The 56,479-nt window shown below is 63.5% G+C and carries 56 protein-coding genes and 1 pseudogene (1 of these 57 cut by a window edge); 17 read left to right on the top strand and 40 right to left on the bottom strand.

The window, feature by feature from the left end:
* From F1735_RS00955 to rsmB, 8 genes are all read right to left on the bottom strand, one after another.
* Positions 1–108, bottom strand: partial view of an EAL and HDOD domain-containing protein gene (locus tag F1735_RS00955; protein WP_167235174.1) — the 5' end (the start) only. Its footprint begins 1,173 nt before the window's first position; only the first 108 of its 1,281 coding nucleotides appear in the window; its start codon is at positions 106–108; its stop codon lies off the left edge, out of view.
* A 70-nt stretch (positions 109–178) separates the two neighbouring features.
* Entirely contained in the window at positions 179–952 is a 774-nt protein-coding gene (locus F1735_RS00950) for a class II glutamine amidotransferase (RefSeq protein ID WP_167235173.1), read from the bottom strand.
* A 146-nt stretch (positions 953–1,098) separates the two neighbouring features.
* Positions 1,099–1,356, bottom strand: a complete 258-nt coding sequence (locus F1735_RS00945; RefSeq protein WP_167235172.1) for a BTH_I0359 family protein — start codon at positions 1,354–1,356, stop codon at positions 1,099–1,101.
* Between the two features lie 70 nt (positions 1,357–1,426).
* Positions 1,427–1,810: a GTPase gene (locus F1735_RS00940; RefSeq protein WP_167235171.1), complete on the bottom strand. Its 384-nt coding sequence runs from the start codon at positions 1,808–1,810 to the stop codon at positions 1,427–1,429.
* Positions 1,807–2,526 (bottom strand): response regulator, encoded by a 720-nt coding sequence (locus F1735_RS00935; RefSeq protein WP_166870248.1) that lies wholly within the window; start codon positions 2,524–2,526, stop codon positions 1,807–1,809. Before F1735_RS00935 ends, F1735_RS00940 begins: the two co-directional genes overlap by 4 nt.
* Before the next feature lie 71 nt (positions 2,527–2,597).
* Positions 2,598–4,895: a sensor histidine kinase gene (locus F1735_RS00930; protein WP_167235170.1), complete on the bottom strand. Its 2,298-nt coding sequence runs from the start codon at positions 4,893–4,895 to the stop codon at positions 2,598–2,600.
* Positions 4,896–4,917: 22 nt separating this feature from the next.
* Complete coding sequence (locus tag F1735_RS00925) at positions 4,918–5,493, bottom strand: DUF4390 domain-containing protein (protein WP_373888446.1); 576 nt, start codon at positions 5,491–5,493, stop codon at positions 4,918–4,920.
* A gap of 43 nt (positions 5,494–5,536) precedes the next feature.
* Positions 5,537–6,958: a 16S rRNA (cytosine(967)-C(5))-methyltransferase RsmB gene (rsmB, locus tag F1735_RS00920; RefSeq protein WP_167235169.1), complete on the bottom strand. Its 1,422-nt coding sequence runs from the start codon at positions 6,956–6,958 to the stop codon at positions 5,537–5,539.
* 431 nt (positions 6,959–7,389) lie between these two features.
* On the opposite strand from rsmB, the gene argS reads away from it, so the two are divergent.
* From argS to F1735_RS00885, 7 genes are read left to right on the top strand one after another with little or no spacing between them, the layout of a single operon-like run.
* The gene (gene argS, locus F1735_RS00915; protein WP_167235168.1) at positions 7,390–9,102 is read left to right on the top strand and encodes an arginine--tRNA ligase; all 1,713 of its coding nucleotides are present in this window, start codon (positions 7,390–7,392) and stop codon (positions 9,100–9,102) included.
* A 24-nt stretch (positions 9,103–9,126) separates the two neighbouring features.
* A complete protein-coding gene (locus F1735_RS00910; RefSeq protein WP_167235167.1) occupies positions 9,127–9,813 on the top strand; it encodes an SPOR domain-containing protein in 687 nt (228 codons plus the stop codon).
* 15 nt (positions 9,814–9,828) lie between these two features.
* Complete coding sequence (locus F1735_RS00905; RefSeq protein WP_167235166.1) at positions 9,829–10,497, top strand: thiol:disulfide interchange protein DsbA/DsbL; 669 nt, start codon at positions 9,829–9,831, stop codon at positions 10,495–10,497.
* A gap of 19 nt (positions 10,498–10,516) precedes the next feature.
* On the top strand, positions 10,517–11,299 hold the full coding sequence (locus tag F1735_RS00900; RefSeq protein WP_167235165.1) for an SDR family oxidoreductase: 783 nt from the start codon (positions 10,517–10,519) through the stop codon (positions 11,297–11,299).
* Positions 11,296–12,084 carry a biotin--[acetyl-CoA-carboxylase] ligase gene (locus tag F1735_RS00895; RefSeq protein ID WP_167235164.1) on the top strand — a complete coding sequence of 263 codons (789 nt, stop codon included), beginning with the start codon at positions 11,296–11,298 and terminating at the stop codon, positions 12,082–12,084. The genes F1735_RS00900 and F1735_RS00895 overlap by 4 nt, the downstream gene beginning before the upstream one ends.
* Before the next feature lies 1 nt (position 12,085).
* Complete coding sequence (locus F1735_RS00890) at positions 12,086–12,838, top strand: type III pantothenate kinase (protein ID WP_167235163.1); 753 nt, start codon at positions 12,086–12,088, stop codon at positions 12,836–12,838.
* The gene (locus F1735_RS00885) at positions 12,835–13,587 is read left to right on the top strand and encodes an SPOR domain-containing protein (RefSeq protein ID WP_167235162.1); all 753 of its coding nucleotides are present in this window, start codon (positions 12,835–12,837) and stop codon (positions 13,585–13,587) included. The genes F1735_RS00890 and F1735_RS00885 overlap by 4 nt, the downstream gene beginning before the upstream one ends.
* 28 nt (positions 13,588–13,615) lie before the next feature.
* Here the strand turns inward: F1735_RS00885 and F1735_RS00880 are convergent, their stop codons facing one another.
* From F1735_RS00880 to F1735_RS00855, 6 genes are all read right to left on the bottom strand, one after another.
* Positions 13,616–14,644: a septal ring lytic transglycosylase RlpA family protein gene (locus tag F1735_RS00880; RefSeq protein WP_167235161.1), complete on the bottom strand. Its 1,029-nt coding sequence runs from the start codon at positions 14,642–14,644 to the stop codon at positions 13,616–13,618.
* 13 nt (positions 14,645–14,657) lie between these two features.
* Complete coding sequence (gene rodA / locus F1735_RS00875) at positions 14,658–15,770, bottom strand: rod shape-determining protein RodA (RefSeq protein ID WP_167235160.1); 1,113 nt, start codon at positions 15,768–15,770, stop codon at positions 14,658–14,660.
* A gap of 4 nt (positions 15,771–15,774) precedes the next feature.
* The gene (gene mrdA, locus F1735_RS00870) at positions 15,775–17,757 is read right to left on the bottom strand and encodes a penicillin-binding protein 2 (protein WP_167235159.1); all 1,983 of its coding nucleotides are present in this window, start codon (positions 17,755–17,757) and stop codon (positions 15,775–15,777) included.
* A gap of 15 nt (positions 17,758–17,772) precedes the next feature.
* A complete protein-coding gene (gene mreD / locus F1735_RS00865) occupies positions 17,773–18,285 on the bottom strand; it encodes a rod shape-determining protein MreD (RefSeq protein ID WP_166893227.1) in 513 nt (170 codons plus the stop codon).
* On the bottom strand, positions 18,282–19,388 hold the full coding sequence (mreC, locus tag F1735_RS00860) for a rod shape-determining protein MreC (protein ID WP_167235158.1): 1,107 nt from the start codon (positions 19,386–19,388) through the stop codon (positions 18,282–18,284). Before mreC ends, mreD begins: the two co-directional genes overlap by 4 nt.
* Before the next feature lie 234 nt (positions 19,389–19,622).
* Positions 19,623–20,666 carry a rod shape-determining protein gene (locus F1735_RS00855; protein ID WP_166893231.1) on the bottom strand — a complete coding sequence of 348 codons (1,044 nt, stop codon included), beginning with the start codon at positions 20,664–20,666 and terminating at the stop codon, positions 19,623–19,625.
* Between the two features lie 342 nt (positions 20,667–21,008).
* Here F1735_RS00855 and gatC point away from each other — a divergent pair, with 342 nt between their 5' ends.
* The 5 genes from gatC to F1735_RS00830 all read left to right on the top strand — a co-directional run bounded on the left by gatC (position 21,009) and on the right by F1735_RS00830 (position 25,837).
* Complete coding sequence (gene gatC / locus F1735_RS00850; RefSeq protein WP_167235157.1) at positions 21,009–21,311, top strand: Asp-tRNA(Asn)/Glu-tRNA(Gln) amidotransferase subunit GatC; 303 nt, start codon at positions 21,009–21,011, stop codon at positions 21,309–21,311.
* 71 nt (positions 21,312–21,382) lie between these two features.
* Positions 21,383–22,858 carry an Asp-tRNA(Asn)/Glu-tRNA(Gln) amidotransferase subunit GatA gene (gene gatA, locus F1735_RS00845; RefSeq protein WP_167235156.1) on the top strand — a complete coding sequence of 492 codons (1,476 nt, stop codon included), beginning with the start codon at positions 21,383–21,385 and terminating at the stop codon, positions 22,856–22,858.
* Between the two features lie 56 nt (positions 22,859–22,914).
* Positions 22,915–24,375 carry an Asp-tRNA(Asn)/Glu-tRNA(Gln) amidotransferase subunit GatB gene (gene gatB, locus F1735_RS00840; RefSeq protein WP_167235155.1) on the top strand — a complete coding sequence of 487 codons (1,461 nt, stop codon included), beginning with the start codon at positions 22,915–22,917 and terminating at the stop codon, positions 24,373–24,375.
* An 85-nt stretch (positions 24,376–24,460) separates the two neighbouring features.
* Positions 24,461–25,060 (top strand): SMI1/KNR4 family protein, encoded by a 600-nt coding sequence (locus tag F1735_RS00835; RefSeq protein ID WP_167235154.1) that lies wholly within the window; start codon positions 24,461–24,463, stop codon positions 25,058–25,060.
* Between the two features lie 132 nt (positions 25,061–25,192).
* Positions 25,193–25,837 carry an endonuclease V gene (locus tag F1735_RS00830; RefSeq protein WP_167235153.1) on the top strand — a complete coding sequence of 215 codons (645 nt, stop codon included), beginning with the start codon at positions 25,193–25,195 and terminating at the stop codon, positions 25,835–25,837.
* Here F1735_RS00830 and pyrE read toward each other — a convergent pair.
* Positions 25,749–26,411, bottom strand: a complete 663-nt coding sequence (gene pyrE / locus F1735_RS00825) for an orotate phosphoribosyltransferase (protein WP_167235152.1) — start codon at positions 26,409–26,411, stop codon at positions 25,749–25,751. The genes F1735_RS00830 and pyrE overlap by 89 nt on opposite strands.
* A 67-nt stretch (positions 26,412–26,478) precedes the next feature.
* On the opposite strand from pyrE, the gene F1735_RS00820 reads away from it, so the two are divergent.
* On the top strand, positions 26,479–27,249 hold the full coding sequence (locus F1735_RS00820; RefSeq protein ID WP_167235151.1) for an exodeoxyribonuclease III: 771 nt from the start codon (positions 26,479–26,481) through the stop codon (positions 27,247–27,249).
* A 47-nt stretch (positions 27,250–27,296) separates the two neighbouring features.
* Here F1735_RS00820 and F1735_RS00815 read toward each other — a convergent pair whose 3' ends face one another.
* The 13 genes from F1735_RS00815 to F1735_RS00755 form a co-directional block, all read right to left on the bottom strand.
* On the bottom strand, positions 27,297–28,205 hold the full coding sequence (locus F1735_RS00815) for an RluA family pseudouridine synthase (RefSeq protein WP_167235150.1): 909 nt from the start codon (positions 28,203–28,205) through the stop codon (positions 27,297–27,299).
* A complete protein-coding gene (locus tag F1735_RS00810; RefSeq protein ID WP_167235149.1) occupies positions 28,206–29,123 on the bottom strand; it encodes a M48 family metallopeptidase in 918 nt (305 codons plus the stop codon).
* 97 nt (positions 29,124–29,220) lie between these two features.
* Positions 29,221–29,838 (bottom strand): methionine biosynthesis protein MetW, encoded by a 618-nt coding sequence (gene metW, locus F1735_RS00805; protein ID WP_167235148.1) that lies wholly within the window; start codon positions 29,836–29,838, stop codon positions 29,221–29,223.
* Positions 29,835–30,956 (bottom strand): homoserine O-succinyltransferase MetX, encoded by a 1,122-nt coding sequence (metX, locus tag F1735_RS00800; RefSeq protein ID WP_229505575.1) that lies wholly within the window; start codon positions 30,954–30,956, stop codon positions 29,835–29,837. Before metX ends, metW begins: the two co-directional genes overlap by 4 nt.
* A gap of 217 nt (positions 30,957–31,173) precedes the next feature.
* Positions 31,174–32,925 carry a phosphoenolpyruvate--protein phosphotransferase gene (ptsP, locus tag F1735_RS00795; RefSeq protein WP_167235251.1) on the bottom strand — a complete coding sequence of 584 codons (1,752 nt, stop codon included), beginning with the start codon at positions 32,923–32,925 and terminating at the stop codon, positions 31,174–31,176.
* 32 nt (positions 32,926–32,957) lie between these two features.
* The gene (locus F1735_RS00790) at positions 32,958–33,227 is read right to left on the bottom strand and encodes an HPr family phosphocarrier protein (protein ID WP_166882345.1); all 270 of its coding nucleotides are present in this window, start codon (positions 33,225–33,227) and stop codon (positions 32,958–32,960) included.
* 61 nt (positions 33,228–33,288) lie between these two features.
* A complete protein-coding gene (locus F1735_RS00785) occupies positions 33,289–33,696 on the bottom strand; it encodes a PTS sugar transporter subunit IIA (RefSeq protein WP_167235146.1) in 408 nt (135 codons plus the stop codon).
* Positions 33,697–33,708: 12 nt separating this feature from the next.
* A complete protein-coding gene (gene gshB / locus F1735_RS00780; RefSeq protein WP_167235145.1) occupies positions 33,709–34,656 on the bottom strand; it encodes a glutathione synthase in 948 nt (315 codons plus the stop codon).
* Between the two features lie 271 nt (positions 34,657–34,927).
* Positions 34,928–36,229: a glutamate--cysteine ligase gene (gene gshA / locus F1735_RS00775; protein ID WP_166882342.1), complete on the bottom strand. Its 1,302-nt coding sequence runs from the start codon at positions 36,227–36,229 to the stop codon at positions 34,928–34,930.
* A gap of 199 nt (positions 36,230–36,428) precedes the next feature.
* Positions 36,429–37,832, bottom strand: a complete 1,404-nt coding sequence (locus F1735_RS00770; protein WP_167235144.1) for a hypothetical protein — start codon at positions 37,830–37,832, stop codon at positions 36,429–36,431.
* Positions 37,833–38,089: 257 nt separating this feature from the next.
* On the bottom strand, positions 38,090–39,619 hold the full coding sequence (locus F1735_RS00765; RefSeq protein WP_167235143.1) for an ammonium transporter: 1,530 nt from the start codon (positions 39,617–39,619) through the stop codon (positions 38,090–38,092).
* Positions 39,620–39,635: 16 nt separating this feature from the next.
* Positions 39,636–39,974, bottom strand: coding sequence for a P-II family nitrogen regulator (locus F1735_RS00760; RefSeq protein WP_166893271.1), 339 nt, complete (start codon positions 39,972–39,974; stop codon positions 39,636–39,638).
* Between the two features lie 10 nt (positions 39,975–39,984).
* A complete protein-coding gene (locus F1735_RS00755; RefSeq protein WP_167235142.1) occupies positions 39,985–40,737 on the bottom strand; it encodes a TorF family putative porin in 753 nt (250 codons plus the stop codon).
* Positions 40,738–41,004: 267 nt separating this feature from the next.
* Between F1735_RS00755 and F1735_RS00750 the strand changes: the two genes are divergently transcribed.
* Positions 41,005–41,259, top strand: a complete 255-nt coding sequence (locus F1735_RS00750; protein WP_167235141.1) for an accessory factor UbiK family protein — start codon at positions 41,005–41,007, stop codon at positions 41,257–41,259.
* 29 nt (positions 41,260–41,288) lie between these two features.
* On the opposite strand, the gene F1735_RS00745 is transcribed toward F1735_RS00750, so the two are convergent.
* Entirely contained in the window at positions 41,289–41,852 is a 564-nt protein-coding gene (locus F1735_RS00745) for a TetR/AcrR family transcriptional regulator (protein ID WP_167235140.1), read from the bottom strand.
* Positions 41,853–42,038: 186 nt separating this feature from the next.
* Here F1735_RS00745 and F1735_RS00740 point away from each other — a divergent pair, with 186 nt between their 5' ends.
* Positions 42,039–42,332 carry an antibiotic biosynthesis monooxygenase family protein gene (locus F1735_RS00740; RefSeq protein WP_167227974.1) on the top strand — a complete coding sequence of 98 codons (294 nt, stop codon included), beginning with the start codon at positions 42,039–42,041 and terminating at the stop codon, positions 42,330–42,332.
* A 425-nt stretch (positions 42,333–42,757) separates the two neighbouring features.
* Here the strand turns inward: F1735_RS00740 and F1735_RS00735 are convergent, their stop codons facing one another.
* On the bottom strand, positions 42,758–44,233 hold the full coding sequence (locus tag F1735_RS00735; protein ID WP_167235139.1) for an SMI1/KNR4 family protein: 1,476 nt from the start codon (positions 44,231–44,233) through the stop codon (positions 42,758–42,760).
* Positions 44,234–44,554: 321 nt separating this feature from the next.
* Between F1735_RS00735 and F1735_RS00730 the strand changes: the two genes are divergently transcribed.
* Positions 44,555–45,520 carry a TerC family protein gene (locus F1735_RS00730; RefSeq protein WP_167235138.1) on the top strand — a complete coding sequence of 322 codons (966 nt, stop codon included), beginning with the start codon at positions 44,555–44,557 and terminating at the stop codon, positions 45,518–45,520.
* 51 nt (positions 45,521–45,571) lie between these two features.
* On the opposite strand, the gene F1735_RS00725 is transcribed toward F1735_RS00730, so the two are convergent.
* From F1735_RS00725 to F1735_RS00715, 4 genes are all read right to left on the bottom strand, one after another.
* Positions 45,572–46,405: a hypothetical protein gene (locus tag F1735_RS00725; protein WP_167235137.1), complete on the bottom strand. Its 834-nt coding sequence runs from the start codon at positions 46,403–46,405 to the stop codon at positions 45,572–45,574.
* Between the two features lie 151 nt (positions 46,406–46,556).
* Positions 46,557–47,174, bottom strand: coding sequence for a serine hydrolase domain-containing protein (locus F1735_RS37345; RefSeq protein WP_373888450.1), 618 nt, complete (start codon positions 47,172–47,174; stop codon positions 46,557–46,559).
* Positions 47,102–47,761 (bottom strand): serine hydrolase domain-containing protein, encoded by a 660-nt coding sequence (locus F1735_RS37340; RefSeq protein WP_267876637.1) that lies wholly within the window; start codon positions 47,759–47,761, stop codon positions 47,102–47,104. The genes F1735_RS37345 and F1735_RS37340 overlap by 73 nt, the downstream gene beginning before the upstream one ends.
* Before the next feature lie 147 nt (positions 47,762–47,908).
* Complete coding sequence (locus F1735_RS00715; RefSeq protein WP_167235135.1) at positions 47,909–48,424, bottom strand: SRPBCC family protein; 516 nt, start codon at positions 48,422–48,424, stop codon at positions 47,909–47,911.
* Positions 48,425–48,832: 408 nt separating this feature from the next.
* Here F1735_RS00715 and F1735_RS00710 point away from each other — a divergent pair, with 408 nt between their 5' ends.
* On the top strand, positions 48,833–50,347 hold the full coding sequence (locus F1735_RS00710) for a YifB family Mg chelatase-like AAA ATPase (RefSeq protein ID WP_167235134.1): 1,515 nt from the start codon (positions 48,833–48,835) through the stop codon (positions 50,345–50,347).
* Between the two features lie 35 nt (positions 50,348–50,382).
* Here the strand turns inward: F1735_RS00710 and F1735_RS00705 are convergent, their stop codons facing one another.
* From F1735_RS00705 to F1735_RS00685, 6 genes and pseudogenes are all read right to left on the bottom strand, one after another.
* Positions 50,383–50,886 (bottom strand): hypothetical protein, encoded by a 504-nt coding sequence (locus F1735_RS00705; RefSeq protein ID WP_167235133.1) that lies wholly within the window; start codon positions 50,884–50,886, stop codon positions 50,383–50,385.
* Positions 50,887–51,027: 141 nt separating this feature from the next.
* On the bottom strand, positions 51,028–52,602 hold the full coding sequence (locus F1735_RS00700; protein ID WP_167235132.1) for a hypothetical protein: 1,575 nt from the start codon (positions 52,600–52,602) through the stop codon (positions 51,028–51,030).
* Positions 52,603–52,667: 65 nt separating this feature from the next.
* Complete coding sequence (locus F1735_RS00695; protein ID WP_167235131.1) at positions 52,668–53,147, bottom strand: hypothetical protein; 480 nt, start codon at positions 53,145–53,147, stop codon at positions 52,668–52,670.
* A gap of 113 nt (positions 53,148–53,260) precedes the next feature.
* The gene (locus F1735_RS36240; RefSeq protein ID WP_373888445.1) at positions 53,261–55,054 is read right to left on the bottom strand and encodes a TonB-dependent receptor domain-containing protein; all 1,794 of its coding nucleotides are present in this window, start codon (positions 55,052–55,054) and stop codon (positions 53,261–53,263) included.
* Positions 55,055–55,075: 21 nt separating this feature from the next.
* Positions 55,076–55,990: a TonB-dependent receptor plug domain-containing protein gene (locus F1735_RS36235; RefSeq protein ID WP_229505574.1), complete on the bottom strand. Its 915-nt coding sequence runs from the start codon at positions 55,988–55,990 to the stop codon at positions 55,076–55,078.
* A gap of 217 nt (positions 55,991–56,207) precedes the next feature.
* Positions 56,208–56,479 (bottom strand): annotated as a pseudogene (locus F1735_RS00685) (IS5/IS1182 family transposase); the annotation flags it as partial.

Genomic DNA, 56,479 nt, shown 5'->3' with positions numbered 1-56,479 from the left:
GTAACCGTACAAACCTTGTTGTCGGTCGAGGATCGGCTGGCGCCCCAGGTAGAAATCACGCACGGGCATCTGTTGCGCCATGAGGTCGGATTCGGCGTCGTGGCTCATCTGTCCTGTAAATATCAATAATAACAGCCGGTAATGTAACCTAATTAATACCAGTGCGTGGAGGAAATACTTATCGCTCCTGTATTGACATTCCATCCACAAACACTTTGAATTCGCCGGGCGCGAAGGCGGTCCACTGTTCGTTGGTGGTGAGCGGTTCGGTAACGATGATGGCTACCCGATCTTCCGGGGTCGTGACTTGAGAAAAATCAACACTGACATCTTCATCGGACAGGCTGGCGGTTACAAAAGGATGCTGGCGCACCACATAATGCAGCTTGGTGGAGCAATGCACGAACAGGGCCGAACCGTCCGACAGCATCAGGTTGAAAGTGCCGTGCAGGGCCACCGCGGCCACCAGTTCCTGCAATGCCGCGCGCAGCACGGGCAGCGCGGGGGCGCTGTCGCCGAAGCGGCTGCGCAATTCCTGGAGCAGGAAGCAAAAGGCTTTTTCGCTGTCGGTGCTGCCGACCGGACGGTAGGGGCCGTTCAGGGTCGGTGCGAACTCCTTCAGGTCGCCATTGTGGGCGAACACCCAGTAGCGGCCCCACAGTTCGCGCACGAAAGGATGGCAGTTTTCCAGCGCAACATGGCCCTGGGTCGCCTTGCGGATGTGCGCAATGACATTTTTGGACTGGATGGGATAGCGCTTGATCAGTTCGGCCACAGGCGATTCCACCGCCGCCTGGTGGTCGACGAAATGGCGCACGCCGGCGCCCTCGAAGAAGGCGATGCCCCAGCCATCGTGGTGGGTATCGGTGCGGCCGCCGCGCATGGCGAAGCCGGTAAAGCTAAAAACAATGTCCGTAGGGACATTGCAGTTCATTCCGAGGAGTTGGCACATGGCGCAAGAATACCATGTTCGGACGGCAATTCGGGACGACTGCCGCCGTGGGCGGCGACCTGGCTTGCCGCTTCCTGTCCGCCAGCGGCAGACAGGACGGTGAAACGATGCCGGCTCTGTTCCAGAGCCTGCAAACACAAGTGCAATTAGTGCAACAACACAGCTTGGCTCATCAGCGAGTCATACGAGCCCAGGAAGTCATCGATCTCTTCCATGGTCGGTTCGCTGGCGATCAGGTTGTTGACGTCGCGCCTGAACGATTGCGCAAGTTTGCCGCCGATAAATGCTTCGCGACGACCCGATTTGTCGACGATTTCATAGCCGCCGAAGCGCAAGGCTTCGAGATTGTGATCGACGCCGAATTCGACCACACTGTACTGTTCACTGTTGTAGATCATGTTCATGATTGCTCCTTCACTCGATCAGACGTTCCACTGTGCTCAACAAGGCAGGTGGGGCTATGCGGACCGATTTTCAAGTGCGCAGGTCCGCTGTCAGTTCCAACAGCTGATCGTATGGCGGCTCTTGCAGCCACGATCGCAACTGATCAAGGTGGTCCGTGGCGGCCAGCCCGATGAACAGCAGCTCGGGGCGCAGACGCAGGATCCGGTTTAATGTTACACGCAAAACGAGATTGCCGGTGCAGCAAAGGCAGCCGGGCGCGATGCGGTACACATGCAGGGAGTCGGAAGGAGAGAGCAAGGTTTGGCCGGATGGCAAGCCTTCGAGCACGACGGCGACCAGCCCGCGCGGCGGGCCGGCGTGCGCCAGGCGCGCCGCGACGGCCGCCTCGCGCTGCGCCGCCGGGCCGCCCGTGACCAGGGTCAGGGCGGTCCGGCGCGCAAGGGGTGTACTCATCCGTTCTTTTTAGCCAGCTTGCCCGGCTCGACGCCGAGTTGCTTGAGCTTGCGGTACAGGTGAGTGCGTTCCAGCCCGGTTTTTTCGGCCACGCGGGTCATGCTGCCTCCCTCGCGCCCCAGATGATGCTCGAAGTACATGCGCTCGAAGGCGTCGCGCGCCTCGCGCAGCGGCAGGTCGAAACTGAGGTTGAAACCGTGCCCTTCCCCGTTCGGCATGCCGCCCATGCGCGGCGCGATGGCCGATTGCGGGGTTTGCGCCGAAAACATGGCCGAGGCCGTCATCGGGCTTTCCTCGGGCTGGGGCGCGAGCATCGGACGCGGCGCGATCACCGGCGCGCGCACCACTTCCTGGGCCCGTGTCAGGCCCTGCTGCACCGCCTTGAGCAGTTTTTGCAGCGCGATCGGCTTCTCGAGGAAGTTAAGCGCGCCGATCCGGGTTGCCTCGACCGCCGTATCGATGGTCGCGTGACCGGACATCATGATGACCGGCATGGTCAGCAAGCCGTCGCGCTGCCACTCCTTGAGCAGGGTGACGCCATCGGTGTCCGGCATCCAGATATCGAGCAGCACCAGGTCCGGTGCCCCCGCCGCGCGCGCATCGCGCGCCTGCTGCGCGTTTTCAGCGAGCGTGATTGCATGGCCTTCGTCGCCCAAGATTTCCGAGAGTAACTCCCGGATACCCATTTCATCATCAACTACGAGAATGTTTGCCATGTGTTTGCCTTCCTCTTTTTTCCCGCTCCAATGGCATGCAGCGCATACCGCTCACAGCCGCGATTTTATTCTTAGTTCAACGCTTGTGCCACAACGCTGGCCGGTGCTAACTTTAACAGTAAAATCAACACTGACGCGCCAGTTCCGTCACTCCGGTTCTGTATCTCGATCTTGCCGCCGTGTTCATCGATGATTTTCTTCACCATCGGCAGTCCCAGGCCGGTTCCGCGCACCTTCGAGGTCACATACGGCTCGAATGCGCGCGACAGGATTTTAGGGGCGAATCCCGGCCCGTTATCGACAATCGACAAGCGCACCGCAGTGCCGGCCCCGTTCGCGCCGTGGTAATGAATCGCCTCGGTGGTGATATCGATGCGCGCCGCCGGTGCATCGGGGCCGCGCTCGCTCATCGCATCCTGGGCGTTTTGCAGCAGGTTATGGATCACCTGGCGCAATTGGGTCGCATCGCCCATCACCGATGGCAGCTTGTCGGCCAGCTCGGCATGAATAATATCGCTTTCATCGCCGGATAGGTATAAATGCAAGATTTCGCCCACCAGCGCGTTCAGGTCGAGCTTGTCGAGCACGGCCGGCGGCGCCTTGGCATAGTCGCGGAAATCGTCCACCATGCGCTTCATGGCGTCGACCTGGTTGACGATGGTGGCGGTACTCTTGTTGAGCAGGTCGCGGTCGGTCCCTTGCAGGCGCGACTCGAGCTTCATCTGCATGCGCTCGGCCGAGAGCTGGATCGGCGTGAGCGGGTTTTTGATCTCGTGCGCCAGGCGCCGCGCCACTTCGCCCCAGGCCATCGAGCGCTGCGCCGAGATCACATCCGAAATATCGTCGAACACCACGATGTAGCCGCTGCCGGCGCCCACCGGCAGGCGCGAGCCGCGCGCCAGCAGGGTGATGTCATGGTCGTCGTTGGTGCCGAGCCGGCGCGGGATTTCGATCTCCTGCTGCCAGTGGGTGCGCTTGCGCGCCGAACCGGCCGCGCTCTGCGCGCTCTGGGTCGAAAAGGCCTTGGCGATGGCTTGCGCGAACACCTCCAGCCCGTCGATCGCGGCCAGCGCCATGCCCATGTGGCCGGCCACGTCGTGCTGCAGGATGCGCTCGACCGCCTCGTTCGAACTGACCAGTTTCGAATCGGCGTCCAGCACGATCACCCCGGCCGACATATTCTCGAGCACCGATTCGAGGTGCGCCTTGGCGCTCTGCAGGGCGGCGCGGTTGCGCTCGACCGCGCTGCGCGCCTCGAACAGCTGGCCGGTCATGGTGTTGAACGATTGCGTGAGCGTGCCCAGTTCGTCCGAGGTGGCCACGATCGGGCGCGGCGACAGGTCGCCCTCGGCCACCGCGCGCGTGCCCTCGGCCAGCACCAGCAGCGGCTGCGCCAGTTTACCGGCGATCACAAAGGCGCTGGCGATCGCCCCGAAGATCGCCAGCAGCAAGGTCAAGGTGAGCGTTTCGATATACATCTTGCGCAAGCCGGTGCGCGCCACGAAGCGCTCCTGGTACTCGCTGTAGGCGGTGCGCAGCACCTCGGCGTTGAGCGCCAGCTTGACCGGCACCGCCTGGATCAGCTGCAAAAAGCGCGGCGACGCCCCGGGCGGCTCGGGAATGGCCAGCACCACGCGCAGGCGCAGGCTGGTGGCGCCATCGAGCGCGCCCGGCACGCCCCCGTGGTTGCCGCTGGCATCCTTGAAGTCGCGCTCCACCCCGCCCTCGGCCACCGAATACCCGCCCGGCATCACCGCCTGCAACAGCATGGCCGGCGTCGGCAGGTCGGCCTTCAGGTCGACCCGCGGGGCGGCCGCGCTGGTGATCGATTTGCCGTCCTGGCCGATGATGACCGCGCTCAGCATCCCCTCCTGCTCCCGCACCAGGCGCGTGAGGATATCGTGCGACGCGACTTCTTCCTGGCCGGCGATGGTGGCCGCGCTGATCTCGCCGATGGCCCCCAGTTCGCTGCGCGCCTGGTCGAGCGCGGCCACGCCCAGGCTCACGCCCGATTCGAGCGCCGCCTCGATCTTTACGTTGAACCACGACTCGATCGAGTTCGACACGAACTGCACCGACACCAGGAAGATGACCAGCCCCGGCAAGATGCCGATGCCGGCGAACAGCACCACCAGGCGCGTCATCAGGCGCGAGCCGAACTTGCCGCTCTTGTAGCGCACATACAGGCGCGCCAGCGCCACCACCACGAACACCAGCAGCGCGCCGGCCACGGCCGCGTTCAGGCCGAGCAGCCAGGTATAGTAACGGTCGAAAAAGCCCGAATTGTCGGAGGCGGAGGCGAGCAGGAACAGCAGGATGCTGACGACGGCGGCGCCGACCATCACGGCATAGCGCAAGACCTGTTTCACGCTGGTTCCAGTTCCACGTTGCTCATTCCGCCGTGTAGGGGAAGGTCTTGTTCTTGGAAGCGAGGCGCCAGTCGGAATTATTGAGCGCGTTGACCTGCATCGGCTTGGGCAGCAATTCCCGGTCCATGAACATGCGCACGGTGACGTTGTAAGTCTCGCCGCGCTTGAGCGCCGCTTTCGGCGCGATCACCCAACGGCTGGGCCGGCGGATCAGCACCATCGCGTCTTCCAGGGTCGGGAAGCTCTGCGCCATGCTGCCCAGCACCGACACATGGTACTGGCGCGTGAGCACGTTGTACCAGATGCGGATGGTCTGGCGCGCCGAGACAGCCTTGTCGTCGTACCAGTACCAGCGCGGGCGGGTCAGTTCGATTTCGGTGGTGAAGTACAGCTGCACGCCATGCTTGATGGCGTCTTCCAGGCCCTCGTTGAGCTCGAACGCATAGCTGGCCGCGAGGCGGTAGCCCTCGTCGGTCGCCTCGATGTGGGCATGCGTGATATCGACCACTTCCGCCGCCCGTGCCGGCCCGAACGCGCATGCGGACGCGAACATCAGCAGCAGCTGGCAGGCCAGGAGTCGGAAAAATCGTAATGTCACAGGAGGGACAGAGCCTTAAAAGTTCGCATAGTCGAAGGACCCGTTACGTCGCGTTTTTTTGAAACAGGGCGTAGAACAAACCGTCATGATCCTGCACGGCGGTACCGGTCGGAAGCAACTGTCCCGGCGCGGCGAGGCGGGTCGCGTTGTGGCGCACCGCGAATGCGGCGGCCTGCGCCTCCGATTCCTGGGGCCAGAGCGAACATGTCACGAACAGCAATTTACCATTCGGGCGCAGCATCTGCCAAAGGTTGTCGAGAATTTTGGCCGAAAGTGTTGCAAGTTGGAGTGCATCGCCCTTGCGCCGCAACCAGCGGATGTCCGGGTGGCGCCGTACGATGCCAGAGGCCGTGCAGGGCACGTCGGCCAGGATGCGGTCGAACTGCTGGCCGTCCCACCAGACGCTGGTCTGGGCTTCGAAAGCCTTGAGCGTGGCCGACAAACCGAGGCGTTCCAGGTTCTCGCCCACGCGCTCGAGGCGCTTGGGGTCCGAATCGAGCGCGGTCAGGTCCAGCTGCGCCAGTTCCAGCAGGTGGCACGTCTTGCCGCCTGGCGCGGCGCAGGCGTCGAGCACGCGCATGCCGTCGCGCACATCGAGCAGCGGCGCGGCCAGCTGGGCGCCGGCGTCCTGCACCGAGGCCAGGCCCTCCTCGAAACCGGGAATCAAGGCCACGCCCAGCGCTTTTTCGAGGCGCACGGCCGACGGGCCGATGCGCGTGGCGGCCATGCCGGCGTCGGCCAGCAACTGTATATAGGCCTCGACCGTGGTCTTGCGCTGGTTCACGCGTAAGGTCAACGGCGGCTGGGCGTTGCCGGCCGCCAGGATCGCTTGCCAGTTGCCCGGATAAGCCGCCTTGGCGGCGTCGATCCACCACTGCGGATAATTGAACTGCGCGACCGGCTGCGTCAAGGCGCTCTTGAGCAGCTCCTCGCGTTCGCGCAGGAAGCGGCGCAGCACGGCATTGACCATGCCCTTGGCGTGCGCCATGTCCGGATGCGAACTGGCCACGGTGACGGCCTGGTCGACGACGGTAAACACTTCGTAGGGCGGCTCGGCGCCGTCGGGCGTATCGATCAGGGTCAGGGCGCAGCACAGCAGGCTGGCCAGCATCGGCGGCTCGGGGGCCTTCGAGGTCATCAGGCCGAGCAGGGTTTCGCTGCGGCCGAGCTGGCGCATGGTGCGGTAGGCGATATCCTGGATCGCCCCGCGCGCCTGGGGCGCGGCGGCGGTCACGCCGAAGGCGGTCAAGAGCGCCTGCGGCAAGGCGGCGCCGGCGCGCACCTGGGCCACGGCATTGGCCGCGCCGAGCAGGCACAGCGCGAGCGAATCGGGTTTCAGGTCGGGGCGGTAGCCGGGCTGGAGCACCGGTTTGACCTCGTAACTCGCGCGCATGCGCGGCGCGGCCGGCTTGGCGTTTTTGGCGGCGGCGGGTTTGATGGAGAGCGTCGGGCGCTTGTTCGTCATGGTCGGGGTCAGCTCAGCTACTTAATAAAGGCGCAATTGTACCGGTTTAGGTCCCGCACAGGCTTAAACGATCCTTTATGACAACACATTCTTCCAACGCCCAACGCCCACCCTCCCAAAATCCTACAACCGGGGTCAGAGCTCTAATTCGAAATTTATTTCCACAAAACAATATTCGTATGAACGCATGATGGATCCACGGGCGACGCACTGTTGCGCCCGGCCTTCAAGCGCATTCATCGCGGCCAAACCGCTTGCTTGTCGTAATTTAGTTGCAAGTTAAAGCTCTGACCCCGGTTGGGAGCTTGTTGGCGGGGGTGGCGTTGTCGGTGGCTTGCGAGGGCGGACTCAGAGGGGCGGCAAACCAGTATAATTGCGCTACTATTGCCCGTGGCACTGCCACCGCTCGACTACTCTACAGATCACCGCTCATGCTCGCCTCACAAAAACAAGAAATCGCCGCCCTGTTCCAGGCCGCCCTCGCCCCCGTCCTCGATGGCACCGGCATCACGCCGTCCGTCGTCCTCGAGCGCCCGCGCGATCCGTCGCACGGCGATATCGCCTGTAATATCGCCATGCAGCTGGCCAAGCAGCTCAAGATGAACCCGCGCGAACTGGCCCAGAAAATCGTCGCTTCCCTGCTCGAGAACCCGGCCGGCAAGGCCCTGGTCGACAGCGCCGATATCGCCGGCCCCGGCTTCATCAACCTGCGCGTGGCCGCTTGCGCCAAGCAGTCGGTGGTCAAGGCCATCCTCGCCCAAGGCCAGGCCTTCGGACGCAGCGACGCCGGCGCCGGCAAGAAGGTCATCCTCGAATTCGTCTCGGCCAATCCGACCGGCCCCCTGCACGTGGGCCATGGCCGCCAGGCCGCGCTGGGCGACGCCCTCGCCGCCCTGTTCGACGCCCAGGGCTATGCGGTCACCCGCGAGTTCTATTACAACGACGCCGGCGTGCAAATCGCCACCCTGGCCAATTCGGTCCAGGCGCGCGCACGGGGCTTGAAGCCCGGCGACGCCGCATGGCCCGAGTCGGCCTACAACGGCGACTACATCGCCGATATCGCCACCGATTACCTGGCCGGCAAAACCGTCTCGGCCAGCGACGGCTTGCCCGCCACCGCCAGCGGCAATGTCGACGACCTCGATTCGATCCGCCCGTTCGCCGTCACCTATCTGCGCAACGAGCAGGATATCGACCTGCAAGCGTTCGGCGTGAAGTTCGATAACTACTACCTCGAGTCGTCCCTGTACGCCGACGGCAAGGTCGAAAAAACCGTCGAGGCGCTCGTCAAGGCCGGCAAGACCTACGAGCAGGACGGCGCGCTGTGGCTGCGCACCACCGACTACGGCGACGACAAGGACCGCGTGATGCGCAAGTCCGAAGGCGGCTTCACCTACTTCGTGCCGGACGTGGCGTACCACGTCGTCAAATGGCAGCGCGGCTTCACCCAGGCTATCAATATCCAGGGCAGCGACCACCACGGTACGATCGCGCGCGTGCGCGCCGGCCTGCAGGCGGTCGGCCTCGATATCCCGCAGGGCTATCCCGACTACGTGCTGCACAAGATGGTCACCGTCATGAAAGGCGGCGAAGTGGTCAAGATCTCCAAGCGCGCCGGTTCCTACGTGACCGTGCGCGACCTGATCGAATGGTCGGGCAATGGCGATGTCGCCAAGGGCCGCGACGCGGTGCGCTTCTTCCTCATCTCGCGCAAGGCCGATACCGAATTCGTGTTCGATGTCGATGTCGCCCTCAAGACAACCGACGAGAATCCGGTGCATTACGTCCATTACGCGCACGCCCGCATCTGCCGCGTGCTCGACAAGTTCGGAGCCGACCTGTCGTCGCTGTCCTCGGTCGACCTGGCGCCCCTGACCGCCCCCACCGAGATGGCCTTGCTGGCCAACCTGGCGGCTTATCCGGACATGCTGGCGCGCGCCCGCATCGAGCTCGGCCCGCACCAGGTAGCCTTCTACCTGCGCGAGCTGGCCGCCAACCTGCACAGCTTCTACTTCGCCGAGCGCGTGCTGATCGAGGACAATGAGCCGCTCAAGCTCGCCCGGATGGCGCTGATCGCCGCCACCCGCCAGGTGCTGCGCAACGGCCTGGCCCTGATCGGCGTGTCGGCGCCGGAAAAAATGTAACCGCTAATGCGATTGAAAGCTCCAATGACACGCGATTCCCGCCCTCGACTCAAGCTCTGGTTCAAGCACCAGCAAGGCAATACCCTCACCGGCATCGTCATCGGCCTGATCGTGGGCCTGGTGATCGCTGTCGCGGTCGCGCTGGCGATCACCAAGGGCGCCACGCCGTTTACCGATAAAACCGGCAAGGCCGGCAAGATGACGGAACCGACCGCCGGCCAGGCGGCCGATCCGAACAAGCCGCTGTACGGGAACAAGGACGCGGCGCGCGCGGCCAACAAGCAGATCACCGACAAGCCCAAGCCGGCCACTCCGGCCGAAGCCGATCCGCTCGGCGCGGCCATCGCCAACATGAAAGAGAAACCCGCCTTGGCGGCCACGCCGCCGCCCGCGCCGAAACCGGCGCCAACCCAGGTGGCCGCCGCCCCGGCCCAGAACGTGGCGCCGTCGGCCGCCGCCGAACCGGCCGAGGACAAGATCACCTACTACCTGCAGGCCGGCGCCTTCCGCGAAGTGGGCGACGCCGAGAACACGCGCGCCAAGCTGGCGCTGCTCGGCTTCGAAGCGGTCATCAGCGAGCGCGCCAACGACAGCGGCGTGCTGCACCGGGTGCGCATCGGCCCTTTCGGCCAGGTCGAGTCGATGAACAAGGCGCGCGCCAAGCTGGTCGACGCCGGCATCGACGTCGCCATCGTACGCAACCAGAAATAAGCACGGATCACACACATGCCTACTCTTTTCAAGATCATGCTCGCGCTGGCGCTGTGCGGCGCGGGCGCCAGCGCCACCGCCTCGCCCGAGCAGCCGTCCAGCGGCGTCGAATACGCCACCCTGGCCGCGACCCAGAACACCGACGCCGGCCAGAAGATCGAAGTGACCGAGTTTTTCGCCTACTACTGCCCTCACTGCGCCAGCTTCGAGCCGGTGCTGGCCGAGTGGGTCAAAAAGAACAGCGACAAGATCGTCTTCAAGCGCGTCCACCTGGGCCACACGCCAGCCGTGGTGCCGCAGCAGCGCCTGTACTACACGCTCGAATCGATGGGCATCGCGCCGCAGTACCACGCCAAGGTGTTTACCGCGATGCATGAGCAGCACCAGCGCTTCGGCAACGACGAGCAGGTGTTCGACTGGGCCGCCGGCGCCGGCATCGACCGCGCCGCCTTCACCAACGCCTACCGCTCCTTCGGCATCCAGGCCAAGCTGGGACGCGCCAACGGCATGGTGGCCGCCTACAAGGTCCAGGATTGGCCGAAGATCGCCATCGCCGGCCGCTACCTGACCTCGCCCACCCAGGCAGGCTCGGCCGTGACTGAGGCCAGCGAAGCGCAGCAGCAGCAGATGGCCCTGCAGGTGATGGATCACCTGGTCGCGAAAGCGGCCGCGGAAAAAAAATAGCCATGCCGGCGCGCGCCCCATGAACCGCGTGTTCATCACCGGCGCGTCGAGCGGGCTGGGCGCCGCGCTGGCGCGCGAATACGCCGCGCGCGGCGCCACGGTGGGCCTGGTAGCGCGCCGCCGCGACGCGCTCGACGCGCTGCGCGCGCAGTTGCCCCATCCCGAACGGCATCTCGTGTACGTGCTGGACGTGACCGACCGCGCCGCGCTGGGCGCCGCCGCCGCCGATTTCATCGCCCGCTGCAGCGGGGCCGATATCGTCATCGCCTGCGCCGGCATTTCGGTCGGCACCCTGACCGAATACGCCGAAGACATGGCGGTGTTCGACGCCATCATCGCCACCAACGTCGGCGCCACCGTGGCCACCTTCGCACCCTTCATCGCCACCATGAAAGCGCAGCACACGCCATCCCGCCTGGTCGGCATCGGCAGCGTGGCCGGGGTGCGCGGCCTGCCCGGCGCCGGCGCCTACAGCGCGTCCAAGGCGGCCCTGCGCGTGTATTGCGAGTCGCTGCGGCTCGAACTCAAGCCGCACGGCATTGGCGTGGTGACCATCGCGCCGGGCTATATCGACACTCCCATGACCAAGCATAATGCCTATCCGATGCCGTTCCTGATGACACCCGGGCGCTTTGCCGCCAAGGCCGTCAAGACCATCGCCGCCGGCGCCACCTACCGCGTCATCCCGTGGCAGATGGGCGTGGTGGCCAAGTTGCTGCGGCTGCTGCCCGACGCCCTGTACGACCTGGCCTTCGTCAACGCGCCCCACAAGGCGCGCACGGCAAGCAAGGGCGCGCCATGAACGAGACCTTCGCCATGGATGCGGGCGCGATCGCACGCCACTATGGCGCGCCCGCCAGCGCGATCGACATCGAAGTGGTCACCGAAACCGGATCGACCAACGCCGACCTGCTGGCGCGCGCCGCCGGCCTGCGCCGCCCGCTGCTGCGCGTGGCCCTGCACCAGACGGCCGGACGCGGACGCGCGGGCCGCAGCTGGCTGTCCGCGCCCGGCACGGCGCTGACGTTTTCGCTGGCCTGGCATTTTGCCGGGCCGCTGCGCGAGCTGGCCGGGCTGCCGCTGGCGGTCGGCGTGGCGCTGGCCGACGCCCTCGCCGCGCTCGATGTGCCGGTCCGGCTCAAGTGGCCCAACGACGTGCTGCGCGACGGCGCCAAGCTGGCCGGGGTGCTGATCGAAACCCAGGCCGCCCCAAGCGGCGGCGTGTGGGCGGTGATCGGCATCGGCCTCAATCTGCTCATGCCCGATGAAATCGAACAGCGCATCGGCCGCTCCGTGGCCGCCGCTCCGTGGCTGGCGCAGATGGACCGCAACGCGCTGATGGCGCAGCTCCTGGGCGCGCTGGCGGCCAACCTGGGCCAGTTCGCGCAGGGCGGCTTTGCGCCCTTTTGCGCGCGCTGGAACCGCCTGCATGCCTGGCAGGGCGTGCCGGTGCTGATCATCGACCGCAGCGTGACCCTGCACGAAGGGGTGGCGGCCGGCGTGGACGATTGGGGGCGCCTGCTGCTCGACACGGCCGCCGGCCGCATCGCCATCGTGGCCGGCGACGTGTCGCTGCGGGAGGCCTAGCATGCTGTTATTGATCGACGCCGGCAATACGCGCATCAAGTGGGCCCTGGCCGACGAGGGCGCCGCGCCGGGCCAATGGGTGGCCAGCGGCGCCGTCACCCACGCCGACATCAACCACCTGCCGGCCAACTGGCCGGCGCAAGGCGTCACGCGCGCGCTGGTGTCGAACGTGGCCGGCAGCAAGCTGCGCGACCAGTTGCAGCTGATGATGCCCAGCACCGACGTCACCTGGTTCGCATCGACTGCGCAGCTGGCCGGCCTGCGCAACGCTTACCGCGATCCTTCCCAGCTCGGCTGCGACCGCTTCGCCGCCGCGCTCGGGGCGCGCGCACTCATGCCAGGCCAGGCGCTCATCGTGGCCACCTGCGGCACCGCCACCACCATCGACGCGGTCAGCGCCGACGGCGTGTTTTTGGGCGGGATGATCTTGCCCGGCCTGGGCCTGATGGCCACCTCGCTGGCGCGCAATACCGCGCAACTGCCCCAGGTGGCGCCCGGCGCCACGCTGCCGGCCGGCTTCGCCGACAATACCGCCGACGCCATCTTGTCCGGCTGCCTGTCGGCGCAGGCCGGCGCCATCGAACGCGCCTGCGCACTGCACGGCGCGACCGCCTGCATCGTCTCGGGCGGCGCGGCGCAGTACATCGGTCCCGTGCTGCGCCTGTCGATCGGCCACCGGATCGTCGATAATATCGTCCTGATCGGCCTTCATTCCACCGTCACCTCTTCGCCACTCCAGGATAGCCCGTGTTGAAATTCATATGTTGGACCCTTCTTGCCATCAATGCCGTGCTGTTCGCGTTCGGCCAGGGCATGCTCGGCAACTTCAGGGAAAACGAGCGCGAGCCGGCCCGCATGCGCAACCAGATCGGCGCCGAAAACATCAAGCTGGTCGCCGCGCGCCCGCCGCCCCCGCCGCCGGATACCACTGCCGAGGTCGAGCCGGTCGCGCCGCCGCCAACGCCGGTGCTGGTGATGAGCAAAGCGCCGGCGCCGGCAATGCCAAAGCCGGAACCGAAGCCGGAACCCAAGCCGGAGCTGGTCGCCTGCACCCTGGTGGGAAACTTTGCGCCGCCGGATGCGCGCCGCTTCGAAGCCATGCTGGCGCCGCTGGCGCTGGGCCAGCGCCAGACGCGCGAGAACGTCGGCGTGCCCGAAGTGACCAGCCATATCGTGTTCATTCCTTCGCCAGGCAGCAAGGAAGCGGCCGACCGCAAGGCGGCCGAACTGAAGGAACTCGGGATCACCAGTTATTTCATCATGAACGACAACAGCCCGATGAAATACGCGATTTCGCTCGGTGTGTTCAAGTCGGAGACCTCGGCCCAGACCTTGCTGGCGACCTTGACCAAGCAGGGCGTGGTCGGCGCCAAGGTGGCCGGGCGCACCAGCCAGGCAAGCAAAATGGCGTACCGCTTGCGCGCGCTGGAACCGGCGGCCAAGGCCAAGGTCGATGCGCTGCTGGCGCGTTTTCCGGACCAGCAGGCGCGCAGCTGCAAATAGATAGGGAGGAGCGCCCGGCGAGGCCCGCTCAGCGCTGTACGATGATCGGTTTCAGGCGCAAGGTCGACGGCAGCTCGCGCAGCGCCCGCATGGCCTCGTCCCGGCTCGGGAACGGACCGCTGAACAGCCGGTGCAGCGCACCGCCCTGCACCACTTCGACGCCGGACAGCGCGCCGCCCGTGGCCGCGATCTGCGCGCGCACGTCGGCCGCCTTGTCGGCGCGGCTGAAGGCGCCCAGCTGCAGGTAGAACCCGGATGGCGGCGCCGCTGGCGTCAGGGCCTGTGGCGGCGCCAGCGTCTGGGCCGGCGCCGGCGTGAGCACCAGCGCGCTGCTTTCGCCCGGCGGCGGCATGTCCACCGCCATCGTGTTCGCTTCCCCGTCCGGTTCCGGCGCCAGGCGCCGGATGGTGGCGATGCGCTCCTGCGCGTTCGGCAGCAGCCTTTCGATTTCCACCGTGTGACTGCCCTTGCCGAGCAAGCCGAGTTTGAGCGCGGCCGTATACGACACGTCGACCACCCGGCTCGAATGAAACGGCCCGCGGTCGTTGATGCGCACCACCACCTGCTTGCCGCTATCGAGGCTGGTGATGCGCGCGTACGAGGGAATCGGCAAGGTCGGATGGGCCGCCGTCATCTTGTACATGTCGTACAGCTCCCCCGACGAGGTTTTCTGGCCGTGGAATTTTTTGCCGTACCAGCTGCCCACGCCGCGCTGCCGGAAGGGCTGCTCGTTCAACATCGGGGTATAGGTTTTGCCGAACACGACGTAGGGCCGGTTGGCGTAGCGGGCGTAGGGCTCGTTCTTGACCACGGCGTCGGGCACGTCGTTCAGGTTGGGCGGCGGATTCTCGCCCGGGCCGTCATCCTGGTAGTAGCCGCCGCGCCCGGAACCGGCGCGCGGCAGGGATGGCAGCTCGCCATGCTTGGCCGGCTTGGCGCCCGGCGACGGGAACGGCAGGATGCGCCGGTGGCCTTCCGAATCGGTCCCGCAGGCGCTCAGAAAAAAGGCCAGTGCGCACAGCGCAATGGAAGGTGGAAGCGTTTTTGATACCGCCATCGTGGCTCCGTGGTCAGGTTTGCACCAGCTTGCGGTGCCGCTGGATACTCATCAGTATACCTGCCCCGAGTCCGAGGGTCACAAAAGCGGTCCCGCCATAGCTCATGAACGGCAGCGGCACGCCCACCACCGGCAGGATGCCGCTGACCATGCTCATGTTCACAAAGGCGTACGTAAAGAAGATCATCGTGATCGCGCCGGCCAGCAAGCGCGAAAACAAGGTCGGTGCATTGGCCGCGATCATCATGCCGCGTCCGATCAGCAGCAGGTACAAGAGCAGCAGGCCGAGAAAGCCGAGCAGCCCGAATTCCTCCGAAAACACCGAGAAGATAAAGTCGGTGGTGCGCTCGGGGATGAATTCGAGGTGGGCCTGGGTGCCCTTCATCCAGCCCTTGCCGCCAACGCCGCCCGAGCCGATCGCGATGGTCGACTGGATGATGTGAAAGCCCTTGCCCAGCGGGTCGGCGTAGGGATCGATCAGGGTCATCACCCGTTCGCGCTGGTAGTCGTGCATCAGCGACCAGGCCACCGGCAGGCTGGCGGCGCCGGCCACGAACAAGCCAAGCAAGGCCTTCCACGACAGGCCGGCCAGAAAGATCACGTAAAAACCCGAGGCCAGCACCAGCAGCGAGGTGCCCAGGTCGGGCTGCAGCTGGATCAGGCCGACCGGCACGGCCAGCAGCACGGTGGCGATGAGGAAGGAATGCCAGCGCACCAGCCCCGCCTTCTGGTGGAAGTACCAGGCCAGCATCAGCGGCATGGCGATTTTCATGATCTCGGACGGCTGGATGTCGAAGCCGATGTGCAGCCAGCGGCGCGCGCCCTTCTTGATCACGCCGAACATGAACACCGCAACGAGCAGGGTCACGCCGATCGTGTAGACCGGCACGGCCAGGCGCATCAGCGTCTGCGGCGGCACCTGGGCCGCCAGCCACATGACCACGAAGGCGATCATCATGTTGCGCAACTGGCCTTCGACGCGGCCGGGAAAGTCGGCGCCGGCCGAGTACATCGTCACCAGGCTGGTACACAGCAGCATGAAGATGACCATGGCCAGCGGCGCGTCGAATACCAGCAGGTAGGGTTTGGCGCGTCGCCACAGCGAGCGTCGTTCGTTCAGGCGCATGGCGTCAGTCCTTTGGCGCCGGCGTTTCGGCGCCCGGCTTGTATGGCATTTCGGTGGCGGTGTCGGCCTTGAATTCTTCGAGCGGCACCAGTTCCACGTCTTCTTTCGGCACCTTGGTGCCGTCCTTGCCGGCCGGGCGCTTGCCCAGCAGGTAGTAGTCGAGCGCCTTGCGCGCGATCGGGGCGGCCACGGCGGCGCCGAAACCGGCGTTTTCGACGATCAGCGCCAGCGCGATGCGCGGCTTGTCGGCCGGCGCGAAGGTGATGTACAGCGAATTGTCGCGCAGTCGTTCGTTGACGTTCTTGGCGTTGTACTTTTCGCCGCGCCGCAGGCCCACCGCCTGCGAGGTGCCGGTCTTGCCGGCCGCGACGTAGCCGGCGTTGGCGAACACGGTCTTGCCGGTGCCGCGCTCGGAGACGCCGACCATGGCGCGCTTGATGAAATCGATATTCTCCTGGCGCAGCGGGATGCGCGCGCTTTCCTTCGGCACCGTCAGGGTGCGCGCGCGCGTGACGCTGTCTTCGACGATCTTGACCAGGTGCGGCTTCATCACCACGCCGTTGTTGGCCAGCGTGGCCACCGCGTGCGACAGCTGCAGCATGGTGTAGCTGTTGAAGCCCTGGCCGATCGAGACGTTGACGGTGTCGCCGCCGACCCAGGTCTGCATCAGCTTGTTTTTGGCGAAACGGCCGCGCTTCCAGTCTTTCGACGGCAGCACCCCGGTCTTTTCGTTTTCCAGGTCGATCCCGGTTTTCTGGCCGAAGCCGAACGGCTTCATGAAGTCGTGGATGGCGTCGATCCCGAGTTCGTTCCCGAGCTGGTAATAATAGGTATTGCATGAAATGACGATCGAATCGGTCAGGCTGACCATGCCGTGCCCGCCCGCCTTGTCGTCCTTCCAGGTGTGGCCGCCCAGGGTGAAGTAGCCGGCGTCCGAAATCGTGTGGTTCTGGGTGCGCTTGCCCAGTTCCAGCGCGGCCAGCGCCATGAACGGCTTGAAGGTCGATCCGGGTGGATACGTACCCTGCAGCGGGCGGTTCATCAGCGGGCGGTCGAGCGAGGTATTGAGTTCGTTCCAGCTTTGCGAGTCGATGCCGTCGACGAACAGGTTCGGGTCGAAGCCGGGGCGCGAGACGTAGGCCAGGATGTCGCCCGTCTCCGGCTCGATGGCGACCAGCGCGCCGCGGTATTCGCCGAAGGCTTCTTCAATGATCTTTTGCAGCTCGATGTCGATCGAGAGGATCAGGTTGCTGCCGGCGGTCGCTTCCGTGCGCGACAGGATGCTGACCGCGCGCCCGCTGGCGGTGCGGATGATCTTCTGGTAGCCGGTACGCCCGTGCAGCTGCTCTTCGTAGCTTTTTTCCAGCCCTTCCTTGCCGATATGGTCGGTGCCGTTGTAGTTCGCCTTGTCGGGCCGCTCGTCGATATCCTTCGATTCCTTCTGGTTGATGCGGCCGATGTAGCCGATCACGTGCGAAGCGGCTTCGCCCAGCGGGTACTGGCGGAACAGGCGCGCCTGCACCTCCACGCCGGGAAAACGGAAACGCTGGGCGGCGAAGCGCGCCACTTCGTCGTCGGTCAGGCGGGTGCGCAGCGGCACGCTCTCGAAGTTCTTCGACTCGGCCAGCAAGCTCTTGAAGCGCTTGCGGTCCTTCGCTTCGATCTCGATCAGCGTGGAGAGCTCGTCGATCACCGAGTCGAGCGTGTTGCGCAGCTTGGACTGGGTGATTTCGAGCGTGTAGGCCGAGTAGTTGCGCGCCAGGACCACGCCCTTGCGGTCGACGATCAGGCCGCGGTTGGGCACGATCGGGACGATGGCGATGCGGTTGTCTTCGGCCTGCACCGCAAAGCCGTCGTGCTTGACCACGGTCAGGTTGACCATGCGCCCGATCAGCACGGAAAAGCTGATGAACACCAGCACCACGAGCGCCAGCACGCGCATGCGAAACAGGTGGATTTCGCGGTCGTTATTGGTTAATTCAGTCATGACGCATGCGCACCATCAGATCGGGCGCGTATGGTCGCGGTCGACGGCGCGCCGCTGGGGCGCGAGCAGCATCCAGGTAATCACCGGCCACAGGGCGATGGCCACCACGCTTTCGATGAAGTGCGTCCAGTCGGGGAATTTGCCCGAGACGATCACGCGCACCACCAGCTGGATCGCCTGGGTGGCCAGCAGCAGCGGGAACACGTGCAGCGCCTGGGTCAGCACCGGGAACCACAGCACGCGGCGGTGGATCATGATGGCCAGGTAGGACAGCAAGGTGTAGGCCAGCGCGTTCTCGCCGAGCAGGGTCGCTTCGTGTACGTCCATCAGCAAGCCCATGAAAAAGGCCACGCCGATGCCGACCTTGCGCGGCTGGTGGATGCCCCAGAAAACCAGCACCAGCGCCACGAAGTCGGGCGCGCCGACCCAATGCCCCCAGGGCAGCAGATTGAGCATGAAGGCGCAGGTCAGGCTGAACGTAATGAACAGCGGGCTGACGGGCAGCAGGATGTAATGCGGGCGGTTCATCGGTTCGTATCCTTGGGTGCGGGCGCCGGCGTGGCGGCCGGCGTGGCGGACGTCCTGGCCGGCGTGGCGGACGTCCTGGCCGGCGTGGCGGACGTCCTGGCCGGCGTGGCCGCCGCCTTGACCGGAGTCGCGCCCGCCTTGGCCGGCGTGGCCGGCGCCGTCTTCGGCGCGTCGGCGACAATCGGGACGGCGCCCTCTTTGATCGGTGTCATCTTCTGCAGGTTTTTCTTGGCCGGCACGGGCGGCTCGTCGTCCGGGCGCTGCGGCAATTGCGGCGAAGTGGTCAATATCAGCAAGTGGCGATTGCGGTCGATGCCGGCCAGCGGCTGGCACACCACGCCGCCGAACGCGCCGGCGCCGCTGGTCTCGACCTTGCTGACCTTGGCCACGGCCAGGCCGGCCGGGTAGACCCCGTCCAGGCCCGAGGTGATCAGCACGTCGCCGACCTGGATGTCGGCATTCGGCGCGACAAAGCGCAGGTCGAGCGTGCCGGACTGGCCGCGCCCGTAAGCCACGCTGCGCAAGCCGTTGCGCAGCACCTGCACCGGAATGGCTTGTTCGCGGTCGGTCAGCAGCGTCACTTCGGAGGTGAACGGGAACACGCGCGTGACCTGGCCGACCACGCCGGCGTTGTCGATCACCGGCTGGCCGAGCGCGGCGCCGTGCTGGCTGCCGCGGTCGAGCACGATCTTACGGGTGGCGCTGTCGCGCGCGTCGTACAGGATTTCGCCCAGCATGGTCTTGACCGGCACATGCTCGCGCGCGCCCAGCAGTTTGCGCAGTTGGGCGTTCTCGGTGCTCTGGAGCTGGGCTTGCTGGAGTTTTTCGGCGACCGCGACCTGCTCGATCTTGAGGTCGCGCACTTCCTGCTTGAGGGAGGAAACGGAAGAGAAATAGCCGCCCATGTTGGCCAGCGCGTCGCGCGGCATCAGGGCCGCCATCTGGAGCGGATAGAGCACCGTGCCGGCCACCTTGCGCACCGAGGACAGCACCTGGACGCGGGCGTCGATCATCAGCAGGGCGATCGAAATAAACGCAAAAACCGTCACCTTGACCCGGGCTGGGGCGCCTTGCTTGAAGAGTGGCGGAGGACTGTATTCCATGAAATCCAATAAGCGGGACTAAGGGTCAAGCGCGGGCCAGGCGAGAGCCAGGCTGGGCAACACCCGGGACGGCGGCGCCATGGTCAGACCTGCGGCTTGCATGCATTGTTCAATTGGGTCTGTCCCTGGTATCCCAATGCATTGCAAGCCGAAGATCTGAACGGTACGCCAGCCACGCCGGCAGTGCGAGCCAACACATCGCCGCGCGCGCGGCGCGGCCTGCTCGCGATGACATTACTCGTACGAGAAGATCGAGCCCAACTTGTCCATCCGCTCGAGCGCCATGCCGGAGCCGCGCACCACGCAGGTCAGCGGATCTTCGGCCACCAGCACCGGCAAGCCGGTTTCTTCCATCAGCAGGCGATCGAGGTCGCGCAGCAGAGCGCCGCCGCCGGTGAGCATCATGCCTTTTTCGGCGATGTCGGCGCCCAGTTCCGGCGGGGTCTGCTCGAGCGCGTTCTTGACGGCCGAGACGATGTTATTGAGCGGATCGGTGAGCGCTTCGAGGATCTCGTTCGACGAAATGGTAAACGAACGCGGGATGCCTTCGGACAGGTTGCGGCCCTTGACTTCCATTTCCTTCACTTCCGAACCAGGGAAGGCGGAACCGATCGACTTCTTGATCGCTTCGGCCGTCTGTTCGCCGATCAGCATGCCGTAGTTGCGGCGGATGTAGTTGACGATGGCTTCGTCGAACTTGTCGCCGCCAACCCGCACCGAGCCCTTGTAGACCATGCCGCCGAGCGAAATGATGCCCACTTCGGTGGTGCCGCCGCCGATGTCGACCACCATCGAGCCGGTCGCTTCGGATACCGGCAGGCCGGCGCCGATGGCCGCGGCCATCGGCTCTTCGATCAGGTACACCTGGGAGGCGCCGGCGCCGAGCGCCGATTCGCGGATCGCGCGCCGTTCGACCTGGGTCGAACCGCAGGGAACGCAGATGATGATGCGGGGGGAAGGACGGAATACCTTGGAGTCATGCACCATGCGGATGAACTGCTTGAGCATCTGTTCGGTGACGGTGAAGTCGGCGATCACGCCGTCTTTCATCGGGCGGATCGCCTCGATATTGCCCGGGACCTTGCCGAGCATTTGTTTTGCCTGCTTGCCGACCGCCTGGATCGTCTTTTTGCCGTTCGGGCCGCCTTCCTGGCGGATCGCAACAACCGAAGGTTCGTCGAGGAGGATGCCCTCTCCGCGTACATAAATCAGGGTGTTCGCCGTACCGAGGTCAATGGCCAGATCGCGGGAAAAGTAGCTGCGTAAAAAACCAAACATGAGTGTCCTGATGCGCAACGGACTGCGCGTAAGCATTAAAATGAGTAGAGAAACGCTACGAAAAATACAGCCGCCGCGCGCTGACTTCCCGCACCGGCACGGCTGTTTGGATGCTGCGGCCACTCCTATTCGGCGCCGACAACGCATTAGCCCGCCATTCTACCTTATAATTTGCGCGTTAATCGCTGAAAAACCGGTGTTTTGCGTGCGTATCCCCCCTGTGAGATCAGGGCCTTTAGGAAGCTTTTATCGGCTTTAGCGCTCTGTTATCGAAACTTCACTATTCGTCCACAGTTTATTTGTCCACACTTTTTTGAACGCGGCCCGCGCCGCGCAAATTCCATGTCCCTGACACTTTCAGAAGTAGTACGCATCGCCAAACTGGCCCAGCTCGAGATGGACCAGGCCCACGCCGAGACCGCCCTGGTGGAATTGAACGGTATTTTCGCCCTGGCCGAGCAGATGAAGAACGTCGACACCAGCGGCGTGGAGCCGCTCTCGCACCCGCTGGCGGCGATCCTGGGCAAGCTGCCGCTGCGCCTGCGCGACGACGTCGTCACCGAGGAAAACGCGCGCGAAGCCTATCAGGCGCCGGCGCCGAAGACCCAGGACGGCCTGTACCTGGTGCCGCAAGTGATCGAATAAGGTCCCCTGAGGTCGCCCTCGTCACCGAGCCATTTGAGCCAACCCGAAATCACGTCAGTCGAGCATCCGCCATGCATACAAACACCATTCAACAGCTGTCCGCGCTCCTGCACGCGAAGCAGATCTCAGCCCTTGAGCTGACCACCCACTTCCTGCAACGCGCCAAGGCGAGCGAACTGAACGCTTTCCTGCAGGTCGATGAAGCCTTGTCGCTTGAACAAGCCAAAGCCGCCGATCTGCTGCTGGCGTCCGGCAATGCCGGCCCGCTGACCGGCATCCCGATCGCGCACAAGGATATTTTCGTCACCAAGGGCTGGCGTTCGACCGCCGGCTCGACAATGCTGGCCAACTACACCAGCCCGTTCGACGCGACGGTCGTGGACAAGTTCAGGCACGCCGGCATGGTCACCCTCGGCAAGCTCAATTGCGACGAATTCGCGATGGGCTCGTCGAACGAAAACTCGGCCTTCGGCGCGGTCAAGAATCCGTGGGATACCCTGGCCGTGCCGGGCGGCTCCTCGGGCGGCTCGGCCGCAGCGATCGCCGCGCGCCTGGCGCCGGCGGCCACCGCCACCGACACCGGCGGCTCGATCCGCCAGCCGGCCGCGTTTTGCGGCGTGACCGGCATCAAGCCGACCTACGGACGGGTATCGCGCTTCGGCATGATCGCGTTCGCCTCCTCGCTCGACCAGGGCGGCCCGATCGCGCGCACGGCCGAAGACTGCGCGATGTTGCTCAATGAAATGGTCGGCTTCGACCCGCGCGACTCGACCAGCCTGACTGCCGAACAGGGCAATGTGCGCGAAGACTTCACGCGCGACCTGAACGCGCCGCTCAAGGGCTTGCGTATCGGCTTGCCAAAAGAATACTTCGGCGAAGGCCTGGCGGCCGATGTCGAACAGGCCGTGCGCGCCGCGCTCGACGAATTCGTCAAACTGGGCGCGACGCTGGTGGACATTTCGCTGCCGAAAACCGCACTCTCGATCCCTGTTTACTACATCATCGCCCCGGCCGAAGCGTCGTCCAACCTGTCGCGCTTCGATGGCGTGCGCTACGGCCACCGCGCCAGCGAGTACAAGAACCTGGAAGAGATGTACAAAAAGTCGCGCGCCGAAGGTTTCGGCCCGGAAGTGCAGCGCCGCATCCTGGTCGGCACCTATGTGCTGTGCCACGGCTACTACGACGCCTACTACCTGCAAGCCCAGAAGATCCGGCGCCTGATCGCCGACGACTTCCAGGCCGCGCTGGGCACTACCTGCGACGTGATCATGGGGCCGGTCGCGCCGACCGTCGCCTGGGACCTGGGCGACAAGGCCAACGATCCGGTGGCCAACTACCTGGCCGACATTTTTACCCTGTCGACCAGCCTGGCCGGCTTGCCGGGCATGTCGGTGCCGTGCGGCTTCGGCCAGGGCGAGAAGAACAGCAAGCGCCCGGTGGGCCTGCAAATCATCGGCAATTACTTTGCCGAAGCCAAGCTGCTCAATATTGCCCACCAGTACCAACTGGCGACCGACTGGCACACCCGCGCGCCGGCCGGCATCTGATTTCGCCGGGTGCGCACAAGGTGCGCACCGGCAACCTGACAAGAAAAGAGAACACTATGCAATGGGAAGTCGTCATCGGTCTTGAGAACCACGTGCAGCTCACGACCAACTCCAAGATTTTCAGCGGCAGTGCGATTGCGTTCGGCGCCGAGCCGAACACCCAGGCCAGCCCGGTCGACCTGGCCTTGCCGGGCGTGCTGCCGGTGATGAACCGTGGCGCGGTCGAACGCGCGATCCGCTTCGGCCTGGCGGTGGACGCCAAGGTCGCGCATGAATCGGTGTTTGCGCGCAAAAACTACTTTTACCCGGACTTGCCGAAGGGTTACCAGATCAGCCAGTTCGCCGATCCGATCGTCATCGGCGGCAAGATCACCTTCGGCTTTGAAAAAGATGGCCAGTTCCAGACCAAGACCGTCAACCTGACGCGCGCCCACCTGGAAGAAGACGCCGGCAAGTCGCTGCACGAAGACTACGCCGGCATGACCGGCATCGACCTGAACCGCGCCGGCACGCCGCTGCTGGAAATTGTGTCGGAGCCGGAAATGCGCAGCGCGGCCGAAGCCGTGGCCTACGCCAAGGCGCTGCATACCCTGGTCGTGTGGCTGGGCGTGTGCGACGGCAACATGCAGGAAGGCTCGTTCCGTTGCGACGTCAACGTCTCGGTGCGTCCGGCTGGCACGACCGCGCTGGGCACCCGCTGCGAGATCAAGAACCTGAACTCTTTCCGTTTCATGGAAGAAGCCATTGCTTATGAAGTGCGGCGCCAGATCGAGCTGATCGAAGATGGCGGCAAAGTGCAGCAAGCGACCGTGCTGTGGGATCCGGACGCCAAGAAAACCACGGTGATGCGCCTGAAGGAAGACGCCCAGGATTACCGCTACTTCCCCGACCCGGACTTGCCGCCGCTGCTCATTTCGGACGAGTGGATTGCGCGCGTCAAGGCCGATATGCCGGAATTGCCGGCCGCGATGCGCGCGCGTTTCGCGGGCGACTACGGCTTGCCGGAATACGACAGCCTGTTCCTGACCTCGTCGAAAGAAATGGCCTCGTACTTCGAAGCCGTGGTCGCCAAGACCGGGAAAGAGCAAGCCAAGACCGTGGCCAACTGGCTGATGGGCGACGTGGCCTCGACCCTGAACCGCGAAAACGTCGAGATCGCCGATTCGCCGGTGGAAGCGTCGCAACTGGCCGTGATGATCAAGCGCATCGCCGACGGCACGATTTCCAACAAGAGTGCCAAGGAAGTGTTCGCGGGCATGTGGGAAGCCAGGTCGAACGATGAGCACATCGCCGATGTGGTCATCAAGGAAAAAGACCTGGTAACCATCTCCGACAGCGGCGCACTGGAAAAGATCGTCGACGACGTGCTGGCGGCCAACGCCAAATCGGTCGAGCAATACCGCGCCGGCAAGGAAGCGGCCATCAACGCGCTGATCGGGCAGGCCATGAAGGCATCCAAAGGCAAGGCCAACCCGGCTGAGCTGACCGAGTTGCTCAAGAAAAAGCTGGCAGCGTAAGCGGCATGGCGCCATCTCCGCCAGTGCGTGGGGATGGCGTTGTTCCCGTCGGGCGCCGTTGTGCCCGCACTCCCCCTCTCCGATCATGACCATCCATTCGTCCATCGAACGCATCCAGGCCAAGCTCCAGGCGCTCACGCTGGCCGATCCGCAGCTGGCCCTGTTTGGCGCCTCCACCCACAAGTACCTGCTGGACCCGGTCAAGACCGCGGCCCAGGTCAGCGAGTTCGAGCGCCAGCACGGCATCGTGTTGCCGGACGAGTACCGCCAGTACCTGCTGCACGTCGGCAATGGCGGCGCGGGGCCGTATTACGGCATGTTGCCACTGACGGCCAGTGGCGCCGCTGGCCAGCTGTCGACACCGTTTTCGATGAGGGGCGCATGGAATAGGACATACGAGGGCGATCCCGGCGACAACGACGCCTACATGCGTTGGGAAGCCGTGTATAGCGATGACAAGTGGCGCTGCGGGCTGCTGACGATCTGCGATTTCGGCTGCGGCGACGATGTGTGCCTGGTGGTGGCGGGCGAAGAGTACGGCCACATCTGGATGGATGACCGTTGCGGCGATGGTGGCATCTATCCGGACACCTCATTCGGGCAAACCGGGCGCATCACGTTCCTGGCGTGGTACGAATTGTGGCTCGATACATCGCTGCGCGAAGCGCGCGACAATCAGGAATGACAGACAGATGGGGACCTCGAAAAACCATAGCGAGCGGTGCAAGTTTCGTCGGAGAAGCGCAGCCGTACGAAGGTACGGTGAGCATCGCCGGACGAAAATTGCGCCGCGCAGCAGGTTTTTCGAGGTCCCCAGATGATCCTTGCCGTGGATGTGCATTATGAGCAGGACTGCGGCTATGCCGCAGGCTTGCTGTTCGCGCAATGGGATGACGTAGCGCCGCTGGCCGTGTTCAGCAAAAAGCAGCCTGGTGTCGGTGAATATGTTCCTGGGGAATTCTACAAGCGAGAATTGCCTTGTATTCTCGCCCTGCTCGATGAACTCGGCCAGCTTCCCGCGACCATCGTCATCGATGGCTTCGTGTTTCTCGACGGCCATGCGCAGGCGGGACTGGGCAAGCATCTGTACGATGCGCTGGGCGGCAAGTCCCGTGTGATCGGCGTGGCGAAAACAGCGTATGCCGGCATCGGCGACGACTATACACTGCTGCGCGGCGACAGCATCAAGGCGCTGTTCATCACCTGCATCGGGCTGGAGCTGGCAGCGGCCAGGGAACACATCGCGGCCATGCATGGACCGCATCGCATGCCGGTATTGCTGAAAACGGTGGACCGCCTCTGCCGCGAGCAGGCACTCGCGGGCGCGGCGGGTCTTGCGGGTCCGGCCGCGCCCGCCCCGCAGGTTTCGGCCCTTACACCCCGTAGCGGGTCCGGTACGCCGACACCGCATCCTTGTACTGCGCCATTTCCGGATCGGCCCCGGCCGCGTTCAGGTAAGTGAACAAGTCGTCCAGGTTCCCGATCGACACCACCGGAATATTGAACTCCTGGCTGACCTGCTGCACCGCCGAACTCGGCGACAATGCGCCATCCATGCCCGAGCGTTCCATGCGGTCGAGCGCGATCAGCACGGCGCACGGCTCGGCGCCGGCGGCGCGGATCATGTCGACCGATTCGCGCACCGAGGTGCCCGCCGAGATCACGTCGTCGATGATGACGACCTTGCCCGCCAGCTTGGCGCCGACGATGGTGCCGCCCTCGCCATGATCCTTGGCTTCCTTGCGGTTGTAGGCGAAGGAGGTGTTATGTCCCTTGCCCGCCAGCGCCACCGCCGTGGCCGACGCCAGGGTGATGCCCTTGTAGGCCGGCCCGAACAGCATGTCGAATTCGATCCTTGAGTCGAGCAGGGTCTGCGCGTAAAACTGCGCCAGCTGGGCCAGGGTGGCGCCGTCATGGAACAGGCCGGCATTAAAGAAATACGGCGACTGGCGGCCCGCCTTGGTGCTGAACTCGCCGAAGCGCAACACGCCCGCCGACACTGAAAACGCGATAAACTGTTGGCGCAAATTATTCACGACGACCTCATTTGTTCATATAGAAAAGTGGCGCTATTTTACGCCACCCTCCTCACCCCCTGGAACCATGCCAAAAATTATTTCCGCGAACCTGAACGGGATTCGCTCCGCCCACAAGAAGGGCTTTTTCAACTGGATGGCGAACCAGACCGCCGATTTCGTCTGCGTCCAGGAGCTCAAGGCGCAGTTGCCCGACATGACAGAGGAATTCCTGATGCCGGGCGGCTACCACGGTCATTTCCATTACGCTGAGAAAAAGGGCTACTCGGGCACCGGCATTTACAGCCGGCTTGCGCCGGACGCCGTGCGGATCGGCTTCGGCAGCCCGGAATTCGATGCCGAAGGCCGCTACGTGCGCGCCGATTTCGGCAACCTGACCATCATTTCGGTCTACTGCCCGTCCGGCTCTTCCTCGCCGGAACGCCAGGAAGCCAAGTTCCGCTTCATGGAATTGTTCCTGCCGCACCTGCTCGAACTGCGCGCCGAGGGCCGCGAGGTGGTCATCTGCGGCGACTGGAACATCGCCCACCACGAGATCGACTTGAAAAATTTCAAAGGCAACAAGAAAAATTCCGGCTTCCTGCCGGAAGAGCGCGCCTGGCTGACGAAGATTTTCGATGAAGTCGGCTTCGTTGACGTGCATCGCGGCATCGACAAGCGGCCCGAGCAGTACACCTGGTGGAGCAACCGAGGCCAGGCGTACGCCAAGAACGTCGGCTGGCGTATCGATTATCACGTGGCAACACCCGGCATCGCGGCGCACGCCAAGGAAGTGTCTATTTACAAGGATGAGCGCTTTTCGGACCACGCACCGCTGATCATCGATTACCGCCTCTGAGAAGGCACGCCAAGGCGGAGCGCCAAGGCGACGTGCCAAGGCGGGCGCTACAGGACGCGCCGGCTCTCGAAACGGCGCGGCTGGCCGGTCAAGGGGTCGTCGAAGCCGATTGAGCGCGCCAGCAGCTTGAGCGGCTTGGCGAAGTCATCGCCCTTGCATGGCAGCGCCTCGGGATAAAACGTGTCGTTCAGGATCGGCGCGCCCAAGGCGGCCATATGCACCCGCAACTGGTGCTTGCGGCCCGTATGCGGCTGCAAGCGGTACAGCATGGCGTCGCCGTGCGGCTTGATGACATCGACCACGCTCTCCGAGTTCGGCTCGCCCGCCACCTCTTGCATGCGGAAAAACGGATTTCCCTCGACCATGCGGCTGCGGTGAACCAGTGGGAAACTGAGCGCCGGCAAGGGCGCGGCCAGCGCTTCGTACTCCTTGTGTACGCTGCGCTTCTGGAACAGCGACTGGTATGCGCCACGGGTGGCTTCCTGGTGCGAGAAAATCACCACCCCGGCCGTTTCGCGGTCGAGCCGGTGGATGGGCGTGAGCTGCGCCAGCCCCGTTTTGTTCTTCAGCCGCACCAATAACGTTTCGTGCAGGAAGCGCCCGCCCGGTGTCATCGGCAGGAAATGCGGCTTGTCGACCACCAGCAAATGCGCGTCGCGAAACAGGATCTGTTCCTCGAAAGGAATCGGCGTCTCGGCCTCAAGCTCGCGGTAATACCAGATGCGCATGCCGCGCTTGAGCACGCTGTCGGGTCCAAGCACGGCGCCGCCGGCGTCGACCACGTCGCCGCGCGCCATGCGCTCGCGCCAGGTCGCCTCGCCCACATCGGCAAAATGCCCCGTCAGGAAGGCCAGCGCGCCGCCAGTTGGGTTGTCATCGAGCCACAAATAACTGGGCGCGACGCCATCGCGGATGGGCAGCGGAACGTGCGCGTTGGCGTCGGCCTGGCGTCCCATTTAGTCGGTCGCGTTGGTGCGGTACGGCGGCAGTTGCCCGACCGTGGTGTTCTGGCTGCGCGCATACAGCGGCAACAGCACGCCCATGTGTACCTGCATCTGGCCGATGCGTTCCTTGCCGCCCGGGTGGGTCGAGAGCCAGGCCGGCGGCGCGCCATTGTTTTGCTCTGCCATTTTCTGCCACAGGATAATGCCGGCACGCGGGTCGAAACCGGCGCGCGCGGCCAGGTCCAGGCCGATCAGGTCGGCTTCGCGTTCATCGTCGCGCGAGAATTTGAGCGAGGCGAACTGCGCGCCGTACTGGGCCACGGTATCGGTGGTGGCGGGGTCCAAGCCGAACACCTGCGCGACGATGGCGCCGCCCAGGCGCGCACCGACATTGGTCGCGGTCGACTTGACCGCCTGCCCGCGCCCGTGTTCGCGCAGCGCATGCGAAATTTCGTGGCCCATGATGGCCGCCACCTCGTCGTCGGTCAGCTTCAGCTTGGTCAAGATGCCGCTGAAAAACGCGATGCGCCCGCCCGGCATGCAAAACGCGTTGACCTGGTCGGACGCGAGCAGGTTGACCTGCCAGTTCCACTTGGCCGCTTGCGGATTCCAGCGCGTGGCGTACGGAATGATGCGCTTGGCGATGGCGCGCAGGCGGATCACCTCGGGATGGTTGTCGGGCACCAGCGCACCCTTCTGCCGGGCCTGGCCCATCAGTTGCGTGTATTGCTGCGCCGCTTCTTCATCCATGCGCTCGGCCGAGGCCAGCACGCGGTAGCGCGGCATCGGCCGCACCTGGATGCCATCCTGCACCGTGGCCCCGGACTTGCCCTTCCCCTCGGTCTTGATCGGCATCGGCAAGGGCTGGGCGCTGGCCAGGCTCGAGCAGGCGAGTGCCACGGCCAGCAAGATTGGTCTGATCTGTTTCATGTGTCGTTTCTTTGCTGTGTATTTGATAACAACATCATCGCAGGAAACCGGCGTTCATGCACACACGATAAGCGCGCGCCGGTTTGCCTGCGTGATCTTATGCCGCCGGCCGTGACTTCTTGCGTAGCCGGAACACCGCCAGGCTGCCGCGCAGGTTGGGCAGGAAGGAGACCGGCTTGCCATCGGCCAGCGCGACCCGCTCCAGCACTTCGAGGCCGCATTCGTCCGCCAGTTCCTCGAAATCGTAAATGGTCGCGCAGCGCACGTTGGGCGTGTCGTACCACTGGTACGGCAGCGACTTGGAGACCGGCATGCGGCCGTGAAGCAGCGCCATGCGGTGCGGCCAGTAGGCAAAATTGGGGAACGAGACGATCGCTTCGGCGCCGACCCGCACGATATCGCGCAGCAGCGCCTCGACGTTCTGCATCATCTGCAAGGACGACAGGCACATGACCGTGTCGAAGGAATTATCGGAAAACAGGCCGAGGCCTTTTTCCATGTCCTGCTGGATCACGTTGATGCCGCGCCGCGCGCTGGCCAGCAGCGAGTCGTCGGCGATTTCGATGCCGTAGCCGGTGCAGCCCTTGCCGCTCTGGAGATAGCGCAGCATGGCGCCGTCGCCGCAGCCCACGTCGAGCACGTGCGACTGCTCCGGCACCCAGTGCGCGATGAACGCCAGGTCCGGGCGCAGGCTGGAGAGGTCTTGAAAATTCATGCTTGCCCTTTCACCGGCATGGCTTCCCAGATGCGCTGATAGTAAGCGCGCACCATGTTCATGTAACGCTCGTCCTCGAGCAGGAAGGCGTCGTGGCCGTGGGGGGCGTCGATTTCGGCGTAGGTCACGCGGCGCCGGTTGCATACCAGCGCCTCGACGATCTCGCGCGAGCGCTCGGGCGAAAAGCGCCAGTCGGTGCTGAACGAGACGACGAAAAACTCGGCCTTGGTGCCGGCCAGCGCGCGCGTGAGGGAGCCGCCGAACGCGCGCGCCGGATCGAAGTAGTCGAGCGCCTTGGTGATCAAGAGGTAGGTATTGGCGTCAAAGTACTCCGAGAACTTGTCGCCCTGGTAGCGCAGGTACGATTCGATTTCGAAGTCGATGCCGAAGTCGAATTTGTAGTCGTTGTTTTCGGCGGCGTTACGCAACTTGCGGCCGAATTTTTCGGCCATGTCGTCGTTCGACAGGTAGGTGATGTGACCGACCATGCGCGCCACGCGCAGGCCGTTTTTCGGCACCACGCCGTGCGCGTAGAAGTCGCCGCCACGGTAATCCGGGTCCGACAGGATCGCCTGGCGCGCCACGTCGTTGAAGGCGATGTTTTGCGCCGACAGCTTGGGCGTGGAGGCGATGACGACGCAGTGGCGCAGGCGGTCGGGGAACATGATGCTCCACGCGAGCGCCTGCATGCCGCCCAGCGAGCCGCCCATGACGGCGGCGAACTGCGCGATGCCGAGGGCGTCGGCCAGGCGCGCCTGCGCGGCGACCCAGTCTTCCACCGTCACCACGGGGAAGGCGGCGCCGTAGGGTTTGTCGGTGGCGGGATTGATGTGCATCGGGCCGGTGGAGCCGAAGCAGGAGCCGAGGTTGTTCACGCCGATGACGAAGAAGCGGTCGGTGTCGAGCGGCTTGCCGGGACCGACCATCGTGTTCCACCAGCCGGTGCTTTTCGGATCGCCCTCGTAGGTGCCGGCCACATGGTGCGAGGCGTTCAGGGCGTGGCAGACCAGCACCGCGTTCGACTTGTCGGCGTTGAGGGTGCCGTAGGTTTCGTACACCAGGGTGTACTCGGCCAGGGCGCCGCCGCCCTGCAACCGCAGCGGTTCGGCAAAGCGCATCGCTTGCGGGGAGACTATTCCAATGGATGACATGAGACTTAAAAGAATGATTAAAGCCACTGCCCTGAACGCCGTCTTCCCCGCGAAGGCGGGGATCCATGGCACCTTTGCTCAAAGGTGCCATGGGTTCCCGCCTTCGCGGGAATGACGGATTTCAGGTTCGAGGTAAAACGGAGAGCTGCATCGCGACGATAGGGGCCAAGCTACCAGAAGCCAATCAAATCACCTGCAACTGCTGCACCGCCTCCACAATCGCGTGCGGCTCGGTGGTGCGCAGGATCTTGCGCGTTTGCGGGATGATGGTGCTCAGGTCGCAATTCAAAATCTCCTGCTTCACCGACAACAGCTGCGCCGGATGCATCGAAAATTCGCGCAATCCCATGCCCAGCAACAGGCGCGTCAACTTCACGTCCCCGGCCATCTCGCCGCACACCGCCACATCGATCCCCGCCTTCTTCCCCGCCATGATGGTCATCGCGATCAACTGCAAGATCGCCGGATGCAGCGGATCGTACAAGTGCGCCACTTCATAATCGACGCGGTCGATCGCCAGGGTGTACTGAATCAGGTCGTTGGTCCCGATCGACAAGAAGTTCATGCGCTTGACGAACATCGGCAGCGCCAGCGCGGCCGCCGGAATCTCGATCATGGCGCCGACGTCGATCGCCACATCGTACTTTTGCCCCGCCTCGCGCAGCTGCGCCTTGGCCTGCTCCACCATCGCCAGGCACTGGTCGATCTCGAACACGTGCGACAGCATCGGGATCAGCAGGCGCACCTTGCCGAACGCGGAGGCGCGCAAGATCGCGCGCAGCTGGGTCAGGAACAGCTGCGGCTCGGCCAGGCAGTAGCGGATCGCGCGCAGCCCCAGCGCCGGATTGAGCGCGGTATGCTCGGTCTGGTCGAGCGGCTTGTCGGCGCCGATGTCGAGCGTGCGGATCGTGACCGGCCGCCCCTTCATCGCCACCACCGCCTTGCGGTACTGCTCGAACTGTTCATCCTCGCTCGGAATCTTGTGCGCTTGCCCGCTGCGGCCCATGAACAGGAACTCGGAGCGGAACAGGCCCACGCCTTCGGCCCCGCACTCGAGCGCGTGCGGGCAGTCGTCCGGCAGCTCGATGTTGGCCAGCAAAGTGATGACGGTGCCGTCGCGCGTGACGGCCGGGGTTTTCTTGAGCTTCGAGAGCTTCTTGCGCGCCTTGAGCATGGCCGCCTGGCGCGCCCGGTACTGCTCCAGCACCAGGGTGCTCGGATTGCAGATCACCACGCCGGCGTCGCCGTCGATGATGACCCAGTCATCCTGTTCGATCAGCTGCGACGCTTGCGACATGCCGACCGCCGCCGGAATATCGAGGCTGCGCGCCACGATCGCCGTGTGCGAGTTCTGCCCGCCCACGTCGGTGACGAAACCGATGAACGAGCGGTCGCGGAACTGCAGCATGTCGGCCGGCGAAATATCGTGCGCGACGACGATCATCTGCGGCTGGAATTGATCGTCCGTCACAGGCGGCGGCGCCAGTTGGGCGGTGCCCATCAAGACCTTGAGCACGCGCTCGGCCACCTGCTGGATATCGGCCTTGCGCTCGCGCAGGTACGGGTCTTCGATTTCGTCGAACTGGGCCGACAATTCGTCGATCTGCGTCACCAGCGCCCACTCGGCGTTGTAGTGGCGCGTGCGGATGATGTCGAGCGGCGCTTCCGAAATCATCGGGTCCGACAAAATCAGCGCGTGTACGTCGATGAAGGCGCCCAGCTCCGTCGGCGCGTCCTTGGGCAGGTCGGTCCACAGCGCCTGCAGGCCGCGATGCACTTCCGCCAGCGCGTCCTGCAGGCGCTTGACCTCCGCTTCGAGCTGTTCTTCCGGCACCAGGTAGTGCTTGACGTCGAGCGCGGCGGGCGTGAGCAGGTGCGCGCGGCCGATCGAGATCCCGCGCGAGACGGGAATGCCGTGCAGCGTGAACGATGCCATCGACATGCCGGTAGAGGTGCGCCCGACCGGCATTACTCGCCTTCGCCGAATTTGTCGTTGATCAGCGCGGTGAGCGCCTCGACACATTCCTTTTCATCGGCGCCATCGGCTTCCAGGGTGACCTTGGCGCCCTTGCCGGCGGCCAGCATCATCACGCCCATGATCGACTTGGCGTTGATGCGGCGCGCGTTGCGGGTCAGCCAGACGTCGCTCGAAAACTTCGCCGCCAGCTGCGTGAATTTGGCAGAGGCGCGCGCATGCAAACCCAGCTTGTTGATAATTTCAAGATCTTGTTGAATCATTTTTTTGTCGTCTCTTCACACGGATCGCATACCGGTGGCCGCAGCCACCACCCACAGCTTTTTACGTCGGTCCTACCCTGATGCGATTATCGACCCGCACCGCCCCGCTTTGCGCGCCCGCCAGCGCCATCTCGACCACCACGTCGAGCGTGTCGCGCCGGTAGGTGATCGCGCGCAGCAGCATCGGCAGGCTGATGCCGGCAATGACTTCCACATGCCCGGCGTCAGCCAGGCAATTGCAGCAGTTGGCCGGCGTGCCGCCCTTGATATCGGTGATCACCAGCACGCCGCTGCCGTCGTCAAGGCGGCAGATCGCCTGGCGCGCCAGCTCGTTGACCTCGGCCAGGTCCTGGTCGGCGCTGACGTCGATCGCCTCGAAATGCTCGGTGGGACCACGGAACACGTGCGCCACCGCGGCCACGAAAGCCTGGCCGAGCGGTGCATGGGTCATCAACAGAATACCTACCATAATATGTTTGCCTTACTTTCCCTGGCTGCGCCGCTCGACGGCGTCGATGAACATCGCCGCCACGTCGAAGCCGGCCTGGTCGAAGATCTCCTGGAAGCAGGTCGGGCTGGTGACGTTGACTTCGGTGAGACAGTCGCCGATCACATCCAATCCTACCAGTAACAGGCCGCGCTCGGCCAGCACCGGGCCGAGCGTTTCGGCGATGTGCAGGTCGTGCGCGCTCAAGGGCTGGGCCACGCCGATGCCGCCGGCGGCCAGGTTGCCGCGAATTTCGCTCCCCTGCGGGATGCGCGCCAGCGCGAACGGCACCGGCTTGCCGTCGATGACGAGGATGCGCTTGTCGCCCTTGACGATCTCGGGGATGTAGCGCTGCGCCATGATGGTCCGGGCGCCGTTGCCGGTCAGCGTTTCGATCACCGAGCCGAGGTTCATGCCGTCGGCGCCGATGCGGAAGATGCCGGCGCCGCCCATGCCGTCGAGCGGCTTGAAGATCACGTCGCCATGCTTGGCGTGGAAAGCGCGCAGGCGCGCCGCGTCCGAGGTGACCAGGGTGGGCGAGGTGAATTCGGTGAACTGGGCGATCGCCAGCTTTTCGTTATGGTCGCGGATCGCGGACGGCTTGTTGAAGATGCGCGCGCCCTGGCGTTCGGCCAGTTCGAGCAGATAGGTGCCGTACACGTACTCCATGTCGAACGGCGGGTCCTTGCGCTGGATCACGGCGTCGAACTCGGACAGGCGCATCGCGGCCTTGGGCGCGGCGCGGTACCAGTCGTCGGCCTCGCCGGTCAGGGTGATCTGCGCGATATCGGCGCTGACGATGCCCTCTTCCAGGGCCATGTCGCGCTGCTCGAAAGCGTAGACCGCGTGGCCGCGCCGGGCCGCTTCGCGCATCATGGCGAAGGTCGAATCCTTGTACGTCTTGAAGCCGGACAGCGGATCGGCGAGGAAAGCGATTTTCATGGGCGATTCCATTGAGGGTAATGCCTGATTTTAGCCGGAAACGCCAATGTTGGCTTGGATGGGGCCGGATGAGCGAGTGGAAGAGGTGGACGGCCCGCCAAGCAGTGTGGTACAGCAGAATGAGGCTGACATGGCACATTGGTAACAGTATGGATGCATCGTGCCGTCTGGACAGGGTGCAGGAAGCGTTGCCTGCATACGAAAATCGGCCATATCGACAGCGGATGCACGGGCCGGCGGACCCGTGCAAACCCGTCCGCCTGCCAGCGCCTCAATACACTTCAGGATTCGGATCGGTCCGTTCCATCTCGAGCGAGGCCGCAATCAGCCCCAGGCGTGCAACCACGCCATACACATAGAAGCGGTTCGGCGCCGCCGTGCCCGGCTTGGCTTTCAGGTCCGGCACGGCGTGCTGCTGGGCAAACGCCAGCGGCACGTATTGCGAGCCCGGCGCGTTCAGGTTCTGGTCGATGCCGCGCTCGGCGTGAATCCGGTAGAAGCCGCCCACCACATAGCGGTCGATCATGTACACCACCGGCTCGGCCACCGCATCCTTGATGTTCTCGAAGGTCGGCACGCCTTCCTGGATGATGACGTCGCTGATTTCCACGCCATCCTTGATGACCGACATCTTCTGGCGCTGCGCACGGGTCAGTTCGCGCACCTCGCTGGCATCCTTGATCGTCAGGATACCCATGCCGTAGGTGCCGGCATCGGGTTTCAGGATCACGAACGGCTTTTGCTCCTTGATTCCGTATTCCTTGTACTTCTTGCGGATCTTGGCCAGCAGCATGGTCACATTGTCGGCCAGGCATTCCACGCCCTGGTCTTCGTCGAAATTGATCGCGCCGCATTTGCTGTGGAAAGGGTTGACCATCCACGGATCGACATCGATCAGCTTGCCGAACTTCTTGGCCACTTCGTCGTAGGCGGCCAGGTGGTTGCTCTTGCGCCGCAGCGCCCAGCCCGCGTGCAGCGGCGGCAGCAGCGATTGTTCGTGGATATTTTCCAGGATCGACGGGATGCCGGCCGACAGGTCGTTATTGAGCAAAATGGTGCATGGATCGAAATCCTTCAGGCCCACGCGGCGCCCGTTGGCGGACCGCACCAGCGGCTCGACCACCAGCATGTTCCCGTCAGGCAGCGCCAGCGGCGTGGGCTGGGTGATCTCGGGCGACAAGGAACCGAGCCGCACATGCAGCCCGGTCTGGCGGAAAATCTGCATCAGGCGCGCCACGTTCTGCAGGTAATGCGGATTGCGCGTGTGCCCTTCCGGCACCAGCAGCAGGTTGCGGGCGTCCGGGCAATATTTGTCGATGGCGGCCATGGCGGCTTGCACGGCCAGCGGCAGCATCTCAGTGGCAAGATTGTTGAAACCACCAGGGAACAGGTTGGTATCGACCGGGGCCAGCTTGTAGCCGGCGTTGCGCAAGTCGACCGAGCAATAGAACGGCGGCGTGTGCTCCTGCCACTCCATGCGGAACCAGCGCTCAATGGCGGGCGTGGCCGCCAGGATTTTCTTTTCGAGGTCGAGCAGCGGTCCGGTCAGGGCCGTGACGAGGTGGGGAACCATGGTTACTTCCTTAAATGATGCGGGAGGCCGACCCTCCAGGCACGCAGAATTCGCTATATTACCGTGCGAGAACACCACATCGGGGCGAAATCCGTATTTTAAAGTCCCATGGCCTTGCCAGGCAAAAACGATCTTGCGCCCCCCCCCCCGAGCGGCGCACGGCAGGTCTCCCTCGCTTCCCGCTTGCCGTCATCGGGGCTTAGGTGCTTTTTTCGCCTACTTCCAGCTTGGCGGTGACGGCGTCACCGACAGCGAAGGCATCTGCCTCTTCCGGCAAGGCGTGATACGCCTTTTGCGCCGCGTCGAACCCCACCTTTTCTGCCTTGTTGACAGCCAGTGTCCGATTGAATTCCTTTATCGCGGCTCTCTTATTCGCTAAATGGGCCAGATACGTCGGGTCCTTTTCCCTTAACTCTTTACTGTCGTGGAACTGCGGGGACTGTTCTCCTTTATACGTTTCAAGCGTTGCAACGGCCTCTTCGTAGGTCAGCCTCGCTTTCGAAAAGTCAGCACTTGTCTGACATAATCGGGGGAAGGTATAGTGCGCCAATTTTCTGAGCGTGGCGTTGCGTTTCTCGCGATCTGCGCCATATACGCTTGTATGGTAGGACTTTGCTTCGGCGATCTCGTCTGTGCCCATGGCGCACTTGTCTACAGCCTCCTTTGCCTGTTTCAGTATAGGCTTGGGAATTTGGTCAGAATGTGGTGGCGCTATTCCTTCCTGGCCAATATATTTGGCGATCATGAAGAATTGCTGTGCATGGCGCGATTCGTGGTACACCGTTCCAGCGGTCTCGGCCATTGACCTTTTTCCCAGGGTTTCCTCCGTCATTCCCATACTCCAGGTCTTCGAGTCGAACTCGCCGTTGCGCCCGCCGCCGAGATCCATCAGGCTGATGCTCGGGGCGGGAACGCGGGCTGCTTCAAATTGGGCGTTGATTACGTTTTGCAAATGTTCTATCTTTTGGGCGGGGGATTTTTTGCCCCAATCAGCTTCCACCGCCTTCATTTGAGCAACGAAGGCATCAATGACCTCTGGATGCGCAAGACTTGTGATGCGCACATCCGGTGCCACGGCGTCAGTGAGCCGAGACGATGGGACTGGGCTGGACATTTGAGCAACTTGGTGATCGATCTCGGTTGAATCCGAGACACTTTCCATATCCACATCCGGTACCTCGGCGTCAGTGAGCCGAGACGATGGGACTGGGCTGGACATTTGAGCAACGTGGTGATCGATCTCGGTTGAATCCGAGACACTTTCCATGTCCACATCCGGTACCTCGGCGTCAGTGATATGACATGATTGGACTAGAATGGAAATTTCGGCAATTAAGCGCTCCATCTCGCGAGGCGAGATGAACAGTTGATTGGGGTGCCCGGTTTTTGCCCTCTTTCCCTCCTTTGTAAGATATTCGTTTACCAACCGTCGAAACATATTCGCGTCGCGCGCGGACACTTGCCTTCGCGGCGATGATGGCCTGGCGGCGGCGCTATTGTCGGGATGTGCGGCCTGAGTTGCGGCTGCGTCAGTGATCTGAGACGTTTGGACCGGGTTGACCACCTGGGCAGAGGCGGCATGATTCACTGGGGCTGCACGCATATGTTTACCTTAGCGAGAGAGTATGGCAGGGACCGAGGCGATGCCTTGGCGGAACGATCGAATATCATTCCAGTGAGTAACGCCAAGCCGGCATAGGTTCCATCCGGGGACCGGGAACGATGCCCTTCAGGCAGGGCATGTGCAACATATCGCTGGCAAAATGCAGCGGGCTCCCAAAGTCGATATTCAACTTTGGGAGCCCGGTACTGTGCAGGACAGCAAACCGGCCCGCGAAGGACCGGCCATGCTGGAAACGATCAGCTGTGGTAGGCCGACTCGCCGTGGCTGGTGATGTCGAGCCCTTCGCGTTCCTCTTCTTCCGGCACGCGCAGCCCAATCACCACGTCCACCAGTTTATAGGCAAGGAACGACACGAGCGCCGACCACAGGATGGTGGTGCCGACCGCGGTCAGCTGCGTGAGCACCTGGCCGCCGATCGCGTAATCCGCCGATGCCTTGTTGGCAACGTAGTCGAAAATGCCCTGCCCGCCCAGCGATGGCGCCGCAAACACGCCGGTCAGCAGCGCACCGAGGATACCGCCCACGCCGTGTACGCCGAACACGTCGAGCGAGTCGTCGGCGCCGATCAGGCGCTTGAGGCCGTTCACTCCCCACAGGCAGACAATACCCGCCAGCAAACCAATGACCAAACCGCCCATCGGGCCGACGAAGCCCGCCGCCGGGGTGATCGCCACCAGGCCGGCCACCGCGCCGGACGCGGCGCCCAGCATCGATGGCTTGCCCTTGGTGACCCACTCGCCGAACACCCACGACAGGGTGGCGCAGGCGGTTGCCAGCAGGGTGTTGATGAAGGCCAGCGCGGCGATGTCGCCCGCTTCCAGGGCCGAACCGGCGTTAAAGCCGAACCAGCCCACCCACAACAGCGAGGCGCCGATCATGGTCATGGTCAGCGAATGCGGCGCCATGGCTTCGCGGCCGTAGCCGACGCGCTTGCCGATCAGGATTGCGCCCATCAGGCCGGCCACTGCCGCGTTGATGTGCACCACGGTGCCGCCGGCGAAATCGAGCGCACCTTTTTGAAACAGCCAGCCGGCTTTGGCGGTTTCGCTGGCCAGGGTGGCGGCGTCGGTGATGGCGTCCGGGCCGGTCCAGAACCACACCATGTGGGCGACCGGCAGGTAGCCGAAGGTGAACCACAGCACCATGAAGGCGAGCAAGGCGGCAAACTTGATGCGTTCGGCAAAGGCGCCCACGATCAGGCAGCAGGTAATCGCGGCGAACGTGCCCTGGAAAGCGACATAGATGAACTCGGGAATGACCACGCCCTTGCTGAAGGTGGCGGCGTAGGCAAAGGCGCCCTTGGCCGGGTCCCAGATGCCGTTCAGCAAAGCCCGGTCGAAGCCGCCGATGACGGCGTTGCCCGGCGTGAAGGCGACCGAATAGCCGTAGATGCACCACAGCACGATGATCAGGGCAAACACCACGAACACCTGCATCAGCACCGACAGCATGTTCTTGGTGCGCACCAGGCCGCCGTAAAACAGCGCCAGCCCGGGAATCGTCATCAGGATCACCAGCACGGTGGCGATGAACATCCAGGTGGTGTCGCCTTTGTGCGGCACCGGGGCTGGCGCGGCGGCGGGGGCGGCGACGCCGGCGCTGACGGCGGCCGGCGTGACAATGGCGGTGGCCGGCGCTTCGACCGGCGTGACCACGGCCGCCGTGGTGTCAGGCTTGGGCGCATCCTGGGCCGAGGCCGGCAATACGCCGCCGATGGCGCACAGCACGGCCAGTCCGGCCAGCCATTTTGTTATCGTTTTATTCATCAGTATTCCCCTCAGCTTAAAGTGCTTCGTTGCCGGTTTCGCCGGTCCGGATACGCACGACCTGTTCCAGGTTATAGACAAAAATCTTGCCGTCGCCAATCTTACCCGTGCGCGCGGCGCGTTCGATGGCTTCGATGGCTTGTTCGACGATGGCGTCGTCGACGGCCGCCTCGATCTTGGTCTTGGGCAGGAAGTCGACCACGTACTCGGCGCCCCGATACAGCTCGGTGTGGCCTTTCTGGCGCCCGAAGCCCTTGACCTCGGTCACGGTAATCCCTTGCACATTGATGGCCGAGAGCGCTTCGCGCACTTCGTCCAGCTTGAAGGGTTTGATAATGGCGGTGATCATTTTCATGGCTGGCCTCTTAAAAAGTTTTGGACACGGTCAGCACGGCGCGCGAACGGCCCAGGTCCTTGCCGTTGACCGGGCTGACATACAGGTCGGTGTTGGCGCTGATCACGGCCAGCGCGACCGATGCGAATCCGAAGTCCTTGGTCAGGCCGATCTTGGCGTCGTTATAGCTCAGGGCGTCGTTGTGGGCCACGCGCTGGCGGCCGAGGTGCAGGTTGAGCACCAGGCCGGTGGCCAGCTCGAGGTTGACGCCCAGGTCCAGGTAGCCGCTACCCTTGCTGTCGGTGGTGCCGAACAGATTGGTCGTCGAATGCGCGTATTTGATGTAGGCCGGCCCCATGCCGACCTGGCCGTACAGCTCGAAGGTGTTGGCGTTCGGATGCAATCCGTTGGAAGGGAAGCCGTAGTACAGGCCGCCAACGTCGTAGCTGATGCCCTTGGCGATCTCGCCTTTCTTGCCGCCGTACAGGTCGATTTCGACATCGCCGTCGCCGCCCAGGTCGCTGGTCCACTTGATGGTCGAGGCCCACACGCCGGCATACGCGCCGCTCGGGTTGTGGGTGTAGTCGGCGCCGCCCTGCACGGCCGGCTTCATGCGGCTTTGCGACAGGCCGCGATAGCGGTAATCGCTGGTCACGGCGGCGTTGAAGCTCACTGCATTGTCGGGCACGGGCTGGTCGGCAGCCTGGGCCAGCGGGGCTCCCAGGGTTGCCAGCGCCAGGGTCAGCGCGGCGGCGAGAGACAACGGAGTACACAGCTTGTTCATGGCGGTTCCCTTATGGTTTTTTAACAGAGACGGCGGTTGGGGTTTAAAATGAAGCCTGGAGCATGCACACTGCTTATCTACCCATTAGCAGAAGTCGTGCCAGCTCCGCTGACGCCCGGACGCAACTTGTATTTGCGCCTGGCGTCCCCAACTTGCTGTTAATAAACAGTAAAATTTCCGCGATTCCGGTCGCGGCCGGCATACATGCACCAAACTGGCCCACCTGCCGCACCGCTGCGGTGCGCTACCGATTTCACGAGGATTGCGATGGATATGAACAGCTTTTTCAACGACTTGCAGGGCAAGATCAACCAGGCCATCGAGAGTTCGCCTGCCAAGGATATCGAGAAGAACGTCAAGAGCATGATGACCCAGGGCTTTTCCAAGCTCGACCTGGTCACACGCGAGGAATTCGATATCCAGGCCCAGGTACTGGCCAAGACCCGCGCCAAGCTCGAAGCACTCGAACTGCGCGTGGCCGCGCTCGAAGAACAGCTGACCCCGGCCAAGCCGCAGGTCTGAGCGCATGCGGGCTGCGCGCCCGCATGGCTTTACCGCTGCATCAGCAGGCGTTCGACGGCCTCGATCTGGGCGGCGGAAAAGGCGTTGCGGCCCGCCTCGCGCGTCAGCAATTCGCCCATCGCCCAGGCGTAGATCAGCTGCGCCCGCGTGGCTGCCTCGGGCGCCTCAAAACCGGCTTCCACCAGCAGGCTCGCCACGAAGGCGACGCGCCGTTCATGCACCCGGCGCAACACCTGGGCCGCGCCCGGGTCTTGCGCGCCGAGCGTGTTGATGGCGTCATACAGGCCCACATCGAGCTGCCCCACGTTGGACAGCAGCAGGTGCAGGCGCGCCGGCGCATCGGTCGCGGCCAGGGCGATGCTGCCGATGATCTGGTCGGTGGCGACCGATTCCCAGCGTTCCAGCACCGCCAGCGCAAAGCTGGCGGCGCTGTCGAAATGCCAGTAAAAGCTGCCCCGGCTCACGCCCATCCGCTTGCACAGCGGATCGGCCTTCAAGGCCTGCGGCCCATCCTCGCGCAAGACGGCCAAGCCGAAGTCGAGCCAGGTCTCGCGCGATAAACGTGGCTGTCCGGGCGAACGGGGCGATGACATGGCAAACTCCCAACAATACGATGGCGGCGCCCGGGCGGGCGCGCGGCATGCGGTCTCATGCGCCGGCATCATAAGGTACCGTCGGCAAACCCAAGAGACCATACATCGTGTATAGTCAAACTATACACTCTGTATGGTTGGCCGCAACCGTGGCCAGCCGGCGCTTGTCATCCCAGGGAGCACACCATGTTTGCACGAGTCGCCCATGTTCAAGCCAAGCCAGAAAAGATCGGCGAGGTCGTTGCGCTGTACACCAGTTCGGTCATGCCGGTTCTTCAACAGCTGCAGGGATTCAAGGGAACGTATCTGTTGACCGATCCGGATACCGGCAAAGGCATGTCGATCACCTTGTGGGAGACCGAGGCCGACCGCCTTGCCAGCGACAGCGAAGCCGCCTTGCACGGACCGATCGTCCAGGTCATGCCGCTGCTGGCCGCGCCGCCCGTGGTGCTGGGGTTCGACGCCATCGAGGTGGTGTAAGCGGCGGGCGCGGCAACTGACGGCGCACTATTTCGCTGTGCGTCATGCTGCCGTCATCTGGGAGGATTATTCTGACGTTGTTGGTGACCTGCCCCAGCAGGTCCCACAGGTTAGTCCGGTGACCTCGAACACCGGCACCAGACATGTGCAGCCGGACACCCTCCGGCTGCTTTTTTTTGCCCGCAATCAGCGCGCCGGCACGCTCGGACGATGAATCACGGGGGCATGGCGAACTCCGGCAGGGCAATTGAGATGAATGGATCAGCCCAGAGCCGTGACGGTCACGCGGTGTCCGACGGATTAACGTTGTCCAAATGTAATTTCGACGAAAATATAACAATCGATTACAAAATTGTCAACACATCCTATATGGATAAACACTGGGGGGACGCGCTGCATGGCGCGTCGTCCCCTGAGGAAAAAACCTACGCCAGTTCTTGCGGATTGGCTTGCTTCCACGCTGCAAATTGTTTCGTGAAAACCGCGAACAGCGCGTCGTAGATCTCGACCGGATCGTCGTCGAGCACGGGCTCGTCGTGACCGTACTGTCCCTGGCGCTTGCCGAACATGGCTTTCAGGTCGGCATTGATCCAGATGCCATCCATGTGATGGAAGTAGATGGAGGCAAACTGGCGCAGGCCGGGCTCATCCGTCAGGTGGGTGTCCCACAGGCCGCGTGCCAGGCCAAGCTGCACCAGTTGCGACGGCCGCGCTTGCCTGCTGCGCATGGCGTCGAGGAGTTCATCCTGGCCGGGGAACATGCTGCGCTCGAGCCAGCCGTTTTCCAGCGCCCATTGCACGAACAGGCCGGCGCCGCTGTTGTGTTGCCTGGCCGCCTCGGGCGACGCCAGCTCGCGGCCTTGCCTGATCTGCACGCAGGCATTGGTGCGGCCATTGTTCATCCACAATTTGAGCTCGGTGTCACGCGCGGCATCCAGGGCCAGGGTACATTCTTTTTCCACCTCGCCATCTTCATCGACGGTTTCCTTGTAGTGCTGCGGCAGCTTGAGCGCAATGGCGGCCCACAGCGCGTCGCCATGCACGCCGAACAGGACCGGCTCGTTATAGGCGTCGCCAAGATACACGCTGTCGAGGAAGGGGCAGATTGCCTTGGCGCTGATCTGCACCGGCGCGTAGTTCGGGTTCAGCACCTTGCGGCTGAACAGAAAGCTGATGTCGGCCTTTTTCGCCGTCAGCCAGATACTGTCGTCGCGTTTGGCGTTGCCGATGGACTGTGGCGGGGCCTTGCCGAACACCTCTTCGGCGAGCGCGCACAGCTGCGGGTCGGCGGCGGTGCGGCCCACCAGGCTGCTCAGCATCTTGAGACGGTCGCCCATGCCTTCGATATGATCCAGGTAGCCCGGCGCCACGGCGGGTGCAGCACCATGCTGGGTTGGCGGTGCGCGCCGTTCGGGAGGATCGCCTGCGGCGTAGGCGGAAAAATCGAATTGCCCGCTGACGGCAGGCGCGGCGATCTTGCTTTTGTTGAGCCAGGAGGTGAATGCCTTGCGCGCCGCCACTTGCTCTGCCTCGCGCTCGTCGTCGGGAAGATCGATCTCGGTCTCGGTTTCGCCCGCATCGATGGCCAGCAGAAAAGCTTCGAACGAGTCGGCCAGCGTGCGCAGTTCGCCTTCGGAACCGATCAGCACGACGGCGGGCGGCTCGACCGCTTCGCACAGGCCGATCAAGGAACCGTCGGGCAGGCTGAGGAAGGCCCAGGTGTTCGCGCCCCAGCGCTCCATGCCTTCCCAGGCATCGCCGCCGGCCAGGTTTTCCGGGGCCAGTTCGAAATAGCCGAGGTCGCCGTATTCATAGGGTGCCAGCCAAGTGAAAAATTTGGCCATCAGGGCCGGTACTGGCCGGCCGATTTCTTTTTCCCATGCCGCTACGTCAAAATCCATCGATATTCCTGTTCTCTGAAAGCATGTGCGAATGCCGCCGGTCGCGTTGCCGCGCGGCGGGTGTATGGATGCATTGTATGCCCTAAGTCGGCGGGCGCCGATTTAGCTTGCTTCCGGCCCCGGACCTGGCTGACCGCCTTGACCACATATTAGCTCGCAATACATCGAATCATTCGATCTTTCATGACGCTATATTCGAGTTGTACGATGCTTTTGTGCGACATATAGTGAACCTGTCGGGCCACGATGGCCGGGCCGGCCACGCCGGACCGTGGTAACGACGCGGCAGGCTAAGCGACTAAGGACGATGGAGAGCATCCAATGAACGGTTTAGAAACGATTGCAAGCGCCCCCATGTGGGCAGGGTTTGTCGGCTTCGTGCTGCTCATGCTGGCCCTCGACCTGTTCGTATTTGGGGGCAACAAGGCGCACAAGGTCAGCGTCAAGGAGGCCGGCGCCTGGTCGCTGGTGTGGGTCAGCCTGGCCTTGTTGTTCAACGGCGGCCTGTGGTGGTACCTGAAGGGCACGGTGGGCGCGGAGATCGCGGACCAGAAAGCGCTTGAGTTTTTCTCGGGTTACCTGATCGAGAAAGCGCTGTCGGTCGATAACGTGTTTGTGTTCCTGCTGATCTTCACCGCCTTCCAGGTACCCCAGCAGTATCAGCGGCGCGTGCTGATCTACGGCGTGCTCGGTGCGATTGTCATGCGCGCCGTGATGATCTGCGCGGGTGCGTGGGTGGTCAGCGAGTTCAGCTGGGTGCTGTACCTGTTCGGTGCGTTCCTGCTTTTTACCGGCCTGCGCATGCTGGTGGCGGTCGACGAGGAACCGGATGTGGCGAACAACCCGATCCTGCGCTTTGCGCGCCGGCACTTGCGTGTGGCCGCAGACGATCACGGCGAGCGGTTTTTCATCAGCAAAGATGGATTGCGTTATGTGACGCCGCTGTTCCTGGTGCTGCTGTTGATCGAAGTGACGGACCTGGTGTTTGCGGTCGACTCGATTCCGGCGATTTTCGCCATTACGACCGATCCCTTCATCGTGTTCACGTCGAACATGTTTGCTATTTTGGGCTTGCGGGCGCTGTACTTCCTGCTGGTGGACGTGGCCGACCGCTTCCACTTGCTCAAGTATGGGCTGGCCATGGTGCTGACCTTTATCGGCGCGAAAATGCTGATCATGCCGTGGTATCACGTGCCGGTACAAGCCTCGCTGGCAGTGGTGGCGGTGCTGATTGCGGCAAGCTGCGTGGCTAGCCTTGTCATCACCCGCAAGGATGACAAGAAGTAAGAAGGAAAGGAGGTCCGGTGCGCCGGGCCTCTTTTTTGCAAGTACCTCGATTCAGCTCAACAGCGTCTTCAACAGCGCTTTCTCGCTATCGGTAAAGTCGGCCACTGTCATCTCCTCATCGAGCAGGATCATGTAGCGGGTCCCGCTGGCCAGCAGGGCGATGGCCACGTTCTGGCTCCACGGCAGGAACAAGGGAGCGTCGCCGTAGCGCAGCACATTCACGCTATGCCGCTCGACGCCATCGATATCGGCCGAAAATTTGACGTTGCGATCCTCATCGCATTCGTAGACACGGGCCAGTACCGGCCGCAGCACGACTTCCCGTCCTTGCAGGCGGCCATGGCGGAACGCGTTCCAGGCCTCGCTGCAGGCGACGTACTCCAACAAGACAAGCAGTCCCGCCAGCAGCAGGAAGGAAATGATCCGGTTACCCAGATGCTCGGTTGCGATCGAGGTGGTGATGCGCTCGGGATGCGTGGTGCTGCGCAAGACATCCACCTTGGTGCCGTGGCTGAAACCGAAGAACGAGGTATGTTGCGCCACCGTTAAAACGGCCTCGCGTGCCGGGTCGGGTCGGTAGGATATTTTTGCATCGCAATTGATCAACACCATTTTGTAGATTTTGCAGGAGCCGGACACATCAGCCTCCGACTCGACGACGACCGAATCGAACCATACGAGCCGTGCGTCTCTGACGATGTCAGGCAGCCAGAAGCAGATGACGAAGGCGGCTAAAGCCGCGCCAAACAGGCTCGAGACTGCTTTCCAGAAGTACTTGCCGCGCACGCCGCTATGGTTGACCTTCCTGGCACGGGCTGGAAATGCTTTTAAAAGCAACTGCTGTTTATCGGCCGGAGAAAGTGTTTCGGGAGCGGGAATGGTCATGCAGGAGCCTTTTGCGGAACGGCGACGGGCGGTGTGCGCATCGTTAAGAAAAGGATAATAACATTTATTCAACGCAATATAAATACATGCCAGCGGACTGACTGCGCCCATGCCGCACTTGTCCGGCAGCGCCGACGGGGCGGCGCCAGGCTTACCGGGCAAGCGGTTTGTCGAGCGAATCCCAGTCATACGCCTTTTCGACCCGGTCGGCAATCTGCTTGATCAGCGCCATGCCGTTATCGCCGTTGCTCATGATGACCAGCCCATAGCCTTTGCGCATATGGCCGATCATCCAGGCGCGATAAGCCCAATTGTCGCCACTGTGCGAAAAATACCAGCCCTCCCCGCGCCGGTCGACCGGCAGGCCAACTGCGAAGGGGCCAACGCCTGCGGGCGCGAGCATGTCTTTGGCGGTGCGCGGGTCCAGTATCTTGCCCTTCGGACCGCGTAGTGCGGTTTGGATTTCAATGATGAACTTCGCCAGGTCGCTCGGGGTGGTCCACAAGCCGGCGGCGGCCTGCTCAGGGTAGATGTGCCAGGGTGCGCCCATGCGTTGACCGTGCCGATCGTGCGCCAGCGCGGCGTGGGCGCCGTGGCCCGGCGCGGGCGGCTGCTCGAAAGAGCTGTTCGACATTTGCAACGGCGCCAGTACGGACGAGGTCATGAAGGGCGCAAACGGGCGCCCGGACAGCTGCGTCAATGCCATCTGCATGATGACCAGGCCGCCGCCCGAATATTTGAAAGCCTCGAACGGCGCCCGCGCAAACACCACCTTGCCGACATTCGACGGTGGCTGGCCGTCGAGAATCCGGACCAAGGTCGGCAATGGCGCGCCCGGCTCGTACCGGGGAACCCGAAGCCATCGTCGGCCCCCGAGGTATGGCTCAATAAGGAACGTGGCGTCACCGCCTGATGGCGCGTCAATGCCGATCGGGGAACCTGCCATGAGGTGATCATGGTATTGATATCGGCATCGAGGTTCAGCCGGTGTTGCCGGGCCAGGCGCATGGTCGCCAGCGCAGTCACCGGCTTGCTGATCGATGCGGCCTGGAAACGGCTCTCGGTATCGAGCAGGCGCCCGGTTTGCGCATCGGCGACCCCGTAGGCCTTGGCCCAGTGGAGTTTGAAGTCCTTCACGACGGCGATGCTGACCCCTGGGACCTGAAGACGCGCCATCAACGCCGGCATGGTCAGCGCATCGAGCTCGCCGGCGCCGGCCGACGGCGGCGCTTCGATGCGGGCGATCAGCGCGGCGGCATTCTCCTGCGCGTGGACGGCCTGGATCGGGATTGTCAATATGGCGAGCAGCAAGGTCGCCAGACAACGGGCCGGCTGGTGTCGGTATGGCTTGGTCATCAATGTCCTGTCCGGGTTATGCGCCGCACTGTCGGCACCGCGCCATCGATTATCTGTCAATTTTATCAAAATAGCACTACCCATCCGGGCCCGGCCGGCGCTGGAGACTGTCACGCGCTGGAACAGCGGGAACCTGCCCCGCCATCCCTAGCGTGCATCGGTACCGCCATTGGCGTGATAGCCGCGCTGCCACGCTTCCACCTCGCCAGCGTGCGCGCACAGAAAAGCATGCATGCGCGCGAACCGCTTGACCGTCTGGCGGCGGAACACAAGATGCACCACCGGTTCGATCAGCCAGCGCAGCACGCGCGGACCGGCTTCGATGTTGTAGGTGTAGATCAGCAGCGAGCCGCCGCCGGGGGCGCTCTCGTGTTTCATCGAGGCCGCCCACTTGGAAAAAGGAAAGGACGTGCCGACCATGCGCGCCGCTGCCAGGCGCGGACGCTGGTAACTGATGAACTCGGTGCGCATCGACAGCGCGCGCAGCGGGCCGCCGCCGGTGCTGGCACTGACCGCGCCGACGGACGGGCATGGCGCGCCGCCGTCGACCTCGGTGTGCGACACCAGGCTGTCCCAGCGCGCCCGCCACTGATGATAGTGAAAGACGTCGAACACCACCTCGCACGAGGCCGGCATGGGGAAGACGATGCGCTCATGTGTCATGGCGCACCACCCTATGCGCCGGCACCCGCGGATAAGCGCAAGGCCGGCGGCCGACGGCGGCACAGCTGGCGTGGCGCTTGAGCACAAGGTAAGCGCAGCGGGCGGCACCGGCTCGCTCGTCTGCCATCAAAGTAAAAAACATCTGTTTGCGCGCTCTCCACAATGTCATGTCCAATGGGCCAACGTCGTAGTGTATCGTGCCCGGTGATGCTGAACCGTCGGCTATTGTAGTCGCCATTGCTTTGCGCCATTGATTACTCTTGAGCGCCGCCAGCGGTGATTTGACGCGCCCTGGTGCTCACCGGCCGCATTGCGGGCAATCCTCGCGCACACCTTTGGCTCGCATCAAGCAGGCAAGAGCGGGCAAGCGGCACCATCGGCAATTCCAAGCACTCATCAGGAATTCCCATGAGCCTCGCCGTGTTACGCAGCCGCGCCCTGGCCGGCATGGAAGCGCGCGCCGTCAGCGTCGAAGTGCATCTGGCCAACGGCTTGCCGAAATTCACCATCGTCGGCTTGCCGGACGCCGAAGTGCGCGAATCGAAAGACCGGGTGCAGGCCGCGCTGCAAAACGCCGGCTTTCAAATCCCGGCGCGCCGCATCACCGTCAACCTGGCCCCGGCCGACCTGCCCAAGGAGTCCGGCCGCTTCGACTTGCCGATTGCGATCGGCATCCTGGCCGCCTCGGGCCAGATTCCCTCGCGCGGACTGGAACGCTACGAGTTCGCCGGCGAGCTGTCGCTGTCGGGCGAGCTGCGCCCGATCCGCGGAGCGCTGGCGATCACCTTCGCCATGCAGCGCGAAGCCGGTGCGCATCGCGGCTTCATCCTGCCGCAAGCGAATGCCGACGAAGCGGCGCTGGTGGCCGACGCCGTCATCTATCCGGCCGCCACCCTGCTCCAGGTGTGCGCCCACTTTGCCGCCAGCGACGACGCCTGCCGCCTCTCCCGCCACCAGCCGCTAGCGCTCGCGCGCCTGCCCGACTATCCGGATTTTTGCGACGTCAAAGGCCAGCATACGAGCAAGCGCGCGCTGGAAGTGGCGGCGGCGGGCGCGCACAGCGTGCTGATGGTGGGGCCGCCCGGCGCCGGCAAGACCATGCTGGCATCGCGCTTTCCCGGCCTGCTGCCGGGCATGAGCGACCAGGAAGCGCTCGAATCGGCGGCGGTGCAGTCGCTCACCGGCGGTTTTTCGGCAAACAACTGGAAGGTGCGGCCGTTTCGCAGCCCGCATCACACCACGTCCGGCGTGGCCCTGGTGGGCGGCGGCGCGGTGCCGCGTCCCGGCGAAATTTCGCTCGCCCATTGCGGTGTGCTGTTCCTCGACGAATTGCCCGAATTCGACCGGCGCGTGCTGGAAGTGCTGCGCCAGCCGATGGAGTCGGGCCGGGTGACGATCTCGCGCGCGGCGCGCCAGTCGGATTTCCCGGCGCGCTTTCAATTGATCGCGGCGATGAACCCCTGCCCTTGCGGCTTTCTGGGCCATCCGTCGGGCAAGTGCGATTGCACCAGCGACGCGGTGCTGCGCTACCAGGGACGCATCTCGGGACCGCTGCTCGACCGCATCGATATCCAGATCGAAGTGGCGGCGCTGCAGCCCGATACCCTGCTGGCCGACGCCGACGGTGAACCGAGCAGCGTCATTAGCGCGCGCGTGGCGCTGGCCCACCAGCGCCAGCTGGCGCGCCAGGGCAAGCAGAACCAGGGCTTGATCACAGCGGAAGTGGAAAGGCACTGCCGGCCCGACAAGGCCGGCGAGGCGGTGCTGCGCCAGGCCATGCTGCACCTGAACTGGTCGGCGCGCGTGTATCACCGCGTGCTGAAGGTGGCGCGCACCATCGCCGACCTGGCCGATGCGCCGGTGATCCTGGCCGAGCATGTTGCCGAGGCGATCCAGCTGCGGCGCGGGCTGCGCGAGCCGTGAGGGTCGGGCGGCGATAAAAAGCGCAGTCCGCCCGGCTATCCTCGCGGCACAAGCCGGTCGGCGGATGCCAGGAATTGTCTCGGATTCCGGACGAAGCGCGATGCCGCCGATGCCTGCAGCGCATCGGTCACGCATTCCAGCAGCGGGGACAGAATGCGCCCGCCCTCGCACAGGACGATGCAGCAGTGCGCGTCGCGGGCTGCGGCAACAACGGCAGCGAGCAGCGCCGCATTGACGTTGCGGCAATCGAGCCGGACATGCACGCTGTCGTCCCATATCTGGATATGGTCGGTTTTCTCGTCGCCATACATCGTCGCCGCGTCGCTCCACGACGGTGCGCGCGGCAGCAGGCTGTTCGCCAGCATCGTTAGCTGCGTGTTGTCGATACCTTCCCAATAGTTCGGAGCAAGCTCGATCTGATCGAACGATGTCTCAGGCGCATTATCGCCATCTCCTGGCAGCACGTCGATCATCCGCCCGTGTATTCTGACAATGCCAGCAACCGGCATCACGATCAATCCAAACTGCCAGACAGCCATGCGGCGCTCCTATCGTTTTACCCAGAAGAAACACAGCATGACAGAGGCGCTTTCAGATTCCTCCATTTCAAACTGGAAATTTTCTGACCACAAGCGCAAGCGATTGGGCAAGGCCGGATGGCCCTTCACCGTATCTACGGGCTAGAAGTCTCGGTATGGGAAACCGAAGGTGCTATCGGTCCATTCGGGAGCCTCCCCCGCTCGCGGCGCCATCGATCCCGCGCCGGCACGGCGCCGCTCCCTGATCCGCGCGATCTCGATCGAGCGGTCGAATGCGCCAACGACGGTGCCACTTTCGACGATAAGCTCGTGCACTACGCCAAACGACGATGCGGGTCTAAATCCTCTGCACACGTCCATCTCATGAATAAGCGCGTTCGCAAGTAAGAGTGCGCCCGAAAACAGCACTGGCTCACGCAAGCCAGCGACACGGAAGTCAGAGGACTCCCGAATGATGGGCACCAGCTTCCTGGGGTCGAGCCCGCCCCTGTCGAAAGTAAAGAGGTGTTCTTCGTACCGTTCGAGACTTCGCCCAAAAAGCCGAACGGGGCCGCTCGAAACGTCCTCCGTATCGAGCCAGAGATTTACTGAAGAAAGGAGCAGCTGCGAGTTTTCAATGAGATATTCGCAGACGAACCCCCGCCCGCAATCGCTAGAGAGGGCCTTGGGCACAATGCCAAATTCGGCCGGGCTAAATAGTCCGCTACCACTGAAACCTGCCAAGGCGAAGGATTCCCCATTGTAGATCGCAGTATCGGATTGTTGGATAGTCATGATTTCCTCCAGTCGAATTGAGGTCGGGGATTGTTGAGGCAATGGGGCCGAGAATGTGGCCCGGCTCGCGTCGAGGCCGCAGAAAACTTGTCGGAGTATAGCGCTTACCGGCTCGCCGGCGTCATCGGGGTTGGGATCAGGTTCGCCAAAGAGTTCGGTCAGCCTGGTTGCCAGGGCCCGTTCCATGCGTGCGCCAAGCGTTGCGCGCTCGTCGGACAGGAACGGGTATCTGCCCCAGGTAAGCTCGTCGATATCGTCCCGGCAGATCCGTATCGACGTGCGTACGCGGGCCGTTGCCGCTGTCTCCTCATCAACTTCGTCCTCGTCGTCCTCATCGTCGTCATCTTCGTCGTCATCGGCCGTTGCATGCGCCTCGTCCTCGGGCAGCTCTTCCGCAGCCAACGCATGCAGCGCACGTTCGGTGCGCGCCAGCATCGCCTCGACCGCGTCCTTGATCCCGTCGACGTCCTCCATGCCTTCCAGGAACCCTGTCGGATCGGCGCTGAAAAATTTGCCGATCGCGTACACGTTCGGGCACGGCGCGCCGCGCCAGAGCACCTCCCCCGCAGCGTCGCGCAGCAACACGTTTTGTGCGCCGTGCGCCTGTTCCCGGCCAAGGTGGTAGGCCACGCGCGCATGCCGGTCCAGCAGCACCACGCTGCCATCATGGGTCAGGAAAGGGACCAGCGAGGTGCCGATCTCGGGCCGTACGATGTGACTTTGCTCATCCGTGAGCGGCTCCGCAGCCTCCGCCGGCGCAGGGTGAAACGTCCCGTCGCTACCCAGCAGGCCCCAGCGCACCGTCTCGGCGGCCTCGCCCTCGGCAGCCTTGAGCTTGCCCCGCGCCAGGCTCACCAGCGCAGGCGCGGCCTCGCGCACGCGGCCGTCATGCACGATCAGCAGCGGTGCTGTGTGCGACGGATCGAGGTAGTTGCGGATCACGCAGGTGGAGCGGTCATGCTGGTTTTCTTTACGAGGGAAGTTGAATCATCGATGCGCCGCATGGATCAGCGAACACTGCCGCGTTGGAGCCTGTCCGCAATGTCGTTCAGTATTGGCACATAGTGGGCGGCTGCATAGTCCCGTGGGGCGATGGCGTCGAACCTGGTGAAAAAATCGATCGCCGCGCGGGTCATTTCGCCCAGATACGCGCGCTTCCTGATCTTTTTCCTGGCGTAGTCGTGCCCGCCGCAAAACACATGCAGGCGTAGCCATTCCCGGTCCACGTGCGTGACGCTGAAGGTGATCGGCTGATCGGGAAAACCTGTTGCGGTATCCTTGCCATCGAGCAGGTCCGGCAGGCCGTTGACGATCAAGGGCCATAGCCAGTTGATATCGTCCCAGACCGACGCGTCAAGGATGATGGTCCCGTCCAGGGTCAGTATCAATGCCCCCGCTACATAGCCGGAATCAGCGACTTTGCCTTGCCAGTCCTCGATCGGAACAAAGTCCTGCCCCTGTTTCAAGACAGTTTTCACACTAAACATGACGCTCCCTGTCATACGCATCGTGCCGACGAAAAAAAACAGCCGGAGCGGCCGCCGCCCCACCCCGCAGGGTGGACGGCAGCCGCTCCGGCTGCGGTCCTGCTAACCAGCAATTAGAACGTGTAACGTCCTGCCAGGGTGAAGTAACGGCCAACCGCGCCCGTCTGGTGCAGCGACGGGTTGTAGTTGATACGGCCGTAGGTCTGCACGTCCAGCGGTGCTTTCTTGTTCAGCAGGTTGCTGACCGATGCGGTGATCTCGAAGTTTTTCGAGAACGCCCATTTGCCGAAGGTGTCGAGCGTGGTGAACGAGGCGATACGGCAGTTCAGCAGCGCGACATCATTTTCATCCACATCCAGGCACTCGCCGCCAACCTGGTTGGTGTTGCTGATGCTGCTGACGTAGTTGACATTGCCGGTCAACTGGAACGGACCATTTTCCCAACCGAGGGTGAAGCGGACCTTGGTTTTCGGGGTGCCGCCGTTGCCGGACAGGTTGACGTCGCCGTGGGTGCCGGCGAATTCCAGTACCGTGCCGTCGGCATTGGTACGGGTAAATTCCTTCATGTAGGTGACCGTCACGCCGGAGGTCAGCTTGCCGTTGGTGCCCATGTTGATGCGGCCGCGCAGGTCGAGGTCGACGCCCGAGGTCTTGGTTTCGCCAGCGTTCAGGTACGGCGCCTTGACCATCAGGATCTGGCCTGGCAGGTTCGGGAAGTTGGTGGTCGCTTCGCCGCGCACGATTTGTGCGTCAGGATAGCCGGCTGGATTGTCCACCACGGCGCCAGGATCGGAACCGTTGATTTCGCCGGTACGGACGATCTGCCACAAGTCCAGCGACAGGTTCACGTTCTTGATCGGCTCGATCACCATGCCCAGGCTGTAGCTCTTCGATTCTTCCGGCTTGATGTTCTTGTTGCCGATGGTGATGGCGCCAACCGATTGGGCCGAGCAGTCCGCTGCCAGCTTGGTGACCGGGCAACGGATCGGATCGTTGGCAATGCTGGTGAAGGCCGCCACTGCGCTGTCGCCGTTTTCGGCGGCGCTAGGAGCACGGAAGCCTTCCGCATAAGTACCGCGGAATGCCAGGGTCGAGTTCGGGGTGAACTTGAAGCCGACTTTCGGCGTCGTCGAACGGCCATAATCGGAGTAATCATCGGAACGCAGTGCGAACTGCAGTTCTACCGTCTTCAGGATCGGCACGGCCAGCTCGGTGTACAGCGCGCTGACATTGCGCGAGCCCTTCGATGCCGAATAACCCAGGCCGGCGATATCGTTGGTATCGGTAAAAGGCGTTGCCTGGCTGTCGGTTTTTTCCTTGCGGTACTCGGCGCCGACGGCGATGCCCATCTTACCACCAGGCAATTCCATCAGCTCGCGCGATGCCTTGAAGTCGAACGAGGTGCTTTTCGTGATACCCGAGTTGAACAGGGTTGGCGAGACCAGCGCCAGCACGTCGGCGTTGTTGATGACGCCCTTGCCGATGCGGAAGGTGCCGTTGTTCAAGGCCGTGCGCAGCGCGCTGGTGCGGTAGTACCCGTTTTGGGTCTTGTCGGTCTTGCTTTCCGCATACAGCACGCCGGTGTCGTAATCCCAGTCGGCGAAGTTGCCCTTCACGCCAGCGAGGATGCGGGTAACCGTCGATTCCATGTCGGATGCGCGTGGACGCGATGCGTCGACCCAGCGCGGACGTGCCGCCACACCGAGGATGTTGTCCGGGTGGTTGGCTGGCATGAGCAACTGGTCGGGGCCGGAACCCGTGTTGTTGACGCGGGCGTTGACCAGATCGAAGCCGGCGCCGGTCAAGCCGGACGGGGTGGTGTAGGTTTTCGCTTCCGACTTGAACACGCCGACTTCGGCGTAGGCGCGGGTGGTTTCACCGAGCGCCAGGGTGCCGCGGGCAAACACGTTCAGGTTCTTGGTTTCTGGCTAGATGGTCGCGTAATCGACCGGATCCCACAAGCAACCGCCACGCGAGTTGTCGTGCAAGGTGCCGCCGGCCGGATCGAGATTGATCGCATCGCAGCTGCCTGGCAGATTGGTGACGTTGCCGTTCGGCGCGCCGGCGGCGTTTACCGGACGCAAGGTGCCGAGGAAGCTGCTGCCGCCTGCGTTACCGGCGCTGGTGTGGCCGTTGCGCTGGTCGCGGCCGCCCCATGGACGCGCATCAGCCTGGCCCAGCCATTTTTCGCGGCTGTTCTGGTCGATGCGTTTTTGTTGTTTGGCGTCGACCGTCACGAAGACGTTGTATTTGTCGGCCTGCAGGTCACCGAAGCCGACCGCGCCGGAAATGCTGTTCACGTTGCCGTCGCGCTCACCGGAGATACCGGTGCTGGCGGAAATGGTTTTACCAACATAGTTCTGGCGCAGGATCACGTTGACCACACCGGCGATCGCGTCGGAACCATAAATGGCCGAGGCGCCGTCTTTCAGGATGTCGATGCGATCGACCGCGTCGAGCGGGATCGAATTCAAGTCGACGAAGCTGCGCTGGCCATCGTCGCCGAAGCCGTACGGCGCGGTGCGGCGGCCGTTGATCAGCACCAGGGTCGAACTCACGCTCAGGCCGCGCAGGGACACGCCCGATGCGCTGCCGGCGAAGCCGTTGGTAAACGAACCGCTGATACTACCGTTGTTGTCGGCAGAAATACTGCGCACGACTTCGGCAATCGAGGTTTTGCCGGTTTGCTCGATATCCTTGCGGCTGAGCGTCTGCACAACCGAAATGGTTTCCGCTTCGGCGCGCTTGATGCTCGAACCGGTAATTTCCACTTTTTGCATGTCGCCTGCGTTCTGCGCATTGGCCATCTGCATGCTCAGGGCGATACCGCCGCCAATGAACATCACACGAATCGACCGCGACAATCTTGAGCCAATTGCAAAACGATTTTTCCGAACTGGCCGACATCAGGAGAGCACGATTTTTCATCGCTTTTTCGTGATATCGGAGGAAATCTGATCGTTTACGGCGGCGGAATCATGGCTAATCTCATTTTTAAGGCGTGGGGATGCCGTACCTGAAACATTCGGAGCGGAATCGAGAGAAAGTTGAGCGGTATGGTCATCGTCGAAGTCGCATCAACTGGTCGGCGCCGAGGGCGAGCAGCCCGAACATCAAATGGCTCATGACTTTGGCATGTCCTTTGACCATGATGTTGCGGCCACCAAACTCGTCCTTGAGGCGCGCATTGGTCCGTTCGGCCACGGTGCGCTCACGGTAGCGAACCTCATCGGCAGGCTCGAAGTGTTCCTTCTCGCCGCCACGCGGATTATGGTCGATCAGGGGGACGTGTCCCAGTTCGCGGCAGTGGTCGTGCAACTCTTTGCTGCAGT

The organism is Massilia genomosp. 1, assembly GCF_011682185.1.
Lineage (GTDB): Bacteria > Pseudomonadota > Gammaproteobacteria > Burkholderiales > Burkholderiaceae_D > Telluria_A > Telluria_A rubra.
The sequence above is the reverse complement of the archived record's forward strand: the minus strand, read 5'-3'. Positions and strand labels throughout refer to the sequence as shown.

Bases quoted from the DNA above. Each gene is read 5' to 3' on its own strand.
- F1735_RS00950 (WP_167235173.1), bottom strand. From the start codon at position 952: ATGTGCCAACTCCTCGGAATGAACTGCAATGTCCCTACGGACATTGTT.
- F1735_RS00945 (WP_167235172.1), bottom strand. From the start codon at position 1,356: ATGAACATGATCTACAACAGTGAACAGTACAGTGTGGTCGAATTCGGC.
- F1735_RS00940 (WP_167235171.1), bottom strand. From the start codon at position 1,810: ATGAGTACACCCCTTGCGCGCCGGACCGCCCTGACCCTGGTCACGGGC.
- F1735_RS00935 (WP_166870248.1), bottom strand. From the start codon at position 2,526: ATGGCAAACATTCTCGTAGTTGATGATGAAATGGGTATCCGGGAGTTA.
- rsmB (WP_167235169.1), bottom strand. From the start codon at position 6,958: ATGACGAACAAGCGCCCGACGCTCTCCATCAAACCCGCCGCCGCCAAA.
- argS (WP_167235168.1), top strand. From the start codon at position 7,390: ATGCTCGCCTCACAAAAACAAGAAATCGCCGCCCTGTTCCAGGCCGCC.
- F1735_RS00910 (WP_167235167.1), top strand. From the start codon at position 9,127: ATGACACGCGATTCCCGCCCTCGACTCAAGCTCTGGTTCAAGCACCAG.
- F1735_RS00905 (WP_167235166.1), top strand. From the start codon at position 9,829: ATGCCTACTCTTTTCAAGATCATGCTCGCGCTGGCGCTGTGCGGCGCG.
- F1735_RS00900 (WP_167235165.1), top strand. From the start codon at position 10,517: ATGAACCGCGTGTTCATCACCGGCGCGTCGAGCGGGCTGGGCGCCGCG.
- F1735_RS00895 (WP_167235164.1), top strand. From the start codon at position 11,296: ATGAACGAGACCTTCGCCATGGATGCGGGCGCGATCGCACGCCACTAT.
- F1735_RS00890 (WP_167235163.1), top strand. From the start codon at position 12,086: ATGCTGTTATTGATCGACGCCGGCAATACGCGCATCAAGTGGGCCCTG.
- F1735_RS00880 (WP_167235161.1), bottom strand. From the start codon at position 14,644: ATGGCGGTATCAAAAACGCTTCCACCTTCCATTGCGCTGTGCGCACTG.
- rodA (WP_167235160.1), bottom strand. From the start codon at position 15,770: ATGCGCCTGAACGAACGACGCTCGCTGTGGCGACGCGCCAAACCCTAC.
- mrdA (WP_167235159.1), bottom strand. From the start codon at position 17,757: ATGACTGAATTAACCAATAACGACCGCGAAATCCACCTGTTTCGCATG.
- mreD (WP_166893227.1), bottom strand. From the start codon at position 18,285: ATGAACCGCCCGCATTACATCCTGCTGCCCGTCAGCCCGCTGTTCATT.
- mreC (WP_167235158.1), bottom strand. From the start codon at position 19,388: ATGGAATACAGTCCTCCGCCACTCTTCAAGCAAGGCGCCCCAGCCCGG.
- F1735_RS00855 (WP_166893231.1), bottom strand. From the start codon at position 20,666: ATGTTTGGTTTTTTACGCAGCTACTTTTCCCGCGATCTGGCCATTGAC.
- gatC (WP_167235157.1), top strand. From the start codon at position 21,009: ATGTCCCTGACACTTTCAGAAGTAGTACGCATCGCCAAACTGGCCCAG.
- gatA (WP_167235156.1), top strand. From the start codon at position 21,383: ATGCATACAAACACCATTCAACAGCTGTCCGCGCTCCTGCACGCGAAG.
- gatB (WP_167235155.1), top strand. From the start codon at position 22,915: ATGCAATGGGAAGTCGTCATCGGTCTTGAGAACCACGTGCAGCTCACG.
- F1735_RS00835 (WP_167235154.1), top strand. From the start codon at position 24,461: ATGACCATCCATTCGTCCATCGAACGCATCCAGGCCAAGCTCCAGGCG.
- F1735_RS00830 (WP_167235153.1), top strand. From the start codon at position 25,193: ATGATCCTTGCCGTGGATGTGCATTATGAGCAGGACTGCGGCTATGCC.
- F1735_RS00820 (WP_167235151.1), top strand. From the start codon at position 26,479: ATGCCAAAAATTATTTCCGCGAACCTGAACGGGATTCGCTCCGCCCAC.
- F1735_RS00815 (WP_167235150.1), bottom strand. From the start codon at position 28,205: ATGGGACGCCAGGCCGACGCCAACGCGCACGTTCCGCTGCCCATCCGC.
- F1735_RS00810 (WP_167235149.1), bottom strand. From the start codon at position 29,123: ATGAAACAGATCAGACCAATCTTGCTGGCCGTGGCACTCGCCTGCTCG.
- metW (WP_167235148.1), bottom strand. From the start codon at position 29,838: ATGAATTTTCAAGACCTCTCCAGCCTGCGCCCGGACCTGGCGTTCATC.
- metX (WP_229505575.1), bottom strand. From the start codon at position 30,956: ATGCGCTTTGCCGAACCGCTGCGGTTGCAGGGCGGCGGCGCCCTGGCC.
- ptsP (WP_167235251.1), bottom strand. From the start codon at position 32,925: ATGGCATCGTTCACGCTGCACGGCATTCCCGTCTCGCGCGGGATCTCG.
- F1735_RS00790 (WP_166882345.1), bottom strand. From the start codon at position 33,227: ATGATTCAACAAGATCTTGAAATTATCAACAAGCTGGGTTTGCATGCG.
- F1735_RS00785 (WP_167235146.1), bottom strand. From the start codon at position 33,696: ATGGTAGGTATTCTGTTGATGACCCATGCACCGCTCGGCCAGGCTTTC.
- gshB (WP_167235145.1), bottom strand. From the start codon at position 34,656: ATGAAAATCGCTTTCCTCGCCGATCCGCTGTCCGGCTTCAAGACGTAC.
- gshA (WP_166882342.1), bottom strand. From the start codon at position 36,229: ATGGTTCCCCACCTCGTCACGGCCCTGACCGGACCGCTGCTCGACCTC.
- F1735_RS00770 (WP_167235144.1), bottom strand. From the start codon at position 37,832: ATGCGTGCAGCCCCAGTGAATCATGCCGCCTCTGCCCAGGTGGTCAAC.
- F1735_RS00765 (WP_167235143.1), bottom strand. From the start codon at position 39,619: ATGAATAAAACGATAACAAAATGGCTGGCCGGACTGGCCGTGCTGTGC.
- F1735_RS00760 (WP_166893271.1), bottom strand. From the start codon at position 39,974: ATGAAAATGATCACCGCCATTATCAAACCCTTCAAGCTGGACGAAGTG.
- F1735_RS00755 (WP_167235142.1), bottom strand. From the start codon at position 40,737: ATGAACAAGCTGTGTACTCCGTTGTCTCTCGCCGCCGCGCTGACCCTG.
- F1735_RS00750 (WP_167235141.1), top strand. From the start codon at position 41,005: ATGGATATGAACAGCTTTTTCAACGACTTGCAGGGCAAGATCAACCAG.
- F1735_RS00745 (WP_167235140.1), bottom strand. From the start codon at position 41,852: ATGTCATCGCCCCGTTCGCCCGGACAGCCACGTTTATCGCGCGAGACC.
- F1735_RS00740 (WP_167227974.1), top strand. From the start codon at position 42,039: ATGTTTGCACGAGTCGCCCATGTTCAAGCCAAGCCAGAAAAGATCGGC.
- F1735_RS00735 (WP_167235139.1), bottom strand. From the start codon at position 44,233: ATGGATTTTGACGTAGCGGCATGGGAAAAAGAAATCGGCCGGCCAGTA.
- F1735_RS00730 (WP_167235138.1), top strand. From the start codon at position 44,555: ATGAACGGTTTAGAAACGATTGCAAGCGCCCCCATGTGGGCAGGGTTT.
- F1735_RS00725 (WP_167235137.1), bottom strand. From the start codon at position 46,405: ATGACCATTCCCGCTCCCGAAACACTTTCTCCGGCCGATAAACAGCAG.
- F1735_RS37340 (WP_267876637.1), bottom strand. From the start codon at position 47,761: ATGACCAAGCCATACCGACACCAGCCGGCCCGTTGTCTGGCGACCTTG.
- F1735_RS00715 (WP_167235135.1), bottom strand. From the start codon at position 48,424: ATGACACATGAGCGCATCGTCTTCCCCATGCCGGCCTCGTGCGAGGTG.
- F1735_RS00710 (WP_167235134.1), top strand. From the start codon at position 48,833: ATGAGCCTCGCCGTGTTACGCAGCCGCGCCCTGGCCGGCATGGAAGCG.
- F1735_RS00705 (WP_167235133.1), bottom strand. From the start codon at position 50,886: ATGGCTGTCTGGCAGTTTGGATTGATCGTGATGCCGGTTGCTGGCATT.
- F1735_RS00695 (WP_167235131.1), bottom strand. From the start codon at position 53,147: ATGTTTAGTGTGAAAACTGTCTTGAAACAGGGGCAGGACTTTGTTCCG.
- F1735_RS36235 (WP_229505574.1), bottom strand. From the start codon at position 55,990: ATGTTCATTGGCGGCGGTATCGCCCTGAGCATGCAGATGGCCAATGCG.